The sequence below is a fragment of the Citrobacter sp. Cf118 genome (assembly GCF_030334095.1).
GTDB classification, from domain to species: domain Bacteria; phylum Pseudomonadota; class Gammaproteobacteria; order Enterobacterales; family Enterobacteriaceae; genus Citrobacter; species Citrobacter freundii.
Genome location: NZ_JAOWES010000086.1, coordinates 201,925 through 259,595, shown reverse-complemented (window position 1 = coordinate 259,595; position 57,671 = coordinate 201,925). Strand labels below are relative to the sequence as shown.

Sequence of the window (57,671 nt, the reverse complement as noted above, 5' to 3'; positions counted from 1 at the left end):
GCCGACGATCACCACCGGCCGCAGAGAAGGACAAAGCGTTTTAAACCCTTTGTCGTTCTCACTGGAATAGGACTCACGCATAACGCGGCGTAGCACATCTTCAATCAGGTCCGGCGGCACGCCAAGGGCTTCCGCTTCTGCCCGGCGAGAGGCAAGCATAGAGGCTTCCCGTTCCGGCACGTAAATCGGCAACCCAAAACGGCTTTTTACTTCACCAACTTCGGCAACCAGCTCCAGGCGGCGTGCCAGTAAATCCAGCAGCGCCTTGTCGACTTCATCAATTTGATCGCGTAATGCGGTCAATTCAGCAACCATAACCAACCTCTTATGCTACACGCGCCGACAGCTGACCGTTTAAATCTTGACTAATTTCACGCAGCAGCGCATCCGTCATTTCCCAGCTAATGCAGGCATCGGTTACGGACACGCCGTATTTCATTTCGCTGCGCGGCTGTTCAGAAGACTGGTTGCCTTCGTGAATATTACTTTCAATCATCAAACCAATGATCGAGCGATTGCCATCTTTGATTTGTGCAATTACGGATTCAGCCACGGCAGGCTGACGGCGGTAATCTTTATTGGAATTACCATGACTGCAATCTACCATCAGAGAAGGTCGTAGTCCCGCCTGCTCCATCTCTTTTTCGCACTGGGCGACATCTGCCGGGCTGTAGTTTGGCGCTTTACCCCCGCGCAGGATCACGTGGCCATCCGGATTCCCCTGAGTTTGCAACAGCGCAACCTGCCCGGCCTGATTAATACCAACAAAGCGGTGCGACTGCGCAGCCGCACGCATGGCATTAATGGCGGTCGCCAGACTACCGTCAGTACCATTCTTAAAGCCGACCGGCATGGAAAGACCGGAAGCCATTTCGCGGTGTGTCTGCGATTCCGTGGTTCGGGCTCCGATTGCGGACCAGCTAAACAGATCGCCCAGGTATTGCGGGCTATTTGGATCCAGCGCTTCAGTTGCCAGCGGCAGTCCCATATTTACCAGTTCAAGCAGCAGCTGACGCGCAATTTTCAGACCTGCTTCAACATCAAAAGAGCCATCCATATGAGGATCGTTAATTAACCCTTTCCAGCCAACGGTGGTACGGGGTTTTTCAAAATAGACGCGCATCACCAGGTAGAGGCTATCGCTGACCTCTGCGGCAAGGGCTTTAAATCGACGAGCATATTCAATAGCCATTTCAGGATCGTGAATGGAGCATGGGCCACATACGACCAGCAGGCGCGGATCGCGACCGGAGATAATATCTGAGATGGTTTTACGCGACTGGGCGATTTGCGCTTCTTGCTCCTGGCTCAGCGGAAATTCAGCTTTCAGCTGCTCCGGGGTCATCAGAACCTGTTCGTCGGTAATATGTACGTTGTTCAGCGCGTCTTTTTGCATGATGGTGATCCTGTTTAGCTCGTTTGCGATAGTTGATCCTCAGCGAGGAGGAAATAACGATACCATAACAGGTAAAGATTTCAATCCACAATCCGTAAATTTTAATTTACACGTCGTTATTTTAAGGCAAAAAACAGCTCTTATAGATGTACATTTAAATTTACACCACGAATTTTCAGATCCGCTATGCTTAAAAAAACAAGGGAGTACAGGCAATGAAGCAACTCATCAGCATCTTATTTCTATTCCTTCTTAGCGGATGTCAGATAGATCCCTATACCCATGCCCCCACCTGGACTGGTACTGACTGGTATGACGCCGGGATACAAGATGCCATTTCGGGCTATGCCGTTAAAGATAATGAAACTCTTGCCGACAACTTCAATGATCCTGAAGTCGATCGTACGAAATATCTTAAGGGTTACGCCGAAGGGCAACGCAAAATCTGCCAGCAAGATTTTGTTTACGCCAGAGGTCTGACCGGGAAAACCTTTCCTCCAAGTTGTGATACGGTCGAAAATATTGACCAGTTACACGATGCCTGGAAAAAAGGAGCAAACGAAGGTGCTGCCTCAATAAGATTAAACTAAACAATGGTTTAAATATTACAGCCAACTAGGATTTAACTCAAATCGCCATCAGCTTTACCCCTGGAATAATGACGACTTAGGAAAATAATGTTATTTTGTCTTAAACAATCTTGAATGTATTTCGACGCTTTACGGCAAACGCTGGTAGGTAACTATTCATGAGCTATTCTTACCGACTCATACTTCTACTGGCACTGCTCCTGACCGGGTTACCGCTGTACGCCCAAAGCGTTACAGAAGAAGCAAAATCTGTACGTGCTATGGTTTCCGGCATCGTCAGTTATACACGCTGGCCAGCACTTTCCGGGCCACCCAAACTGTGTATTTTCTCTTCATCGCGTTTTTCCAGTGTTCTGGAAGATACCAGTACTGGGGCATTACCCTATCTTCCCGTCATCATTCGTACGGAACAAGAAATATTAGTTTCGCAATGTGACGGTTTTTATTTTGGAAAAGAATCACCTACTTATCAGGTGGAATTAAAGAATAAATATCCGACTAAGGCATTGCTATTAATTGCAGAACAAAATCCCGAATGCGTTATTGGCAGCGCCTTTTGCCTCATAATTAAAGATGAAGATGTGAGATTTTCCGTAAATATGGATTCCCTTTCACGCAGCGGCGTAAGGGTAAGTCCTGACGTATTGATGCTTGCACGGAATAATAAGCATGGATAAGGGCCATTCTCCTGTAACACGCCCAACGTTTAAACGGACATTACGGCGTATCAGCATAATCAGCGTCCTGGTGACGATGACGTTGATCTGGCTGTTGCTCAGCATTTCTTCCGTGCTGGCATTAAGACAGTATGCGCAAAAGAATCTGGATCTGACTGCCGCGACCATGACCCGCACGCTTGAAGCTGCATTAGTCTTTTCTGATAGTGTTGCAGCAACTGAAACACTGGCGGCACTGGGCCAGCAAGGGCAATTTTCCGTTGCGGAAGTTCGTAATAAACACCAGAAGGTGATCGCCACCTGGCGCTATAACGCGCAAGACACCACGGAGAAGATCAGCGGACTGATCAGCCACTGGCTGTTCCCACAACCGGTCACTCAGCCTATTTTGCATAATGGCAACGTCATCGGCGAAGTACGATTGACTGCACGCGATAGCGTTATCAGCCGTTTCATCTATTTGTCGCTGGCCGTTCTTACCGGGTGCATTTTGTTGGCATCAGGCATAGCATTAATGCTCACCCGCTATTTACACAATGGCGTCGTGGAAGCCCTGCAAAATATAACCGAGGTGGTACATGATGTACGTACCAACCGTAACTTTTCGCGACGCGTTTCCGAGGAACGCATTGAGGAGTTTCATCTTTTTGCCCAGGACTTTAATAGTCTGCTGGACGAGATGGAGGAGTGGCAACTTCGGCTGCAGGCAAAGAACGCTCAACTTTTGCGTACCGCGCTACATGATCCTCTGACGGGCCTGGCAAATCGCGCCGCTTTTCGTAGCAGTATTAACGCGCTGATGAATGACGATGCCGCCCACAGCAGCTCCGCTTTGTTATTCCTTGATGGTGATAATTTTAAATTTATCAATGATACCTGGGGCCACGCTGCGGGGGATCGGGTTCTGATTGAAGTCGCTAAAAGGCTGTCCGAATTTGGCGGTAATCGACATTCGCCATACAGACTTGGCGGCGACGAGTTCGCGATGGTGCTGTATAGCGTTCATTCTGAATATGAGGTTCAGCGAATCTGCGCGGCACTGTCACAAGAGTTTAACCGACCTTTTGACCTGCATAATGGTCATCTGGCAAGCATGACACTCAGCATTGGGTTTGCGCTGACGTGGGAACATGCCTCTGCCGAAAAATTACAAGAACTTGCCGATCAAAATATGTATCAGGCTAAACATTTGCGTTCTGAACGCATTATTAAAAAATAAGGAATTACACACATGCTAAAACGTTTATTATCCCCGTTTCTTCTGCTTTTACTGATTCTGGCAGGCTGTCAGGCACCTCAGGGAAAATTTACCCCAGAGCAAATTGCAGCCATGAAATCATACGGATTTACTGAAGTCTCAGGAGACTGGTCTCTCGGCCTGTCTGACAGCATCCTGTTTGACAAAAATGACTATAAACTTCGTCCTGAAAGTGAAAAACAGATCAAGGAAATGGCATCCAAACTGGCAGCTACCGGGCTAAATCATGCTCGCCTGGATGGTCATACTGATAACTACGGTGAAGACAGCTATAACGAAGCTCTGTCGCTCAAACGCGCGAATGTGGTTGCCGATGCCTGGGCGCAGGGCGCCAACATTCCCCGCACCAACCTGACGACTCAGGGACTCGGGAAGAAATATCCCATTGCCAGCAACCAGACATCAAAAGGTCGTGCTGAAAATCGTCGCGTGGCGGTAGTGATCACGACGCCATAATTATCCCCCAACTGGCTGCGCGCCGCGCAGTCATTCCATTGCCATAAAGAACAACAGAGCAAACGTCGGGATAAAAAAAGGGCCAGCCTTTCGGCCAGCCCTTTTCTAACAGGATGTCGCTTGCGCGAATCTTAGTTAAGACGCTCTTTGATACGAGCAGACTTACCAGTGCGCTCACGCAGGTAGTACAGTTTAGCTTTACGAACAGCACCACGACGTTTAACAGCAATGCTGTCAACTACCGGAGAGTGAGTCTGGAAGACACGCTCAACGCCTTCGCCGTTGGAAATTTTACGAACAGTGAATGCAGAGTGCAGACCGCGGTTACGAATAGCGATAACCACGCCCTCGAATGCCTGCAGACGTTTTTTGGAACCTTCAACAACCCATACTTTCACTTCCACGGTATCACCCGGACGGAAGGAAGGTACGTCCTGCTTCATCTGTTCTTGTTCAAGTTGCTTAATAATGTTGCTCATAATTTAATCTCTTATCCTGGGTAAACTGATATTGGGGGCTTACGCCTGCCCATCATGTTTATGTTGCTGTTGTGCGTGTTCCTTTTTGAACTCCGCCAGCAACCTTGCTTGCTCTTCAGTCAGAGCCAGGTTTTCCAGAAGTTCAGGTCTTCTAAGCCAGGTCCGGCCCAGCGACTGTTTCAAACGCCAGCGACGTATCTCAGCGTGGTTTCCTGACAGTAACACTGCCGGTACTTCCATCTGCTCTAACACTTCAGGTCGGGTATAGTGCGGGCAATCCAGCAATCCATCAGCAAACGAATCTTCGATTGCTGAAGCTTCATGACCCAGAACTCCCGGAATAAACCGGGAAACGGAGTCGATCAGCGTCATTGCCGGTAACTCACCACCGCTGAGTACGTAATCGCCGATTGACCATTCTTCATCAATTTCGGTTTGAATCACGCGCTCATCTATTCCTTCATAGCGACCACATACCAGAATCAGCTTTTGATTCGTGGCCAGTTCGCTAACGCCCGCTTGATCAAGCTTGCGTCCCTGAGGTGACAAATAAATCACCTTTGCGCCTTCACCAGCCGCAGCTTTTGCTGCATGAATGGCGTCCCGTAAAGGTTGCACCATCATTAACATCCCCGGTCCGCCGCCGTACGGACGATCGTCCACGGTACGGTGCCGGTCATGAGTAAAGTCACGAGGACTCCAACTCTGGATGTTCAGCAGGCCATTTTTTACTGCCCGGCCAGTTACCCCGTAATCGGTAATTGCGCGGAACATTTCTGGAAACAGGCTAACGATACCTATAAACACAAGCCAATCCCCATAACGCCGACTTTTACCGTTTATCCGGTGGTTTAAAAACCAGGATCCCAATCTACTTCGATAGTACGAGTAGCGAGATCGACTTTCTTGATAACCTGCCCATCGAGGAACGGCACAAGACGTTCCTTGATACCAAACGCATCTTTCAGGTTTGCCTTGATGACGATGACGTCATTCGAACCGGTTTCCATCATATCGACGACTTTACCGAGATCGTAGCCTTCAGTGGTCACTACCTGGCAGCCCATAAGGTCTTTCCAGTAGTAGGAACCATCTTCCAGCGCTGGCAACTGCGAGGAATCCACGACAATTTCGCAATTAGTCAGTAGATTCGCCGAATCACGATCGTCAACGCCTTTCAGCTTGATGATCAGATCCTGATTGTGGTGCTTCCAGCTTTCCAGCTGTACTTGCTGCCACTGACCCGCCTTCTGGATAAACCAGGGCTGATAGTCAAAAATGCTTTCGGCGTCTTCAGTGGAAGAAAACACTCTGAGCCAACCACGGATACCGTAAGAAGACCCCATTTTCCCCAAAACGATGGGTTCTACAGGAGCCTGTGCGGCGAGTTGCTTGCTCATCATGACCACCGTGACAGATTAAGCTGCTTTGTTTGCTGCTTTGATCAGCGTAGCTACGCGATCAGAAATAGTCGCGCCCTGGCCAACCCAGTGAGCGATGCGATCCAGATCCAGGCGAGTGCCTTCTTCTTTTTCGCTAGCGATTGGGTTAAAGAAGCCAACGCGCTCGATGAAGCGACCGTTGCGTGCATTACGGCTGTCGGTAACAACAACCTGGTAGAACGGACGCTTTTTAGCGCCGTGACGAGCTAAACGAATAGTAACCATAACATCCTCTTGTGTGAATAAAACACCCAGGCCCCATCGAGGAACGGAGCCCGGGTGTCATATTAAAAGCCCGAAAATTTTACTGATTTCTGGGAAAAAAGCAATCAACATGTGATGAAGCTTTATACCAGGGCGTTACCGTTGCAGCCAGTTTGGCGTCGGCGCGCGCGCAGAAAGCGGAGCGTACACGCAGTACGTGAGCATTTCGAGCACACTCCGGCGTCAAAATGGCAAATAAGGTAGCCCGATATATTTATCTACCGGGGAAGCCGGGCGGCATCATCCCCTTCATACCACGCATCATCTTCGCCATACCGCCCTTCTTCATTTTCTTCATCATGCGCTGCATGTCGTCGAACTGTTTCAGAAGGCGGTTTACGTCCTGTACCTGCATACCGCAACCGGCAGCGATACGGCGTTTACGGGAACCTTTGATAATTTCCGGCTTAGCGCGTTCTTTCATCGTCATCGAATTGATGATGGCTTCCATACGCACCAGAACTTTATCGTCCATCTGCGATTTCACATTGTCAGGGATCTGACCCATGCCCGGCAGCTTGCCCATCAGGCTTGCCATACCGCCCATGTTTTTCATCTGGTTGAGCTGTTCAAGGAAATCATTGAGATCGAAGCCATCGCCTTTTTTCAGCTTGCTGGCTAATTTTTCTGCCTGCGCGCGGTCAACCTTGCTTTCGATATCTTCGATCAGCGACAGCACGTCGCCCATGCCGAGAATACGCGAAGCAATCCTGTCCGGGTGGAACGGCTCCAGCGCTTCGGTTTTCTCGCCGACGCCGAGGAATTTAATTGGCTTACCGGTAATATGACGAATAGAAAGCGCCGCACCGCCACGGGCATCACCATCAACTTTTGTCAGTACTACGCCGGTTAACGGTAGCGCTTCGTTAAAGGCTTTTGCGGTATTCGCGGCATCCTGACCGGTCATGGCGTCGACCACAAACAGCGTTTCTACCGGCTTGATAGAAGCGTGGACCTGTTTGATTTCGTCCATCATCGCTTCGTCAACGTGCAGACGACCGGCGGTATCCACCAGCAGCACGTCATAGAATTTGAGTTTGGCTTCTTTCAGCGCGGCGTTAACGATATCGACCGGCTTCTGGCCAACATCCGACGGGAAGAAGTCCACGCCGACCTGCTCGGCCAGAGTCTCCAACTGTTTGATCGCCGCCGGGCGATAAACGTCCGCGGAGACCACCAGCACTTTTTTCTTGTGCTTCTCGCGCAGGAATTTACCCAGCTTACCAACGCTGGTCGTTTTACCCGCACCCTGCAGGCCCGCCATAAGCACCACGGCTGGCGGCTGTGCAGCCAGATTCAGGGTCTGGTTTTCTTCGCCCATTGCCGCAACCAGTTCGTTACGAACAATCTTGACGAATTCCTGACCCGGCGTCAGGCTTTTGTTAACTTCATGACCAACCGCTTTCTCTTTTACGCGATTGATAAACTCACGCACTACCGGCAGCGCTACGTCAGCCTCCAGCAGCGCCATGCGCACTTCGCGCAGCGTCTCTTTAACGTTGTCTTCAGTAAGGCGTCCACGGCCACTGATATTGCGCAGCGTGCGCGACAAACGATCGGTTAAATTATCAAACATTGTCTCTCGCCTGGGGTGGAAACGGTCGGTCGCGACAGCGACACATCAACAGAAATTTGTCGCAGTATAACATGAAGCCGCCTTTGTTGTTATGCAACGGTTGGAGCAGCGGTCACGTAACGCTATACTGCTTTTCTTTATCACTGGCCAATTGTCGACACCTATATGCCCGTTTTTGCTCTGCTTGCTCTTGTCGCCTACTCAGTCAGCCTCGCGCTGATTATTCCCGCTCTGCTGCAAAAAAACAGCGGCTGGCGGCGTATGGCTATTCTCTCTGCGGTTGTCGCGCTGGTAAGCCATGCTATCGCCCTGGAAGCGCGTATTCTGCCCGGCGGTGAAAGCGGACAAAACCTGAGTCTGTTGAACGTCGGCTCGCTGGTGAGCCTGATGATCTGTACGGTAATGACCATTGTCGCTTCCCGCAATCGTGGCTGGCTATTGCTGCCCATTGTCTACGCCTTTGCGCTGATAAACCTGGCCTTCGCCACGTTTATGCCGAACGAGTTCATCACCCATCTCGAAGCTACGCCGGGCATGATGATCCATATCGGGCTTTCGCTTTTCGCTTACGCCACGCTGATTATCGCCGCACTCTATGCGCTACAGCTTGCGTGGATTGACTACCAACTGAAAAACAAAAAACTGGCTTTCAGCAATGAGATGCCGCCGCTGATGAGTATTGAGCGGAAAATGTTTCATATCACCCAAATTGGCGTGGTTCTGCTGACACTCACCCTGTGCACAGGCCTGTTTTACATGCATAACCTGTTCAGTACCGAGAACATTGATAAAGCCGTTCTCTCTATCGTGGCATGGTTTGTCTATATCGTTCTGTTGTGGGGGCATTACCATGAAGGTTGGCGCGGACGTCGCGTCGTATGGTTTAACGTCGCAGGCGCAGGCATTCTGACACTGGCCTATTTCGGCAGTCGTATTCTGCAGCAGTTCGTGAGTTAAATCTTTAAGGAATCCTACGTGGAACACATCTCCACCACCACGCTCATTGTCACGCTCCTCATCATGGTGGTCATTTCCGCCTATTTTTCCGGTTCTGAAACCGGAATGATGACCCTGAATCGCTATCGTCTACGTCATCGGGCCAAGCAGGGAAATCGACAGGCAAAACGCGTTGAAAAGTTACTTCGCAAGCCGGATCGTCTGATAAGCCTGGTGCTCATCGGCAATAATCTGGTGAATATTCTGGCCTCCGCGCTCGGTACTATTGTCGGTATGCGCCTGTATGGCGATGCGGGCGTCGCCATTGCCACTGGGGTACTGACGTTTGTGGTACTGGTTTTTGCCGAAGTACTGCCAAAGACGATTGCCGCACTATATCCGGAAAAAGTCGCCTATCCGAGCAGCGTCCTGCTGGCTCCCCTGCAGATTCTGATGATGCCGTTGGTATGGCTACTCAACACCATCACGCGGCTGCTGATGCGCATGATGGGCATCAAAACGGATATCGTAGTGAGCGGTTCGCTGAGCAAAGATGAACTGCGAACGCTGGTGAATGAATCACGCTCGCAAATCTCACGCCGTAACCAGGATATGCTGCTGTCAGTGCTGGATCTGGAAAAAGTCAGCGTCGATGACATCATGATCCCGCGTAATGAAATTATCGGCATTGATATCAACGATGACTGGAAATCAATCGTGCGTCAGCTTTCGCACTCTCCGCACGGTCGTATTGTGCTGTATCGTGACTCGCTGGACGACGCTATCAGTATGCTACGCGTACGTGAAGCCTGGCGATTGATGGCCGAGAAAAAAGAGTTCACCAAAGAGACCATGTTACGCGCCGCCGACGAAATTTATTACGTTCCGGAAGGCACGCCACTCAGCACCCAGCTCATTAAATTTCAGCGTAATAAGAAGAAAGTGGGCCTGGTCGTCAATGAATATGGTGATATTCAGGGACTGGTTACGGTCGAGGATATCCTGGAAGAGATTGTTGGTGACTTCACGACCTCAATGTCACCGACGCTTGCCGAAGAAGTCACACCGCAGAATGACGGTTCGGTGATCATTGACGGTAGCGCCAACGTTCGTGAAATCAATAAGGCGTTTAACTGGCACCTGCCGGAAGATGATGCACGTACCGTGAACGGTATTATTCTTGAAGCACTGGAAGAAATCCCGGTTGCCGGCACACGTGTGCGTATTGGGCAGTACGATATCGATATTCTCGACGTGCAGGACAATATGATTAAACAGGTGCAGGTGTTGCCCGTCAAACCGCTGCGGGAAAGCGTATCGGACCAGTGAGAGTAATCCAGACCGGGTAGCGCATCAGCATTACCCGGTCTGAGGCTGATTAGCCTTTGGCTTTCGCCACAGAGACCATCGCCGCACGGATGGTACGTCCGTTCAGGGTATAGCCTTTCTGCATAACCATCAGCACATTACCGGCAGCAACGTCGTCAGACTCTACCATGGCAATCGCCTGATGCACGTTCGGGTCCATCGGCACGTCGATATCCGCAACCACTTGTACGCCAAACTTCGCCACAACATCCAGCATTGACTTACGGGTCAGCTCAATACCTTCAACCATCGCCGCCATCGCGTCATTATCTTTGTCCGCAACTTCCAGCGCACGGTCCAGGCTATCCAGCACCGGCAGCAGCTCGTTGACGAATTTTTCCAGTGCAAACTTATGCGCTTTTTCTACGTCCAGTTCGGTACGACGACGCAGGTTTTCCATTTCCGCTTTGATACGCAACACGCTGTCGCGCTCGCGAGTTTCGGCTTCAGCAAGCTGAGCTTCCAGATTCGCAATTTTTTCATCGCGCGGATCCACCTGTTCAGCAGAAGCGTCTGATTCAACCGCCTCAACTTCTTCGTGCTGATCCATGATAATTTCTTCCGGGGCTTGCCCCTCAGGCGTTTTCTGTTCTTTACTACTCATGAATTTCTCCGCGTTTTTTTCGCATTCATCTCGCTAACCTGGATTATTATGGGGATAAGATTCAGGGTTTCAAGGGAAGTACTCACATTGTCACTAATCTTCGTTACAAGGACCTCGAGAAAATGAACAAACATTTCAAGTGTATTGGCATTGTGGGGCATCCACGTCACCCCACTGCACTGACCACACATGAAATGCTCTACCGTTGGCTGTGCGCCAAAGGTTATGAGGTAATCGTTGAGCAACAAATCGCCCACGAGCTGCAGCTGAAAAATGTGAAAACCGGTACGCTCGCAGAGATTGGCCAGCAGGCAGACCTCGCCGTGGTTGTCGGTGGCGACGGCAATATGCTGGGCGCCGCACGCACCCTGGCACGTTATGACATCAAGGTTATTGGCATTAACCGCGGCAACCTCGGTTTCCTGACCGACCTTGACCCAGACAATGCACAACAACAGTTAGCTGACGTGCTGGAAGGCCACTACATCAGCGAAAAGCGCTTTTTACTCGAAGCCCAGGTGTGCCAACTGGACTGCCAGAAGCGTATTAGCACTGCGATCAATGAAGTCGTGTTGCACCCCGGAAAAGTGGCGCACATGATTGAATTTGAAGTCTATATCGATGAAATTTTTGCCTTCTCCCAGCGTTCAGACGGCTTGATTATTTCCACACCGACCGGCTCTACCGCCTACTCACTCTCTGCCGGAGGCCCGATACTGACGCCTTCGCTGGATGCCATTACGCTAGTCCCGATGTTCCCACATACGCTCTCCGCACGACCGCTGGTGATCAACAGTAGCAGCACCATTCGCCTGCGCTTCTCTCATCGCCGTAACGATCTGGAAATCAGCTGTGACAGCCAGATCGCCCTGCCTATACAGGAAGGTGAAGACGTATTAATTCGCCGCTGTGATTATCATCTGAACCTGATACACCCAAAAGATTACAGCTATTTCAACACATTAAGCACTAAGCTAGGCTGGTCAAAAAAATTATTCTAATTTAACGCCAACCTCTTTACTGTATAAAAAACCAGTTTATACTGTATGTAATTACAGTCATGGTTTTTCATACAGGAAAACAGCTATGTTGGCACAACTGACCATCAGCAATTTTGCTATCGTTCGTGAACTTGAGATCGATTTCCAGAACGGAATGACCGTTATTACCGGTGAAACCGGTGCGGGTAAGTCCATTGCCATTGATGCTCTCGGTTTGTGCCTGGGCGGACGCGCAGATGCCGACATGGTACGTGCAGGCGCCACGCGAGCCGACCTCTGCGCCCGCTTCACCTTAAAAGACACCCCCGCGGCCCTGCGCTGGCTGGAAGAAAACCAGCTTGAGGAAGGCCGTGAGTGTTTGCTACGTCGCGTTATCAGCAGCGACGGACGTTCACGTGGCTTCATTAACGGCACTGCCGTACCACTGTCACAGCTGCGCGAGTTGGGCCAGTTGCTTATTCAAATCCACGGTCAGCATGCGCATCAGCTCCTGACAAAATCAGAACACCAAAAATCCCTGCTTGATGGCTACGCCAATGAAGCGTCCCTGACTCAGGAAATGGCTGTGCGCTACCAACTGTGGCACCAAAGCTGCCGTGACCTGGCACATCATCAACAACAGAGTCAGGAACGCGCAGCCCGGGCAGAGCTATTGCAATACCAGTTAAAAGAACTGAACGAATTCAACCCACAACCGGGCGAGTTTGAGCAAATTGATGAAGAGTACAAGCGTCTGGCTAACAGCGGGCAATTGCTCACCACCAGCCAACAGGCACTGGCTATCATGGCAGACGGCGAAGACGTTAATCTGCAAAGCCAGCTGTACACGGCAAAACAGTTGGTTAGTGAACTGGCAGGAATGGACGGTAAGCTCTCCGGTATTCTGGACATGCTGGAAGAGGCCACTATCCAGCTCAGCGAAGCCAGCGACGAGCTGCGCCACTATTGCGATCGTCTGGATTTAGACCCTAACCGTTTGTTCGAACTTGAGCAGCGTATTTCCAAACAAATCTCATTGGCGCGAAAGCATCATGTTGCCCCTGAAGCGCTGCCACAGTTCTATCAGTCATTGCTGGATGAACAACAGCAGTTAGACGATCAGGCCGACTCTCTCGAAACCTTAACCCTGGCGGTGAACAATCACCACCAGCAGGCACTGGAAACGGCAAAAATGCTGCACCAACAGCGCCAGCATTATGCTCAGGAACTGGGACAGCTTATTACAGAGAGCATGCATACTCTCTCAATGCCGCACGGTGTCTTTTGCATTGATGTGAAATTTGAGGAACATCATTTGAGCTCAGACGGTGCCGATCGCGTAGAGTTTAAAGTGACCACTAACCCAGGCCAGCCGTTGCAGCCGATTGCGAAAGTCGCTTCCGGTGGGGAACTGTCGCGCATTGCGCTGGCTATTCAGGTTATTACCGCACGTAAAATGGAAACACCGGCGCTGATTTTCGATGAAGTAGATGTCGGCATCAGCGGCCCGACTGCTGCGGTGGTGGGAAAAATGCTGCGTCAGTTGGGCGAGTCAACCCAGGTAATGTGTGTTACTCACCTGCCGCAGGTTGCTGGCTGCGGTCATCAACATTTCTATGTCAGCAAAGAAACTGACGGCGCGATGACCGAAACACACATGCAGCCACTTGATAAACGCGCTCGTCTGCAGGAATTAGCCCGCTTACTCGGAGGTAGCGAAGTAACGCGCAATACCCTCGCAAATGCAAAAGAACTGCTGGCGGCATAAACTTTTTTACCTTGTTAAGGTCTGAGTTCAACATAAAATCGCCGACCGACCCGACAGCAAAAGGTTTTAAAGTGGTGAAAGGTCTATTATCATCGGCATATTACATATGAGCCGCGTACTGCTCGGGCCCGAAAAGGAATCAAATCACTATGCGCTGTAAAACGCTGACTGCTGCTGCAGCAGTACTACTGATGTTGACTGCAGGCTGTTCCACTCTGGAGCGAGTGGTTTACCGCCCTGACATCAACCAGGGAAATTATCTGACACCTACCGATGTCGCCAAAGTGCGCACGGGTATGACGCAACAGCAGGTTGCTTATGCTCTGGGTACACCAATGATGTCCGATCCTTTTGGCACTAACACCTGGTTTTATGTGTTCCGTCAGCAACCTGGTCATGAAGGCGTAACCCAGCAAACACTGACGCTGACTTTTAACAGCAGCGGCGTTTTGACCAACATTGATAATAAACCTACGTTGACCGACAACAAGTAGGATTAACAGATCAAAAAAAGGTGCTCAATGAGCACCTTTTTTATTGTCTGCTATTTTTTAGCGGATTTCTCTGCTCGCTGTCTGCGCAGCTCTTTCGGATCAGCAATCAGTGGCCGGTATATTTCCACCCGATCGCCGTCATGCAGAACATCAGCAAGCTTTACCGGACGGCTGTATATCCCGACTTTATTTTTGCTGAGATCGATATCGGTACGTAATTCCAGCAGCCCGGAAGCGCGGATAGCCTCTTCCACCGTAGCACCCTGTTGCAGCGTTACACGCTGTAGATACTGTTTCTCGGGCAGCGCATACGCCACTTCAACGACAATTTTAGCCGACGCTGACACTGTAAACCTCTTTCGCGCGAACCGTGAAGGCCTGCACCATGTTTGAAGCCAGTTCTTTAAAGATACGACCAAACGCCAGCTCGATTAACTTATTGGTAAACTCAAAATCGAGATGAAATTCAATACGACATGCTTCATGACTCAGTGGCGTAAACTTCCATCCGCCAATGAGTTTCTTGAACGGGCCGTCGACCAGATGCATCAGGATGCTCTGGTTACTGGTCAATTGATTGCGCGTGGTGAACGTTTTGCTAATCCCTGCTTTCGAGACATCCACAGCCGCGGTCATCTGTCCCGGAGTTGACTCCAGCACACGGCTACCGGTGCAACCCGGTAAAAACTGGGGATAGGATTTAACATCATTCACTAGCTGATACATCTGTTCCGCACTGTAAGGTACTAAAGCGGTCCGGCTAATCTGAGGCATAACAATTTCCATCAATATCAATCACACAAATAATACCATTTATCCCCCGCTAAAAAAAACGCTATAGCCTAACTCGTGCTAAGATAGCGCCTTGCGCCCCGCTGGATGAAATGGGGTGTTTTTCGATTCCAGATTACCTATACTGAGCGGCATTATGACGAAGAAAAAAGCACACAAACCTGGCTCAGCCACAATCGCGCTTAACAAGCGCGCACGACACGAATACTTTATTGAAGAAGAGTTCGAAGCAGGACTCGCTCTGCAAGGTTGGGAAGTCAAATCTCTGCGCGCAGGTAAAGCTAACATCGGCGATAGCTATGTCATCCTTAAAGACGGCGAAGCGTTCCTGTTTGGCGCCAACTTCACGCCAATGGCTGTTGCCTCAACGCATGTGGTATGTGATCCCACCCGTACCCGTAAGCTGTTGTTAAACCAGCGTGAACTCGACTCCCTGTATGGTCGTATGAATCGTGACGGTTATACCGTCGTTGCGCTTTCACTGTACTGGAAAAATGCCTGGTGCAAAGTGAAAATTGGCGTCGCAAAAGGTAAGAAACAGCACGACAAGCGCTCCGATGTGAAAGAACGCGAATGGCAGTTAGATAAAGCGCGCATTATGAAAAATGCTGGTCGCTAAACGCTACTCCTCTGTGACCAGTCTCTCACCCTGAGACTGGTTCTTATTTTTTAGTTATTGAAACCCACCCAATACATTCATCAAATTTATGGTTTATTTGTGCTGAATCGTTCAGGTATGAAATAAACTCCCATGGCATTACCGTAGCGACCCATAGTCTAATAAAATAAAACTTCAAGACCATATTGCCTATATTTAGATTTATTTTATAACACTATTATTACTGTTGTTTATTATATCCCCCACATTTCAATTTAAATAAAAAGCATTAAAATACAATAAGTTAACAAAAAACAAATCATTAAATACGCACCGGAAAGTATCCTTTTCAATTAGACAAATATATTTTTAATATGGATAAGTTGCAGAATACTTTCTTTCTGACTATATCATCTAATACGAAAGAACTATTCAGTCGGCAGGTCCCGAACGTATTTACTAAGTAAACGAACACCTGCATGACCTAATCAATGTAATTACATGTGTAAATTCATCTTTATGATGAACGGGGCCCCTGTCTGCTCATTTTCCCAGCGCGCTGTTGCGGATTAATACTCCCGACATGCCATCAGGAGTGAACATATGCGTCTACTCGCCGTTGTATCAAAATTAACTGGCGTTTCCACAAATGTTGAATCCTCTGAAGTTACGCTCAGTTCGCCTTCTATCGTGAAACTGTCGGTGTCGCGTGAGGAGGTAAGTCAACTAACACGCGTTAATCAGGATCTGGTTGTCACACTCCACTCGGGTGAAACCATCACCATTAAAAACTTCTACGTCGGAAAAGGTGATGCGCAAAACCAGCTTGTTCTGGAAGACAGCAATGGCGCGCTGTGGTGGGTTCAGGATACTGATGGAGCGTTCCACTTCCAGCATTTAGACGATCTCACTCCGCTAATGACTGCCGAGGGAAGCCATGAAGGCGGCGCCGTCTGGCCGTGGGTTCTTGGCGGGATCGCGGTTGCTGGCGGAATTGGCCTTGCCGCAGGTGGCGGCGGTGGAGGTGGCGGCGGTGGGAGCGATAACAACGCCGGAAGCGGTAATGGCAACAGTAACGGCGATGGTGGTGGAAACGGTAATGACGATGGCGATGGTGGCGATCCGCCAACGACAACACCTAACGCACCAGATGTGCCGATTATTACCAGTGTAATCGATGACCAGGAGCTAATTACTGGTCCTGTTAATCAGCAGGAATCCACCAACGATAATACGCCCACTCTCCAGGGTACCGGCCCCGCAAATGCTACATTGCATATTTTTGATAACGGCGTAGAAATCGGCCAAGTCGCTATCGATGCCAACGGCAACTGGTCGTTTACGCCATCCTCTCCACTCGCAGACGGTACCCACAAGTTTACCGTCAGTGCATCAGACGGTACAGGCAGCAGCGGCATGTCAGACAGTTGGGAGATTATTGTCGATACGCTTGCCCCCGACGCCCCAGTGGTCACAGAAGTAACTGACGATTCCGGTTCCATTAAAGGCTTGATCGGTATTAACGGCGTAACCGACGATGCCACGCCAACGCTCACAGGCACTGGCGAAGCCGGTTCTTACATCAGCATTTCTGATAACGGCATTCTGATTGGTATGGTCCAGGTGGATGGCAATGGCAACTGGACGTTTACACCGGACACACCGCTTAGCGACGGTGTTCACAATCTGACGCTGACGCAAACTGACGATGCGGGTAACGTGAGCTCGGAAACGAGCGTACCTACATTCACCGTCGATACTACCCCGCCTGAAGGCGCGGTCATTTCCTCCGTTAATCCGGAAGGCACTGAGGTAACCGGTAGTGCTGAGGCTGGAAGCCTGGTGATGATCATCGGTAGCAATAATCAGGTTCTGGGTTCAATAGCGGTCGGCCAAACCGGCAATTTCGTCATCACGATTTCACCTTCACAGACGCACGGTGAAGCGCTAATCGCGAAGATTCAGGACCAGGCCGGTAACATCGGGCCAGATACCCCATTCAATGCGACGAACTCGGGCTATCCTGGCGTACCGGTTATCGTCAGCGTGATGGATGACTTCTCCCCATCAACCGGGCCATTGAGCAACAATCAGGCCACCAACGATAATACCCCCACGCTCTCTGGCACTGCCGATGCCAACAGCACAGTGACTATTTACGACAACGGCACAATTATCGTCAGCGTACTGGCTGACGGTAACGGTAACTGGACATGGACTTCCAGCTCCCCGTTATCAGATGAGTTACACGCCTTCACCGCCACCGCGACAAACCAGTCAGGTACAGGAGGCATGTCACCAGCGTTCAATATCAACATCGACACCCAACCACCGTCGCCACCTGATGATCTCAACGTATCTGCGGATGGGACTGTCGTCACCGGAACGACCGAGCCAGGCAATACCGTAGTTATCACCAGCAGTAGCGGAACTCAGATCGGCAGCGGAGTCGCCGGGCCGGATGGCTCATTTACCATCACCATTAACCCACCACAGACCAATGGCGAAACCATTGAAGCCATCGCAACCGATCCGGCAGGAAACCCAAGCCTGCCAGAAACTGCGCTTGCACCAGACATTACCGCGCCACAGCCCCCAACAAACCTGCTAGTTAATGGCACTGGAGACCAGGTCACCGGCAAGGCCGAACCCAACAGTACGGTCAATATTCTGGATCCGGATGGCAATATCATTGGAACAGCAACTGCCGATACAAATGGGGATTTCACCGCAACGTTGGTTCCGCCACAAACCAACGGCGAGACCCTTACGGCAAATGCGACCGACACCGCAGGCAACAAGGGCGACGACGCCTCTGTCAACGCACCGGACACCACCGCACCTGATGCGCCGACAGGCGTCACAGTTGCAGGAAATGGTGGAGCGGTTAGCGGTCACGCCGAAGCCGGAAGTACCATCACCGTCAAAGACAGCAACGGGGCTCCTATTGGCGTGGGTCAGGCTGACAGCGGCGGCAATTTCACCGTCCAGATCACCCCGTCGAAAATCAACAATGAAACAGTAAACGTCACCGCAACGGACAGCACTGGTAACGAAAGCCTGCCAACTTCAGCTGTTGCCCCGGATCTCACCGCGCCAAACCAACCCGTTATCATTGCCGTTACTGATGACGTCGCCGATATCACAGGCCCCATCAATAACAATGGGTTAACCAACGACGATAAACCGAAAATTGAGGGCAAAGCAGAGGCCGGCTCTCAGGTCAAAATTTACGATAACGGAACTCTGCTTACGACCATTACCGCTGATATCAACGGTGACTGGAACTATACGCCCACCTCGGCATTGGGCCAGGGGGCACACGTATTTACAGTGACGGCAACCGATGCCGCTAATAACACCAGCACCGCCGCCAGTTGGAAAATCATTGTCGACAGCATCGCCCCCAGCGTACCGGTTATTACGCTTATCTACGATGACGTTGGCAGCATCACCGGCAACGTCGCGAACAACGGATTCACCAACGACAAAACGCCAACAATCTCAGGAACCGGTGAACCCGGTTCGCTGGTGACGCTGTATGATAATGGTCTGCAAATGGCAGTCTTTTTTATCGACAGAACAGGCACCTGGAGCCATAACGTTACAACCGATGAGGCCCTCGCCGAAGGCACTCACCGTTTTACGGTGACCGCAACGGATGCCGCCGGGAACGTCGTCACTTCCCCCAATCCTGTCATCGTGACCGTTGATACCCTGGCACCCGCAGCGCCCGTTATTGTGAGCGCCACGGACGACGTCGGGAATGCACCAACCGATCTGCCCACCGGCAGCCGTTCAAACGATACCCTGCCGCTGCTGAAGGGAACCGGGACCGTCGACTCCACCATCACTATCTATGATGGCGCCACGCCAATAGGCACCACCACGGTCCTGGCCGGGGGCACCTGGAGTTTCCAGGTCACTCAACCGCTGAGTGAAGGTCCACATGCGCTGTCGGCTATCGCAACCGACGCGGCGGGTAACGCCAGCAGCGCCGGGAACTTCACGCTGACCATCGATACCACCCCACCCGCCGCCCCTGTCATCTCATCGGCGGAAGGCCTGGTTGGCAGCAGCACACAAACGCTGATTAACGGTGGCAGCACGAAAAGCGCCGAACCCACACTGTCGGGAACCGGTGAACCGGGTGCGACTATTACTATTTATGATAATAGCGCCCCGATTGGCAGCGCCCTCGTACAGCCAAATGGGACCTGGACATTTATCCCAGACACTCCGCTTCTGGATGGCCCGCACAAATTCACCGCCACGGCGACTGACGTAGCAGGCAACGTGGGGATCCCATCCGCTGGCTTTACGCTGACGGTGGATAATCTACCACCAGTGAAACCCGAACCACCAACCATCACTGACGACGCCAATCCGATCACGGGGATCGTCACTAACGGTATCACCAACGATACCACGCCAACCTTTAGCGGTACGGGAAGCGCCGGCGATCTGATTACCATTTATCTTAGCGGTACTCCGCCATTGCAAGGTACGGCAACGGTTGGCGCAGACGGCACCTGGAGCTTTACGCCACCCGCCCCTGTCGCCCCAGGCAGTTACCAGATAACCGTCACCGCAACCGATCCGGCTGGCAACGTTAGCCAGCCATCAGTGGCGACTAACCTGGAAATCGACACTACGCCATCTGCTCCTCCGGTTATTATCGCCGCCAATGATAACGTCGGCGGTTTCCAGGGCGACCTCGCCCCCAACGCGGTAACCGACGACACAACCCCGACTATTCGCGGAACCGGCACAGACGGTGATACCATCACCTTGTACAACGGCAGTACGGTGATCGGCACCACAACGGTCGTTGGCGGCGTCTGGAGTATTACTCCCGGAACGGCACTGGCAAACGGCAGCTACACGCTGACCGCCACCGCCACCGATCCGGCAGGTAATACCAGCGGCAGCTCAAACAGCGTCTCGTTTACGGTTAACACCACAACGCTGACCCAGCCGCAGGTAACGGATATTCAGGATAACGTCGGGATCATTACCGGCTCACTGACCAACAACAGCGTGACGGACGATACCACCCCGACGATAAGCGGGACCGGCACGCCGGGCAGTACCGTGCTCATTTATGAGGGTGGCAATCCTGTTGCAATTGCCACGGCCACCGTTGCCGCGAACGGCACCTGGAGTGTGGATGTTCCTCTGACACCAAATGCCACCCATACGCTAACGTTCGGTGCCAAAGATGCCGCGGGTAACGTGCTGGCGGCAGGCAATCCGGTGATATTGAAGATTGATACGCTGCCTCCCGGCGACCCAATTGTTACTAGCGTTAACCCTGATGGCACACAGGTTAGTGGTACGGCCGAAGAAGGCAGCACCGTCATTATTCGCAGCGGAACAACGGTTCTCGGTCAGGGGATCGCAGACGGTTCAGGAAATTACGTCATCACGATTTCACCAGCGCAAACGGCTGGTCAGGCACTGAATGCCATCGCCCAGGATCCCGCGGGTAACCAGAGCAATCCCACCCCGTTTACCGCTGCCACCTCCAGCGTTCCACATCCGCCAACTCTTGAGATCGTGGATGACGTAGCCCCCGGCATGGGCGAAATCGGCAGCGGTAAAACCACTAACGATACCTTACCGTTGTTGCAAGGAACCGCCACGGCTGGGGCTACAGTGACTATCTATCAAAATGGCGCGTCTATCGCCACGGTCACCGCCGATGCGGTTTCCGGCGCCTGGAGTTATCAGTTGCTCACCCCGCTAACTAACGGCACAACCTATAACTTCGCAGTGTCACAAACCGTCAACTCAATACCCAGCGGGCAGTCACCCAATTATGCCATTACCATCGACACCACCGCGCCGCTGGCACCGCTCATCACCAGCATTATCGATGACGTTTCGCCCGGCAGTGGGCCGCTGGATAAAGGACAAATTACCAATGACTCACGCCCGACCTTAAACGGAACCGGCGAAGCGGGAGCAACCATCACCCTCTACGATAACGGTATCGCTTATGCCACAACCACAGTAAACAGCAACGGATTCTGGAGCTTTACCCCGACAGACGCGCTGGGAGAAGGCAATCACCTCTTTACCGCTCGCGCAACCGATGCTGCTGGCAACCAAGGCGATGCCTCCGCTGATTTTCTGATCATTGTTGATACTTTAATTCCGAATGCCCCCACCATTGTCACAGTCACAGACAACGTTGGCACCATTCAAAACCTGACGTCCGGACAGTCAACCAACGATAACACCCCGACGCTTGCTGGCGTCACTGAAGCGGACTCTGTGGTCACTATTCGCGATAATGGCGCGGTGATCGGCACGGCGATCAGCGACGGAAGTGGCAACTGGAGCTTTACGCCAGCTCCTGCGCTCAGTGAAGGCAGCCACTCGCTGACTGCAACCGTCACGGATGGCGCAGGTAACATCAGCCCTGCGACACCACCGTTCACACTGGTCGTCGATACGCTACCGCCCGCAGCCCCGGTCATCACCTCAGTCATTGACGATCAGCCAGGCAATACATCGCTGGCAAACGGGCAACTGACCAACGACGCGCAGCCTACGCTGAACGGCACAGGGGAAGTGGGTGCCATCATCACCATTAAAGATAAAGGTGTCGACATCGGTACTGCGCAAGTAGATGGCTCAGGCAACTGGACCTTTACACCGGGAAGCGCACTAGGCCAGGGTCAGCATGTCTTTACTGCGGTGGCTACTGACCAGGCCGGTAACACCGGGGGAGCCTCTTCATCCTTTACCCTCGAACTGGATTCTATTGCTCCCGTAGCGCCGGTCATCAGTACGGTGCAAGACAACACTGCTCCCACCACCGGGCCGATCGGTAACGGTCAGACGACGAACGAAACCCGCCCGGCACTGAGCGGCAGCGGTGAAGTTGGCGCAACCATCACCGTTCTGAGTGACGGCTTGCCGATTGGCACCACCACCGTCGGCGCTGGCGGCACCTGGAGTTTTACCCCAACAGATGCGCTGGGTAACGGTACGCATACGCTGACCGTCACCGCCACCGACAGCGCGGGCAATACCAGCCCTGCCTCCAACGGCTTTACGCTCACGGTTGATTCCGTATCGCCGAACGCACCGCTCATAACTCAGGTCACCGATGATGTCGGCCCGCTGACCGGAAATCTGAACAACGGCCAGGCGACAAACGATGCGCGCCCTACCCTCAGCGGCACGGCAGAGGCCAATTCAACGGTTAAAATTTACGACAACGGCACGCTGATCGATACCGTTTCGGCAGACGGGGGCGGTGCATGGATTTTCACGCCGGGAACAGCGCTGAGCAACGGCAACCACACGCTGACGGTGACAGCAACCGACGCAGCCGGAAACGTTAGCTCAACGTCCGCTGGATTTAACATCGTTGTTGATACTGTTGCCCCGCTTGCGCCAACGATTATCCAGGCTTTTGATGACGTGGTGCCGGGAACCGGAACGCTGTCGAACGGCGCTTACACCAATGATACTCGCCCCGTACTGAACGGCTCGGCGGAAGCCGGTGCCCGGGTAGCCATCTACGATAATGGCACGCTGCTGGCGACGGTGACAGCGGCAATAGATGGCACCTGGGAATATCTGCCTGCCACACTGGGCAACGGCCCGCATGTCTTTACCGCCATTGCCACGGATGCCGCCGGGAACGTCAGCCCCACCTCAAGCGAATTTATTATCAACGTTGACACGATCGCGCCGTCAGCGCCGCTCCTGACCTCGGTGGTGGATGACGTCGCAGGCGGTGTGTTCAACGCGGGACTTAGCAACGGGCAACTGACTAACGATGCCCGACCAACGCTCAACGGTACCGCCGAAGCAGGCAGCACCGTCAGCATCTATGACGGCAGCACCCTGCTGGGCACGGCGCTGGTACATAGTAATAACAGCTGGACGTTTACCCCAACCACGCCGCTGGCGAATGGATCGCACACCTTCACCGTCACCGCCACCGATGCGGCGGGCAACACCAGCGGCGCAACGGCAGGCTTTAGCGTAGTGGTCGACACCACGGCACCAACGCAGCCTTCAATCAGCAGCATTATTGACGATGTCGGACCAAACACCGGGGTGATTGGCAATAATCAGCCAACCAACGACGCACGCCCAACGTTAAACGGCACCACGGAAGCCAACGCTCGGGTCGATATTTATGATAACGGCACCTTTGTAACCAGCGTAACGGCGGACGGCAGCGGCAGCTGGAATTACACGCCACCTACGGCGTTGGGTCAGGGGACGCATTCCTTCACCATCACAGCAACAGACACCGCAGGTAATACCAGCGGGCTATCGTCTGCCTCCGCAATTGTGGTCGATACCGTCGCACCGGGTATTCCAACCGGTCTGGCGGTCAACGCCAACGGCACCACGTTGACCGGCGTTGCCGAAGCGAACAGTACGGTGATCATCACCTCCAGCAGCGGAACCGTACTTGGTACCGCAACAGCCAACGCCTCCGGTAATTTCACCTTCACGCTGAGCCCACCGCAAATCAGTGGGCAAACGCTGCTGGTCAGCGCACAGGATGCCGCAGGCAACATCGGCACAGCGGGTAACGTGCTGGCACCGTTTACTGGCGTACCGCCTGCGCCGGTTATTGCCAGCGTATTTGACGACGTGGGCACAATTACAGGTCTGGTCGCGGCAGGTAAAACCACCAATGATACCCGTCCAGCCCTTAGCGGAACGGCGCAGGCTAACGCCATCATCAATCTGTACAACAACGGCGTACTCATGGGTAGTACGACCGCAGATAGTAACGGGCTCTGGAACTTTACCCCATCCGGCGCGCTCAGCGAAGGTAACCACACGTTTACCGCCACGGCAACAAACGCCAACGGCGTAAGCGGGGTGTCCGGCTCGTTCAGCGTGATTGTGGATACCACGCCGCCGACCGCACCAACGATACTGATCAGCGCCGATGGCGGTACCATCAGCGGCGTCGCCGAAGCGGGAAGCACGGTTACCATCTCTCTGCCCGGCGGCACCAGCGTGACGGCAATCGCCAACAGCAGCGGTGTCTACAGCGTCAACCTGCCGGTTCGCCAGATTGAGGGGCAGTCGCTGTCCGCCACGGCGACCGATGCGGCGGGAAATACCTCATTGCCAACAAGCGCTATCGCGCCGGTATTGCCGCTGCTGGCTGAAGACAATGTCACCAGTCTGCCTCTACAAACCGATGTCACCGTCAGCACCGAGCATCAAAGCGATTATGGTTTCCTGTTGGTCAATGCGCTGGGAAATGTCGCCAACGTGCTGGGGAACGATACAGCAAGCGTCAATTTCAGCATCGCTTCTGGCGGCAGCGGATCCATTACGATCAATGCCGCAGCGACCGGCGTGGTGCTGTCGCTATTAAACACGCTTGAAGTCGTCATCCAGCGCTTTGACACCGGGCTGAATGCCTGGGTAACGGTGGTGGATACCGGGAAACCAGACTTTGCCAGCCTGCTCACCCTGGGCGCCTCGGGCGTAACGCTCAATTACAGCGGACTGACTGGCGGGGATTACCGCGTGGTCAGCTACAACACCAACCTACTGGCGACAGGGGCATACACCAGCCTTGATGTCTCGGTGGTAAAAGCCAGCGCAGGGACCATCACCGGTGGTACTACCGAGTCTGGCAATATCATCACCGATACCGATCCCGCCAATGGGCAGGATAACGCCCCTTCCGGCACGCTGGTCACCACCATCACTGACGGTAACGGCAACGTGGTGAACATCCCGGCGGGCGGCATTGATATACAGGGAAAATACGGCACCCTGCATATCAATCAGAATGGTAGCTACACCTATACTCTGACCAATACGTCAATCTCAGTGTATGGACGTTCCGAAAGCTTCACCTACACGCTAACGCATGGCAGCGATCACTCCTCGGCAAAACTGGTGGTCACGCTGGGTCAGGCCCCAACCACCAGCACGGTAACGGCGGCAGACGATGTGGCTGCGCTGACTTACGGGACGCAGGTCATCGCAGTCGACAACCATCCATCACAACAAACCGGCTTCACGCTCGCCAGCGTTGGTTTGGGACAATTGTTGGATGTCAGCCTGGTCAACGGTTTGACCAATCCGATTAAATTCAATGTTGATGACGGCGCGACACGAACGATCACGGTTCAGGCCAACGTACTTGGCGTAACGCTGGGCGGCTTTGATCTCTATGTCTACCGCTTCAACGAGTCTATTCAGCAGTATGAGCAGTACCGGGTACAGCCGAACTGGGTCACCGCCCTGCTGGGCGGCAGTTCATCGGCGTATACCATTACGCTGCCGGGCGGTGACTATCTGTTCCTGCTTAACGCTTCCGGCGGCCTGACGCTGTTGACCAGCTATACCCTGAATATTCAGGCCGATCACACCTACGCCGTCGACAGTCTGAGTGCAGCAACCAATGGAAATCTGCTGGCCAACGACTCGGCTCCGGCTAATACCGTTATCACCGAAGTTAACGGTGTCACCGTTAACACAACGGGCACTACCACCATTAACGGACAGTACGGCACGCTGACTATTGATGCGAAAGGGAACTACACCTACACGCTGAGAAGCGGACTGGGCGCAGACGGTATCAATACGCCGGACAGCTTCGTGTATAAGGTCAAAGCACCAAACGGCGATACCGGCAGCGCGTCGCTGAACATTACGGCAACCCCACAGGCGCTGGATGCCGTAAACGACATCAGCAGCCAGATGGCGGTCACCACCCAGGCCGATACATCCAGGTCGTTTACCGACAACAGCGTTGGCAACGCCAGCTGGAGCGCCCAACTCCTTTCACCCACCTCACAAAATGGTACTGGCGTCATTGAAGTCGCGACGGGAACGGCGGTGCAAAACGCCATACTGCATTTTAACGTCGCTTCAGGTCTGACGCTGGGCGGACTGACCGTCACCTGGGCGCTGTATGACAGCAACAACGTCAAGATTGCCGGTAACTCATTCAATGGCGGATTGCTGATTGGCGGCAATATTGATATTGCCCTCAGCGGGGTAGTACTGCACCCCGGCAACTATCGCCTCGACTATACCGGCAGCGTCGGGGCTCTGGGGCTGGGGAATATCACCATCACCCCCAGCGTGAAAGGCACGATAATCGACCTGCAAAACTTCGAGACTTCCACAGCGAATAGCGTCACCGGCAATATTTATGACGGAGACCATATTGCCAGCGTGCATACCTTGCTAACGGTGAATGGCACGGGCGGCAGCGCCGCCACGCTGGATCCGCTGAGCAGCACGACCAGCGCCATCATTAACGGGTTGTACGGCAAACTGACCATTGGCATTGATGGTCATTACACCTATGCCCTCAACAGCGATGTCTCGCTCTCCACCATCGTCACCAAAGAGACATTTACCTACACCCTTAACGACCTGAATGGCCATACCGATACCGCTACGCTGACCATCAATATGAATCCGCAAGTGGTGAGTACCGTCGATGCCGATCGCCTGACTGGCAGCGCCTACGGCGATACGCTGATTTATCACCTGCTCAATGCCAACGACGCTACCGGCGGTAACGGAACAGCGGACACCTGGACCAACTTCTCGCTGGCCCAGGGTGACAAAATCGATATCGGTGACCTGCTGGTGGGCTGGAACGGGCAGAACGCGACGCTCGGCAACTACCTCACCGTTACCACCAGCGGTAACAACACGGTTATTGCCATCGACCGTGACGGTACGGGCAACACTTATCACTCAACCAATCTCATCACGCTGGAGAACGTACACACCACGCTCGACGAGCTGGTACAACAAAATCACATTGTGCCCTGAAGTGAACATATAGCGTTAAAGCGCCATAACTACAGCCCCGGATGCGATGACATCCGGGGCAATAACAGTCGTCGCTGCCGTATTTTGTAAGGGATAATCTATGAGAAATGTCGCGCCTGTTGCCTTACTGCTGGCATTAACGCTCTGTACCCTGCGGGTGAATGCCGAAGATGAACCGCAAATTATTACGCCGGAAGGACTGGCCACTAGCCAGATGCTTCCCTCGCTTGACGGCGCGGTTGCCGATCTGCCGCTGAGCGCTGCCGCTCCCGGTAGCCTGACGCTCAACGACGCGGTGAGTCGTGCCGTGAGCTGGCATCCTTCTATTCGTGAATCCATCGGCAAACTGCTCTCACAAAACGAGCAAATCGACGTGGCGAAGTCAAAATATTACCCGCAGGTTTCTGCCGGAATGAACAACGGTTACAGCAATACCTACACCGACCACGGCTTTAGCCCGGCGCTGGTGATTTCGGTATCGCAAATGCTGTACGACTTCGGCAAAGTGGCAAGCCAGGTCCGCGCCGAGACCGCCGGAGCCGCACAACAGCAGGCGAATGTGTTACTCAGTATTGATACCATCGCCCACGCCACCGCCAACGCGATAGTCCAGGTGCAGACGTGGCAGCAAATGGTGGACGCCGCCGAAGAGCAGCTCACCGCCTTAAACGGCATTGGTCGACTGACCCGTCAACGCAATGATGAAGGGGCAACCTCGCTGTCAGACGTGGTGCAAACCGATGCGCGTATCGAGTCTGCACGTTCTCAGTTGGCGCAGTATCAGGCCAATCTCGACAGCAGCAAGGCAACGCTGATGAGCTTCCTCGGCTGGAACTCGCTTAACGGCATCAGCAATGAATTCCCGGTCAAACTGGACAGCAGTTGTGATGTGGTCAAACCGGACGATAAACTGGTTCCCGCGGTCCTGGCGGCCTGGGCACAAGCGAATGTAGCGCAGGCAAATCTCGACTACGCCAACGCGCAGATGACGCCCACCATCTCTCTGGAACCGTCGGTTCAGCACTATCTCAACGACAAATACCCCAGCCATGAGGTACTCGACAAAACCCAGTATTCTGCATGGGTAAAAGTTGAGATGCCGCTGTATCAGGGAGGCGGACTCACCGCCAGACGCAACGCCGCCAGCCATGCGGTAGAATCTGCACAATACTCCATCCAGCGCACCCGACTCGAAGTACGGCAGAAATTACTGGAGTCCCGCAGCCAGGCGATGAGCCTCGCCACCGCCCTGCAAATTCTACGTCGCCAACAGCGGCTGAGCGAACAAACGCGCGAGCTTTATCAACAGCAATATCTTGACCTTGGCTCGCGCCCGCTGCTCGACGTGCTTAACGCCGAGCAAGAGGTGTATCAGGCCCGTTTTGCTGAACTCCAGACTCAAAACCAGCTGCGCCAGCTCCAGTTGAACTGTCTCTATAACACCGGCTCGCTTCGCCAGGCGTTCGCCTTAAATAATCGCAGCATTCAATCGGTGGAGATCAAGCTATGAGCAACCTCGATTCACATGCGGATGATGTAATTGGCGAACACGCCCTGAGCCAGTGGGCGCAGGCGATGACGCATATTGCCAATCACTATCGCGTGGCCTGTTCTCCTGGCGCAATCCAGGCCAACGCCCCATGGTTTGCGGGAAAAAGCCGGGCCACGGCCCTGTCGCAACTGGCGCGTCAGGCGGGACTGTCATTTCATGCGCTGAATACCGCCGCGCAGGCGTTCGGTCAATGGCGCCTGCCAGTGGTGGCGGAACTGCGCGACGGCCAACTGATGGTAATAGAACATTTCAACGGCGAAGATACGTTAGATGTTTTCATCATCGCCGAAGAGGGCCAGCGTAACAGGTTAACGATTGCAGAACTTCTGCCGGAGATCGTGAGCATTACCGCGCTGCGCCCGCTGTCGGCGCTGAAGGACAGTCGGGTAGACCGCTATATTTCGCGCTTCAAGCCCGACTGGATGCGCGAACTGGTGTTAAAGGACATCCGCCCTTACCTGCCGGTCATGATTGCCGCCTTTCTGATTAACGTCCTGTCGCTCGCCGGGATTATCTTTTCCATGCAGGTCTATGACCGGGTGATCCCCGCCCAGTCTTATCCAACGCTGTATGTTCTCTCTACCGGTGTTCTGGTGGCGGTGCTGTTTGGCTTTTTGCTGCGCGAAGCGCGTACCCACATAATGGATCTGCTTGGCAAACGCGCCGATATGCGCATTTCCGATCGCGTGTTTAGCCACGCATTGCGGCTGCGCAACAGCGCCGTCCCCCGCTCGACGGGGAGCTTTATTTCTCAACTGCGCGAGCTGGAACAAGTTCGCGAGATGATCACCTCTTCGACCATGTCGACCATTGTCGATCTGCCGTTTTTCTTTCTGTTTATCGTGGTGCTGGCATTTATCGCCCCGCCGCTGGCGTGGATTGCCCCCGTCGCGGCCCTGCTGATGATCCTGCCTGGCTTGCTGTTACAGAAGAAGCTGGCGGTGCTCGCCAACCAGGCTGCCCATGAATCCACCCTGCGCAACGCGGTGCTGGTCGAAAGCGTCCAGGGGCTGGAAGACATCAAGCTGATGCAGGCGGAAAACCGCTTTTTACAGCAGTGGAACAGCTATATCCGTATTACCGGAGAGTCAGGGCTACGCACGCGTAAGCTGACTCAAGGGCTGATTGGCTGGGGCATGTCGGTACAAAGCCTGGTCTACGCCGCCATCATTATGTTTGGCGCGCCGATGGTCATTGAAGGCACGATGACCACCGGCGCCGTGGTGGCGGCTTCAATGCTCGGTTCCAGAATGATTGCCCCGATGGCTAATCTGTGCGGCGTGCTGGCCCGCTGGCAACAGGTTAAGGCGGCGAAGATGGGATTAGACAGCATCATGCAGCTTCCCACCGAAACGCAGTACGACGAAGACCGGGTGCATCAGGAGATTTTTCACGGCCATTATCTTTTTGAAAACGCACACTTTCGCTACCACAGCGACGATCAGCGCGTTCCACTGCGGATCACGCGTCTGGAAGTCATGCCCGGCGAACGGGTGGCGATCCTCGGGCGTAACGGTGCCGGAAAATCAACGCTGCTACAGGCCATGGCCGGCGGCGTGGAGATTATCCAGGGCGATGTCCGGCTCGATAACCTGAGTCTGGCGCAAATTGATATGGCCGATTTACGCCGCAATATCGGTTTTCTCAGCCAGAATGCGCGACTGTTTTTCGGCACCCTACGCGAGAACCTGACCCTCGGCGCACCGCACGCCAGCGACGCGCAGATCTTCGAAGCGCTGGAGGTCAGCGGCGCGGCTGCTTTCGTTAAACAGCTCGCCAAAGGGCTGGCGCATCCCATTATGGAAGGCGGCAACGGTTTGTCCGGTGGACAACGGCAGTCGATCCTGCTGGCTAGAATGCTGCTGCGATCGCCCAATATCGTGCTGCTCGATGAACCCAGCGCCTCGCTGGATGAACATACCGAGCGGGAGTTTATTCAGCGCCTCAACCAGTGGTTGGGTAACCGCACATTGATTGTCGCCACCCATCGCGTACCGGTTCTGGAACTGGTCGAGCGTGTGGTGGTGTTGAAAGAAGGTCAACTGGTCATGGATGCCCCGAAAGCGCAGGCGTTGAATGCGAGCCGGGCACCTGCCCCAACTCACGGTCGGGAGTGGAAAAATGAAAACCAATCCGCATGATGCCGCCATGGACGACCTCGATATCCGCCGCGAGCACCGTTTTTCCGGGGCCAGCCGCATTATTCTGCTCAGCACGCTGCTGTTTGCCGTCCTGGGTATCTGGGCATATTTCGGCAAGCTGGATGAAGTCTCAACCGGCAGCGGGAAAGTGATCCCCAGCTCGCGAGAGCAAGTCTTGCAATCACTGGATGGCGGTATTCTCGCCGAACTGACGGTCCGCGAGGGAGATAAAGTCCAGGCTAATCAAATTGTTGCTCGCCTCGACCCCACCCGTTCAGAGTCCAACGTTGGGGAGAGCGCCGCCCGTTATCGCGCCTCACTGGCCTCCAGCGCAAGGCTCAATGCCGAAGTTAACGATCTACCGCTGGTCTTTCCCGATTCGCTGCGCGCCTGGCCGGATCTCATCGCCTCCGAAACTCGCCTGTATAAAAGCCGCCGCGCGCAGCTTGCGGATTCAATGGCGGAACTGCAGGATGCGCTGGTCTCGGTAAATAAAGAATTGGTCATTACTCAGCGACTGGAGAAAAGCGGTGCCGCCAGCCACGTAGAAGTGCTGCGCCTGCAACGCCAAAAAAGCGATCTGGGATTAAAAATCACCGACCTGCGCTCGCAATATTTCGTGCAGGCGCGGGAAGCGCTGTCAAAAGCCAACGCCGAAGTGGATATGCTGGCGGCTATTTTAAAAGGACGCGAGGATTCCGTCACCCGCCTGACCGTACGCGCGCCGATGCGTGGTATTGTGAAAAATATCCAGGTCACCACCATTGGCGGCGTTATTCCGCCCAACGGCGAGATGATGGAGATTGTGCCGCTGGACGATCATCTGCTGATCGAAACCCGCCTGTCGCCGCGTGATATCGCGTTCATCCATCCTGGCCAGCGGGCGCTGGTGAAGATAACCGCCTATGACTACGCCATTTACGGCGGTCTGGAAGGCGTAGTCGAAACCATCTCACCGGACACCATTCAGGATAAAGTGAAACCGGAAATCTTCTATTACCGCGTGTTTATCCGCACCCATCAGGACTTCTTACAGAACAAACTGGGACGCCATTTCTCCATCGTACCGGGCATGATTGCCACAGTGGATATAAAAACAGGTGAAAAAACCATCGTCGACTATTTAATCAAACCGTTTAATCGCGCAAAAGAAGCGCTGCGTGAGCGCTAAATCCTTGAGGATTAGGGGTTGCGGGGGCTGGTCACGCGTGTCACAAGTCTGTTATACTTGTCCTAACACATTGGGGCTGATTCTGGATTCGACGGGATTCGCGAAACCCAAGGTGCATGCCGAGGGGCGGTTGGCCTCGTAAAAAGCCGCAAAAAAATAGTCGCAAACGACGAAAACTACGCTTTAGCAGCTTAATAACCTGCTCTGAGCCCTCTCTCCCTAGCTTCCGCTCTTAAGACGGGGATCAAAGAGAGGTCAAATCCAAAAGAGATCGCGTGGATGCCCTGCCTGGGGTTGAAGCGTTAAATCTAATCAGGCTAGTCTGGTAGTGGCGTGTCTGTCCGCAGGTGCCAGGCGAATGTAAAGACTGACTAAGCATGTAGTACCGAGGATGTAGGAATTTCGGACGCGGGTTCAACTCCCGCCAGCTCCACCAAAATTTTCCATCGGTGATTACCAGAGTCATCCGATGAAGTCCTAAGAGCCCGCACGGCACAAGCCCTGCGGGCTTTTTTGTGCCCTCAATTTGTCCCGCGAAGTCCGAAGATAACTAATTAAATCCGAACCTTTTAGGCCCATTGATAGGCCCAACGAAAAGCTCTATTGTTTTCGTTGGGCCTAAACGCATGGAGACTCCCATGGCAAGAAAAACCAAGCCGTTAACCGATACGGAAATCAAAGCCGCCAAACCTAAAGATGCCGATTACCAGCTGTATGATGGTGACGGGCTTACTCTGCTAATCAAGTCCAGCGGTAGTAAGCTCTGGCAGTTCCGTTACTATCGACCTCTGACAAAACAGCGAACCAAGCAAAGCTTCGGAGCCTACCCTGCTGTCTCCCTTTCTGATGCGCGTAAACTCAGAGCTGAATCTCGAGTTTTGTTGGCGAAAGACATTGATCCTCAGGAACATCAGAAAGAACAGGTAAGAAATTCTCAAGAGGCTAAAACCAACACTTTCTTGCTAGTTGCCCAGCGTTGGTGGAATGTGAAGAAAGCCAGCGTAACAGAAGACTATGCCGACGATATCTGGCGCTCACTTGAGAGAGATATTTTTCCAGCAATCGGTGATATCAGTGTCACTGAGATTAAGGCTCATACTCTGGTTAAAGCAGTGCAGCCGGTCCAGGCCAGAGGTGCATTAGAGACAGTCCGACGCCTTTGTCAGCGTATTAACGAAGTCATGATTTATGCGCAGAACACAGGCCTGATTGATGCAGTTCCCAGTGTAAATATCGGAAAAGCGTTCGAGAAACCGCAAAAGAAAAACATGCCAAGTATCCGTCCGGATCAGCTTCCACAGTTAATGCAAACAATGCGTACAGCAAGTATCAGTGTGTCAACGCGGTGCTTGTTCATGTGGCAGCTTCTCACCATTACCCGCCCTGCCGAAGCTGCTGAGGCTCGATGGGATGAGATCGATTTCAATGCTAGCGAATGGAAAATTCCTGCAGCTCGAATGAAGATGAACCGGGACCATACGGTTCCACTATCCGATGAGGCTCTCTCTATTCTGGAAATGATGAAGTCACTCAGTGGTGGCCGAGAATTTATCTTTCCCAGTCGCATCAAACCAACCCAGCCAATGAACAGCCAAACAGTTAATGCCGCACTGAAGCGTGCTGGCTTAGGAGGCGTACTCGTTTCACACGGCTTACGTTCTATCGCCAGTACGGCACTCAATGAGAAAGGATTTCCGCCTGATGTCATTGAAGCAGCACTGGCTCATGTGGACAAAAATGAGGTACGTCGCGCTTACAACCGCAGTGATTACCTTGAGCAACGTCGTCCGATGATGCAGTGGTGGGCTTACTTTGTGAAAAAGGCAGATAGTGGCAGTCTCACTGACGTTGAATTAACAACATTAAAGCTAACTGGATAAGACCAATTCTTAATCCACACAAGCGAAAAACAGGAGTGTGCGGTAATGGCGCAATCCTGTTATATAAAGTCTAACTCCCTAGGCTTCACGTATGATTCGACCGGACAGCATTGACTCATACTACGCAGAATAAATCCTAAGGAGCCTGCCATTGGTACGTATGCTTATAAACACTCGTATGCTAAATCAGGGGGATAATATTGTTTACCATTGAGACTGCACGTGAAGAGGCGAATAGGTTTCGAAAGATACTCGAAACATGTGATCCGTCAACAACCTACCTTGTACCTCACGGCTTCCCGGTAATGAGTTGCAAGCTTTGCTCAATGTTACTTTCCTTCCACTTTCTGCAATTATGGCCCGAACTGGAATTGAAAGGGGTCACTGGAGTCACCGGTAAAAATGGCGCAATAACTCACTTCTGGCTGGAAGTGGAAGATTACGTTATTGATATCACCGGAGATCAATACAACATCATCAACGCCAGTAAACTAAACGAAAATATCGTAAGAAACAGGCCCTTTATGCCTGTTCACGTCGCTAACCAAAAGGATAGCTATCTCTATAATTTATTTGAAATTAAAGGGAAAGAGCATTTGAGCTATGGCTTTCCGACAATCGGTGATGATTTCATCGATGAGATGGAATGTGATTATCGCCAGCTTGTCAGGTGATGGTGGAAATAGAATCAAGAAATAGATGCAGACCTGCGCTTTTATCGGCAAGTCTGCATCATAAGCTCTAAAGGCCTCTCAGCTGCCGTCATATTAACTGGCTAGTGCCAAAGTTACGATAGCCGTCATGGGAATCTTTACTGTACGTTTTTGCCAGGTAAGCAACACGTAGCAGGAAGTCGTAATAATCGGGGCTTAACGTTAACGCATCCTGCCGGGTGAACCAGCCGCTGTGATTTTTCGGGAATTCAACCCGACTGGCATAGTAAGGATAACTTAGCCCTATCGCACTGCACCAAGCTTTCTGAATACGGGTCCCCATATTATCAGCGTCAGGCTTTGTATAATCTCCCAGATAACCATAAACGTCTTTGTTGAATAGCAGAACCAGATGGTAGTGAGGGCGTTCCCCGGTAACACGTTCCCTGGCCCAGATATAGCCGAGTGGTGTAGGCTCACCAGCCCTGCCAGAGCGCTTGTGCTCTTCCCGTAGCTGGCTTTTCAGGGATTCTATAGCCCGAGTAATGGCTTTCTCATCATCTTTCTGAAAGCATATCGGCATATCTGGCTCTCCAGGCACATGGGACTGAGCAAACCGAAAGTCGGCCCGTAACGTGAACATCCGGTCATGTTTCTCTGAAAAATTAGATGTCACGTCATATGCTCTACGGAGCATATAGCTTGATATAAGGGAGTTATATTTTTCCGCTGCTTCCTGTTGCAGGAACTTAAACTGCTTTTCAGTTAATTTATACGGTGATTTCATAATATGAGTTCACTGAGTAATGGGTAGCCGATAACTACCCAGGTTATTGTGGGATGGTTTAAGCTAAGGTTACGATGCCCTTTTACAGTAGACTCACCTTGACTACTGACATGTTCTACTATGTTTTATATGCTTATTCATGATTGATATAGATACCTATACAATGCAGATATATATTACATATACCGGACCTTTCTAGGTGCCCAAGGCAACTACGTGGTGATGAGGGAAGCCGCAGTATGCTTGGGTAAAAAATATATCTAACTAGCTGATATAAAATCAAAATAACTCTGAAGTTATTCTGGTCGAGCTAACTTACTCAGTGTCAGCGAGCCAGTCTGGTGTATTGGCGTGTTGGTCCTCGCTGCCAGTTCGACAGGGTTCATTGTTGAACCGATAAATTTGACATAATTGATACCTGCCTCTTCGAATAGCTGCACCATTCCTTTTGATTCAAGCTTTTCCAATGCTGGCATAAGCCGCTCAGAGCATCTTATGGATCTTGGACCCTTTTTGATAATGTCATTTCTTCTGAAATCGTAGGAACCATTTTCGACAAGTTGCGATTCCATCCAGAATAATATTTTCTCTTCATCACTAAGCTCTCTTGTAGAATCAATTTTTGCGATTGCATGATTGACAAACCAATCCATCAAATTCAAAGCTGATAACAAATTTTCCTCTGTTATTATTGTCGAACCGGGTTCACCAGAAACCTGAAAAATGCCTGCCATTCTGAGTCCCTGCTCGATAATCCGGGCACCTACATCATCGTAGTGATACAAGGAACCTCCAGGTTTCATCTTTTGCTGCAAACTTAACGATGTTTTATCCAGCAGTTCCTGGGCATCCGGGGCCAGAGTAAGTGTTATTAGTTCATCACCATTTTCTCTTCGCTTCACCCCCGCTTTTATATGCCGCGTTATCACTGAGTACAATTCAGAAAGCACCGCCTCGCTATGAGTGTAATGACCATTGATGATGCACGGTTCAGTAATCTGCTCCATGTCTATCATCTGTGTACGTGCCTGCAATCCAGTCTCTCTCATGTTTGCTTTTTTCTGTCTGCTGGTATTGTCATATGGTTGAGGCTGCATCGCTAAAAAAAATGAAAATACATAATTTTCAATAACAAAGCTTTCAGTGGCAGCCCTGTCTATTGTAACTTTGTCTCCACACCAGTATGTATTGAGAAGCGCGGGATTGTTGAACACACTCCCCTTGAACACTGCGGTTGCCTCGTCATTAAAAAGCGCCTTATTTTGATACCCCAGCCCAATTGATTTTGCGAGCGCTTCGCTTGTCGGATTCGTTGTGATAATGACCTTTCTTACTGGCGCTTTCGGTTGTCGGCCAATACATTCTTCAATTTTCTTACTCGTTTCGGTAGTATCTTCCCCCTTGCTCAGAGACTTTTTATAAAGCCTTTTTAGTACTTTAAACTCTGCCTCCCAAAGAATATTTATTCGCTCAAATGCTTTAAGCTCAGCACGATAAGCATCTTCAAACTCCCGCTCTTGTTGTGCAAAGGGGGCCTTCAACAATCTGAATATTGTTGATTTTCCACTGCCAGATCTTGAAAGCAGCAACAGGTATAAGGCCAGAAGGGATCGCTGCTTGTTCTTTAACTGAACACAGTACAAATCCTGACAGGCCAGCCCTAAAAAGGCTAATAACGTAACAATGATTATCTCAATAGCCACTCCAGTTATGTATTGCAAATGCGAAGCCCAATGCCTGATATGACGTGGCAGAATGTCAAATTTCAGGTTAAGCTCATGATTAATTTTGTTTTTATTTCTCATTGCATCATCCTTTATTTTTTTGCAAAAAATTAAACGGTTCGGGAAGCGATCCACTCGTCAATAGCAGTAGATCGCCATCCTACGGATGCGGCCCCTAGTCGGACCGGTTTAGGAAACTCGGCATCGTAATACTTGGATTTTGGATTCAGTTTTTCGTAGATGCTTGAGCGAGATATCCCAAGCATCATGGTCAGCTCAGTCATGCGCAGGATGCGCAGCGGGTGTGCTTTTTGTTCACTAGTGTTCGGCATTTTCACTTCTCCTGTTGGACCTCTTTAGCTGGATTCGACTTTCTCACACCATCTGAGATACTGTCCCCGTCAAAAAACGGAAACCAACCGGAGGGAACGTGGGGACTCATGCTTTTGCTGATATGATGTATCGTCTTTACCAGTGCTTTGGCCTGTTTGAAAAAGATGACGAACGGCGTGAAGTGCGTGGAAACAGCAGTTTTTCCTTTCATCAGAATTTTTTTGATCAAGGCTATAACGATTTAATAAGAATAATTGACAGCAATGAAGTCTTCAGCCTCGAAGAAAGACGCGAAGTTTTTTACAAATACGAGCAACTATATAACGCGCTAATGCATATTCCGGTCTTTTCTCATCTAAATAATAGCCAAATCACAAAGCGATACCTTCAGATCGCATTGCCTCCCATAGTAGCATTAGACGTCTATAATTCTCTTCCCCCCGATGATGAAATGCATTTCTATTACCATATTCATCGTTTTTTAATCAGCATACACTGCCCACACGGAAGCGCTGATAAAAGAAAGATTTATTCAGGAGTAAAGGCATATCTTCGAGAATATATTCGCACACTTGAGTTTCACTACACGGATCATCTGGCATCACTAATTAGTTTCATTAATGACATTAAAGCAAGTAGTGGACAGAAGGAAGCGACTATAAAGAGAATAATAAAAGATTGCCGTTTAGAGTATGATGAAAGTTACATCTCTGAAAAGAACATCAAACTCAATTTTCTGAATTTAAATAAAATTGAAAAAGCTTATCTTTCACTTAACGTGTTACTTGCATTTGAACGCAAGACCTCTGCTGTCACAGCAATATCCATGCATTACCGACAAACGGTGAGCAATGGCGTTAATTACAACACTAGCTTTGGCATTCTATGTCGATATCTTTATTCCAAAGGGTATGATGAACGACTATTACACTATATTACACTCCCATTTTATAACGAAGCAGTCCGACCGATTTCGGTAATGATAGAGGAGAAACCGTATCGCTACGTTCACGAATTAAAATGGCTTATTTTCAACATTAGTGAAGGCAACAAATACACTAAGTGGGATTTAGCCGAAATGGAATCCAGTCTCAATGCCGCCACTAACTCAGATGTACTAAAGCCTTACTCCCAACTTTTGCAAATCATCACTTTTCTCAGTCAAAATAAAATATACGAAGCCTTCTGTCTTGTAAACAAAATCCCATTAGATAGCTTACCTATTGGTTATCTGCCTTCAGCCTTTTCAGTTATCAAAATGGCATTAAAAGTAAAACTGGAAAGAAAAAAAATAAGAAACAAAACATTACTATCCGCGATAAACAGTACTTTGAGTAATCAAGGTACCCTTACTGAGTTTATACCTGTAACTACAGGAGAAACTGATAGTAATGTTGTACTATCTGCAGATAACATGACGATCATGCGTGCAATAAAAATGTACAACCACATGATAAGAAAGGTAAGTTACTTATCTGAGGATTCACCGTCTGATGTCTGTCCGCAATCTATATTCGGGCTTCTTAATGAAATAGAATTTGCGCTGGGTAAGCTAAATGCCCTGGTTTGCGAAACAGGTGATAGTATTGATAGTAATGAACTGGCCGGGTTTATAGTAAAAAATAAAACACTAACAGCTCGCGAATTGAATGAAAACCTGGTTGGCGTACTTGATAAATGCACACTTTATAATTTCCTGAGTAGCATCAATGTTTTTATTAGTTATTTGAGATGCCCTGGAGAAGAACTAGGACACATTAGGATATTTGCCGGAGTAACAGAGAAGCCAAAACGTCTTCGGGAAAAGGTATGTGAGGCTTTGAGAATTGCATCAGAAAAACGTAGATAGGGAAAATTATGGAAAAGGGAAACGTATCCATACGTCAACAGAGAAGTACTGGTTCAGTCAGAAAAAGTAAATAACGCTTTATGTTTCCCCTGCTACAGCTGCTACGTGTAGCAGCTGTAGCAGGGGTCAGAGATAGATGAGTATGTTATTTATTTCAGCTCACGGATCGATCATATTTCATGCCTACTGGCGTTTCCTGATTCGACTGGCGTATCTGGCGTAAACCAGTACCAAGAATATTTACAGCGATTACCGTAATTTTGGCACAAGCCAGTGTTCACGCTTAGGCGGATTAGCCTGTTAATAGCACTCTGAGTGAGGTATTTATCCTCACTCAGAGTGCTATTAACATAATTGACACATTTCTCCATGAAATTTCTGTAGTCTGCATCGGTACCCTGCTACAACTTGCTACATGTAGCCGGTTGTAACAATCCCTACAAAATTAAGATATGTTTTTCGCTCAATTATCGGGTTCGTCACAATATACCTCTAAAAGAGGTATTAGCCTCATGGTAATATAGAGATCCGAATTCTTCCTTTGTCGTTAACCTAGGAAAAGTCTATGAGCGAAGTAGCTAATTATACGGATATCTTTCAAAGTTGGCAGGATCACCGATTTAATTTCAGTCTTGCAGTACCCTTGACCAACACTCCGGGTCTACGTAAGCCTCAATTAGCTGCTATTTATGCAACGCTGGGGCATCTGGTGGTTGACCCTTCCTCCCCGGCAACGGTCGTAATGCCTACGGGTACAGGAAAAACTGACACAATGCTTGCCCTGCTCATTGCAGGCAAAATGTCTAGAACCTTAATTCTGGTTCCATCAGATGCTCTGAGGACTCAAATATCTGGTAAATGCGAAAAATTCGTAACACTTCGCACTGTGGGAGCCATATCTGATACGGCTTTAAACCCTGTAGTCGAAGTAATCAACTCGAGAATGTCTGAACAAGAAGTTCTTCAGCTTGCTAAAGCAAATGTTATTGTAGCTACTCCGCAAGCCCTCCAACTATTCGATAAGGATGCACTGCAAGCTTTGGTAGGAATCTGTAGTCACCTTCTAATAGATGAAGCCCATCACGTTGCAGCAACAAGTTGGGGCCGTATCAAAAAATCTTTCAACGGGAAACCATGTATTCAGTTTACCGCAACTCCATTTCGAGAAGATGGTTTAGCATTAGAAGGAAAAATTATTTATAACTACCCTCTTCGCGATGCTCAAAATGATGGCTATTTCAAAAGCATCGAATTTCACCCAGTACGGGAATACAATTTAGACCGCTCTGACCAAGCTATAGCAGATCAGGCTGTAGAGCTATTGAGAAAAGATATACAAGCGGGCTATAACCATCTGATGTTAGTGCGGGCTAAATCACAAAAACGAGCTGAAGCCCTCTTCGAAATTTACAGGACTCATGCGGATCTTAACCCGGTATTAATACATAGCAAAGTTCCAAACCAAGCTAGAATTTTCGAAGAGATTGTCCTGAAAAAATACCGAATCATCGTTTGTGTGGACATGCTAGGGGAAGGTTTTGATTTGCCTGAACTTAAAATCGCCGCTATTCATGATCAGCACAGAAGCCCTGCAGTCACATTACAGTTTATTGGCCGGTTAACTAGGGTTGATAATTCTCTTGGGAACGCAAAATTTGTTGCCAACATTGCAAACCAAAAGACTGATCACCAAATGTCAGAGCTCTATAAAGAGAGTGCTGACTGGGGTTCTGTGATCCGGGATGTTAGTCAAGAAAAAGTTAGTAAGGAAATAGAAAAAGAGTCATTCAGTGCGCAGTTTTCAGATGAGAAAGACGCAGATACTATCTTTGGGTTGAATCCGAATCCAAAGATTAGTGCAACAGCCTATCATCTTTCCCCCAAGAACTGGATGCCAGAAAGAGCAAATGAAATGTCTGGCAACAGAGAGAAGCTGCAATATATTTCCATTAATGATGAAGCAGATACAGTCATCGTAGTAACAAAACGGGAAACACTTGTTGGATGGGCTCAAACTGAAGCTATTTTCGACACCAACTGGCTCTTATATCTGGCATTTTACAACAAACCCGAGAACACACTTTTTATTCACACATCGGGTGATGACATGCAGTCTAACCGATTCCTTAATTTAGTGGCTAAAGAACCTGTACGTATTAATGGTGAACCGACATTTCGCTCGCTCCACAATATTAAGTTAATGAAATTGCAAAACGTAGGCTTATCTCGTGCCCGAAAGGATCTCCGATTTACGATGCATGTAGGTCACGACATCAATCAAGTAATCAGTGAGATTGAAAAAGGTAGTGCAAAGAAATCCAACGTTTTTGCAACTGGTTTCGAACAAGGTGATAGAACTACAGTTGGTTGCTCGCACAAAGGTAAAATTTGGGAGATGAACTCATCACCAATTAATTATTGGGTCGAATGGTGTAAAAATATCTCTAAGAAACTTAATGATAAAACAATAGACCCAAGTGATTTATTGAAAAATGTCATGCGAGCAGAGAAAATTGAGCAAAAATGGCCTGATGGCCTTTTTTACTCAGACTGGCCTGAGTCCATAGCAATCGAGAATGAACAAAAAAGATCTCTTATTTTTCAGGGAGAGAGGTTTAACCTTCTTGATATTGTTCTGGGCAAGCCAAATTATGATGATGACCTAACTTTAAGTATTCCTGTGTACGTCGCAGATACAGATGGATTGGAACATCTAATTACAAAGATCAATATTAAGCTATTGGAAGATGGTTACAAAACACACTGCCCCGGTTTGAAAATTTCATTATCTCAAGAGGTTCCGTTAGATGAATACTTGGATAGCGAACCACTGGTGCTACTAAGTGTCGATGGGTCAATGCTTCTAGGTAATTATCGTTATTTCTCGCCCAACAGTGTAGATATAAAATTGCCAATCTCTCTACTTGAGGTATGGGATTGGGGGACAACTAAAATTCATCAGGAATCAATGCGTGCAGAAAAACGCTTTGATAGTGTACAGGGATTTACTTACAACAAGATTGCTGATGATTACAGTATAGTATTCAATGATGATGGTGCAGGTGAAATCGCCGATCTCGTTGCAATTCGTGAAAGTAAAAATGTCATTCATATTGATTTATTTCACTGCAAATATTGTTCCTTGACTGATGGAGTGGCTATACCAGGAGCCCGCGTGAACGATGTTTACGAAGTGTGTGGTCAGGCATCCAGATCTGTAAAATGGTTATATACGGGTGAGAAGTTTTTTGATCGTTTGATGGAGCGTTATCAAAAGTCGCTTCCAATCGGTTTTGATAGAATCCTAAAAGGACTCCCAGAACAACTCGAGATATTGCGAAATAAGTGTCATGATCACGAACTGGTTTTCAAGTTTGCTATAGTACAACCTGCTATTTCAGCTACAAAAATTTCTAGCGGTCAGTTAGCAGTGCTTGGAACGAGTTACTCATACATTAAAAGTATTTCCGGATCGGATATAAGAGTTATCGTTAGCCCTTAAACTTAAAAATATATTATATTTTGGGACTAAGTGGTCAGTTCCATCAGATCTGACCACTTAGTCCCAAAAGCTGACACTGTTCACATATTTAAAGTTAATTATTGCAACATTGCTCGCTTCCATTGATAATTTTCACAACATCAATAATATTGATGCTGAGAGTCTTTCTCTTAAATTTCAAAAGAAAAACTATCATGGGTCTAAACCCAGGTCCAAAGCCAATTGCTAAATCGACAGGAAAACCGGATCAACGTCGACGTGATAATAAAGATACACCTGGCAACACCCCGGGGTTGAAGCCTAGCAAATCAACAGGTAAATAAATTTAGGATATAGTTAACTTATTTAAGCCCTAAATACAACATTATATTACTAAAGATTTTTTTGCAGCCAGATGCGTGTACCTGCTATATCATACGCTTTTTCCCCAAATCCCTTCGCAAGAAGGGACTCTGGTAAATAATCATCATATTTATCCAAGTACTTTTCTGGAACATCTGTAGCAAGATCAAATGCAGATGGCAAGCCTGACAACAGTATTTCTTTAAGCGCGTGCTGAACGGAAGCTACACTTGAATTATCGATTTCTATAACACCAGCAAACGAATTTGCTTTATAACCACAGCGTAGGAGCAAGGCTGTAATCGTATTCACCACTTTATCCCCCATCCAGGGAATTACGTAACAGTGTTGACCGCTCGTAATAAAATATTCATTTTGCAGGTCATAACGCCGAAAGTTACTACAGCCTTCAGCAAATAGATTTCTGGCGGCAGAATCGGCATAATCTACTCTCTTGCTACCTATCGCTATGCGGTAATCACTTTCCTTATAGATAGCGAGCATTTCCTGACGTACGGCATCATGAACAGACATTCCTCCACCACTAAATTGTGGTGGCTGACCGCCTTTGGTCGCCTCTACATAGATAACTTTTTTCTCTGTCTCGATCTCTGTCACTTTCCAGCGCCGCCCACCGAAGATGATATGTTGGTCTGGTAGCAGTGGGGAGTCCACAGGCACTGTTCCAAGGGTTCTGTTTCCGGTGACAATGCGGAACTCTTCCGGTGTATTGAACACGGCATAAAACGTGTAATGGTTAGTCAGTTTCTCACCCTCTGCCCCAACAACCATTTCGCCGCTAGCAAGTTGAGTGAGCAGGCCACAGGTTCCCATATGTTTAAGCAGACTTTTGAAATCGTTTAAATCTACATTTCTAAACGGCCCTGTCTGGCATAGTTGTGACCAGAGCTGGTCGGCACGAACTCCGCCCCATTGTGCCGTAATAGCAAGAATCTGGTGCAACAGCGTGGAATAATGCATCTGTCGAGCATCTGCTGGTTCAAACCATTGTTTAGAGATCATCAATCTGATCATTGCCATCGACTGGACCAACTGCAGCCGTAGGTGGTCAACGATACTGCTAGTTACAGTAAGCTCATTTTCTGTAATTAGCATTCTTAGAACTGATGGGGAGTCGCGTCGCCCAGAACGTCCCATACGCTGACGTAGACTGGAAACAGAATGCGGAGGCGTAACTTGGATAACCGACTTAACCTTACCGATATCAATTCCCAACTCAAGCGTCATTGTACAAACAGCAGTTGTGGGCAAATTACCTTTCTGAAGACGAGATTCAAGCGCCTCACGTAATTCCTTGGCAAGGGAACCATGGTGGGGGAAAAATTCATTCGGAACAATTTGTTCCTCACACATGTCGCTCAGCGTTGCCGCAATACTTTCAGTGCGCTTTCGGCTGTTTGCAAAGACCAAATGAGAATCGCCACGGCAAAGTCTAAAAATGTCAGCGCAAACGTCATGTTCAGCTGAACTCTGAAGTTCTTCCTCTTTTTGGATCACTCGCTCCAGGTACCCTTTGACCTGTACCTGAAGAGTGGCCGTGCTATTACTATCTGTAACAGTTACGCAGGGGAGTCGTTTGTCCGGGCGCAACATTTCGGGCACTTTCTCCAGTTCCCCTAACGTGGCACTCAACGCAACGCGGGGAATTGGATTTACCTGGCGTCCTAGCACATGGTCAATTCTATTGAGTAGAGAAAGCAGCTGTACACCACGCTCTGAGCCAATAAAAGCATGAAACTCATCAATAACGATGTATGCGACTGAAGAAAACGCCTGTTTGAGCCAGCCCATTGAGTTTATGAGCAAAGACTCAAGTGACTCAGGTGTAATCAGTAAAATGCCAGCAGGGTTTGTCCGAGCCTTCTTCTTTTTGCTTTGTGGCACATCCCCGTGCCAGGGAGTCACTGGCATTTCCAATGCATCTCCAAGGCTCTCAAGACGACGGTACTGATCGTTAATCAATGCCTTCAACGGACTGATATAGACGATGCCAAATCCATTAGTGAGATCTGCAACTGCCGAACAGGCAGGAAGAAAGAAAGCCTCTGTTTTACCCGCTGCTGTGCCTGCACTGATTAGCACGTCTCGATCACGGGCTAAAATTGCCGGGATAGAACTCTCCTGCAAGGGCCTTAATGTAGACCACCCCTGCTTGTAAACCCACTTACGGACGCGGGGATCGAGACTATCATAGGCACTGCTCATAGTTTGAAGTTCGCCAGTCCGTCATCGTCATCGCTTTCCTCTACAATGGCGTCATCCATATCGCTGGGCCTGTCCTCTTCAATCGCCACACCCTCGATTAGTGTTTGCCAATTCATCGTTCTGTTTTGTTCCAGCACGGCCAGCATGTCCAGGAAACCTTTTATGGTATTACGGGGGGTACGGAAGTAAGCATCTCCAATGGTTTTACTACAGTGATGCAGAAATCCAGTCAGTGCCTCATCTGGAATCAGATAATTCTCTGGATCTCCGCCTGCATAAACATGGCGAAGATTTCTCAGTAAAATATACAGTTCCTCAGGGGTGAGGCTGGCAAGATGCAAAGTAGGAGACGAGTAGTCAATCACTCCTGCTTTTTGCGCGAACCGATTTTCCGCCAGACGTGATTGGAGCGCCTCATAGCTGTAAAGACCTTTGCGCGGATCGAAAAGGAACTCTGGCGTCCCCCCGAGGATAAAACCAATGTTCTCGGCTGAGCCTTGCAGGCAGTCATTCAGGATCCGCAAAATCTGTTCGTAGTTTGCTGTTCTTGCTTGCGTATTACTCAGTTTAAAGAGGTTCACCATTTCGTCGAGGCTGACCAAAAGACCGGCATAGCCAGCCTGGCGGACAAAAAGGCTCATCAGCTTCAAAGAGTCATAGAATGAAGCGTCTGAGATAATAGTCCGAACGTCGAGATCGTGACGGGCATCAGTTTTAGTAGTGTACTCTCCACGCAACCAGCGAATGGCATTGGATTTTAGCGTTTCGTTATCCTGCTCATGCCCCCGCCAGAATGCATCAATGACCTTCGCAAAGTCATATCCACCGACCATATCTGATAGTGCTGCCAGGCGTTTATGAATAACTGATGAAACCTCGGAGCCGTCCGTGTCAGCTTCCTTCCTTGCCTCCGTAACGAACTTTTCAACAACGCTAAGTAACGCATTACCATCCGGCTTGTTTCTGGTGGACATGTTTTTCATGAGCTCAGAATAAAGATTACGAGCCTGACCTCCCGATGAGTGAATACGTCTGTCAGGAGAAAGGTCAGCACTGACTGACACCAACTTCTTCTCCAGCGCAATAGAGCGCACAACACTCATAAAGAACGTTTTACCAGAACCATATTCACCGATGATAAGTCTGAAGCTTGCACCATCGTCAGCAATCCTCTCAATATCCTGATGGAGAGCGGTGATCTCATTCACGCGGCCAACCTGGATATGCTGAATGCCTATCCTTGGCGTTACACCTGACTTAAGTGACTGAATAATAGCGTCGCGTTCTTTCACTCTTATACGTGTTACAGACATTCACTATCCCTCTAATTCTTTGGCAATTTCCAGGTCAACCCAGATATCATCATCGGTATCGTCCAGTACCGGAGCATCAACCACTGCATAGGACCAGTCATTGATCACCTCAAGCGCACCGCCGAGCATCAAGTTCAAATTTCCGCACAATTCTGTCGCCTCTTTCCGGGACCACTGTTCTTTCTCCAGCAAACTGCGATAAAGCTGGCTATGTGCGGAATCAAGGCCCCCCGCCTCCGTTAATGAGGCAGGTGCGCTTTCTGGCTCTTCCGGTTCTTCTTCGGTGAAAATTGTGTTCAGTAATTTACGAACATCATCCGTGGCAGATTCGTGTCGGGCAAGTACATTAGCATCCAGTGTGAACCCTGCCGTTGGCTGATCAGTTGGTACAGACGAGACGAGATCATGTTCAGTTGCAGAATGCTGATGGATATTGCTCGAGACAGATGAGGGATCCAGACCCAAACTTGAATAAATCTTCTCAAGCTGTTTAATTTCGGCAGGCGCTATTGTTCCATCTGAGCAGGCAACACTAACGATAACTTTACCCACAGCAGCCTTTTCCGCAGCCCCCATCAACTCAACCCTGCTTTTCATTCCCGTCATATTGGCTGGGTTATGAAGCTGCCACGTTAAGTACGCATGTAGAGAGCGCTTTTCATCATCGGTGAAGACAGGATTGTTGTTGATGGCATTCTCAAGCACTTTCTGTTCAGCTTGATCAAGGGAATCGTCAATCAAGGCGACCATCGCCCCTAATCTGAGCGTCATTACTGCTGAGATAAATTCAGGAGAAGGTGAGAAGCGTCCACCTTCGGCGGCAGGGAATAGAACAAGTGTCCCATCAACATCCGCCTTCACATGGTGATAATACGGGTCAGGTGCCAGACCGTAACCCATCTTCAGAGCAAAGGCCTGCATCAAGTCGGCCTCTTTTTTATTGATTTTAGTTGGACAGCTGGCATTCATATGTGCCCAAAAGTCGGCAACTGATACTCGCCCCTCTTTTTCGAGGATCGCCTCATCAGCCCAGCGTTTGAATGAGCTTAATATTTTTTCTGCGCTTTCATTAACGATCTCTGAAGGGAGCAACATAATTGCAGCCGTATCATTGACTGACGTACCTTTACGGCCAAGGTAGCGACTGTAAGCATCAAGTTCATCTGTACATATGTCAGCAAGGGCCATAATTTTTTGGACAGGTCCCTTCAATGCACTTGGATCAGGCAGGTCAGGAACAGGAAGTCGGACACCTCGCAAACTAGGACTTGCTGGTGTGTAATCGAACCTTAGGCGCGTTTTATTCGCCTTAACGACCATCCCTTCACCATATTTGAGGGTGTAACGCCGTTTGAAAAGTGCAGCAAACTCTTTAGCACAGCGGCGAGCCGGGGTACGCAGCGAATACTCGGTATGGTTTATTACCCAGTTCAATGCCAGTTCAGCTGATACAGGAACGCCTTCATGTACAGTTTTTGCCAGAGCCAGCTTAAATTGCATGCCGTTGCTGAAACCAGAATCGCTATCGAGCACAGTGGTTAAACCCAAGTCCGGACGCAGAATAGACATGGCTTCGAGCAATTGGGTCGAATATACACGGAAGGAGCGGTTCTCAATGAATATCGATCTTAACCGAGCGACTTCATTGAACAGGCTGCTGAACTCAGCATCAGGGAATTTTTGGTAAGTAGAATCTACAAGCGCTTTTCTTTCCAGACCGTAGAGGTATATAAAAACATAGCCTATAGGACACGATGGATCGGACCTATCGCTGGCAAGCCAACTAACATACGCACCGCGTGCTTCAGGGGAAAGAGAGGAAAAACTGGGCCAGTACCCTAATGAACTGTCTTCGTAAAGATACGAAGTGGGTTGTATCTTACATGTATCATCAATTAATGATGCCTCACTTCCATCGTCATAATAGCCGCCTGACTCCTGACTAGAGGGCTTCATACGTTGTCCCACGTAAATATGGCCACCGCTAATTGTTACACCAGCTACAGTTATCATTTCACCCGGAAGTACCCAGCGAGCTAATGCACCTGCTGACTTTGAGGTGCTCTGGTAATGATTGGTTGTCACCCGAAGTTCAACACCCCGGCCGCCACTCAATGTAAAGGTTGCAAGGTTGTCATCTTCACTATCATCGTTTCGCACAACCGTCTCTTTTTTCTTGATGTCAGCGATCCATTCTTTTGGTGGCGCTTTGAAGGTCTTGGAAGTAGTTACCCCGGCGGTTTTGTTCTTTTTCTTTTTGAAAAACAACAAGTAAATGACATAAAGCGCAGCTAAAAATATCCATAACTCCATGAGCAATAACCTTAAAAAGGGCTTTTTACAAACACCGAAAATGGTGACAAGAAGCAGGGCAAGTGGATTAATCCCAAATAATACGTCTAAAATGCAAGGGTTAAAACAGAAATCCAACCAAAACTAATCCCTTGATTTAAAATAAAATAATAACTGGCTAAGCATGCTTAACCAAGAGGGGTCGGTTAAGATGTACGAATGTCTGTTGAGCTTTTAACCTCAGAATGGGGTATGTTGTTGCTGCGTTAACATGTCAGCAACTGCCGCATAGATACAGTGCTGAACAATGATGTTACAACAAAGACCAGAAGCCCTGACCTGCTTGAGTTAACTAAAAGGATAGAAGAAACAATTGCAAGCAGGCAAATCTGCACATGCAGACTACTTGTTGTAATCCCCGTTCAGTTTTCACAACATATCCCCCTCGACAATACAGCCGTAGCTATCATGCATGGACATAAAAGCCTGATCTGGTTGGGATGTACAACACACATTCAAAGTGAAAAACTAAACTTTAGCTAATACCCAAGAAACAAAATATCCTCCAGTGCTCCGACCTCTAGTTGGCTTAAAAAGACATGAAAGCATGGCTCGTTACCTCGGTATAGAAGTTGATGATGTGTTTGAGATACCTGAATTGATAGAAATTTCAGAGTGCTGATGATAAAACAGTCCCCCTGTGCCGCTAGTAAACTTTGGTCGACGTGCGCTGTTCCTCTCGCTCATTTTTATGATTTGAGTTTTAGAGTGAAAAAGATAATATAGTGCGGCATTAGAATATTTCAGTTATCATATTTGGGGATAAAATGGACGCTCAAGATACCGCAATAGTAATAAATATTGATGAATGCAATAGCTATATGAAAATGGGTTCGGATGAACTGATACATCAAGATGTATATAAAAAATTAATATTTGACATCAAAAACACCATATTACAAACCAAAGTAAAAACCCCTCTTGGTGATAAATCGTCAGTACCAACCTTCCAAAATGAATACCCTCCAAGCAGTGGGTTGGTTTATTTTATTGATGGATCACGTGGTGCAGGTAAAACGACATTTTTACGTACTGTGTATGAAAACTTACCCTTTGAATTATCTCAAACAGATATAAACAGTACTTCCATTAGCATTTCAAAACTTGATTATATTGATCCCACTCGGCTGGAAGCATGTGAAAATTTATTATTGAACGTATTGAGAGCACTAAAGGTAGCTGTCGACAACAGTTATATGTCTCTAGATAATGAACCTCTCAAAAATAATTTTCGTCAAGCCTTCAAAAAATTAGCTGGTGGACTAAGCCTCTTTCGTAATGGTCATGACCAGTTAGCGCATCTTGATCCAGAATTATTTTTTGATAGAGGCCTTACCCAAGCAGAGGATAGTCGGTCGTTAAGGAAGTATTTTCATCAGGCCATAGATATTGCTTGTCATTTATTAAATACAGATACATTAATGCTAGCATTTGATGATGCAGATACTAACGCCCAACACGCATTCCCATTATTAGAATGCATACGAAACTATCTGGATAGCCCTCGCCTTCTTATATTGGTCACTGGCGATATGGAACTTTATTCACTATTGGTCAGGGATGAGTTTTCACAACGACTGCCTTCAGTTGAAAATAAAAATAATTCCTGGAGAGAGGAACAGCGTTTAAGAATGCTTGATCATTTAGAAGATCAATACGTTTTGAAGTTATTCCCATTATCGCGCCGTCAGCATTTAAAAACACTTAATAGACTTTTCGGTAAAATGTATGATGGCACCCATCCATCAAGCTATAAAATCTGCTCGTCTCGATGGAATGATGTAAAACGCGATCCTATAAAAGTCTTGGATGAAATTATTAGTCGTGGGTTACGTATAGCCTCTCAATCAGATATCGAGTTATTCAGAACGCATTTATTAAAGCAACCACTACGCTCAATATTACAAGTTTTGCAAGGTTGTGCCCCCCACCTATCAAAATCTGACGATGATATAAATAATACATGGAATCGTGACCTCTCTGATGCTTTAAGGGAATCTTTAAGAGCAATGGCTCAGGGAAGTTTATACAAATACGGTGTAGTAGTTGACGATCTAACAGCTAATTATCTTCCCACACTGTCCAAAGCAGTCTTCGATTTATGCTGTCAAGATGGAGATGTTGATACCGCAGCCTATTTACGACCTCAGGCAAGTAATGATGACCTTAACAATTGCTATTTAGCCTTAGCAGCAGAAGTCGCTGGGCAATGCGCCGAGTCAGCATCAGCATCGATAAAATATATGTTGACAGGGCCAGGCAATGTTACGTTATGGGGAAAAGAAAAACGACGTATGTCGGACAATATGAATCAAGACTTGCTTTATAGGCAGTTTAGCCAGTATATGGCTATAGGTAGAAACGAAGATGCACTGAACTGGGCTAGACGTGCAACAGCAGTACTCGCAGCTAGACACCCTTCTCAAGCAAAAGCTCCTGTAATTGATTTTGGTATCATTGGTTTAAATAAAAGAGAACCTGATGAAGCAAGAGGAAAAGGCGAAGGCTTTAGTACTATAGATAGTATATTAAGTATTAATTACAGTAGAGAGAATAAAGCTTATCCAACTCTAGCATATAGCCTTTTAGATGTATCAAGTCAGAGCAGTCGCTGTTATTCTTCTATATATAATATACTTGGTTTAGTTGAACGTCTTTTTGGTGCTCGTTCTCATGAAGAGGTATCACGTCGGCTAAAAAGTACTTATCCACAACTTAGTATCAGCAGCCCAGACTGGGGTGGAAGCATCGATACAATGTCTTCTGAGGATAATCCACACACAGTTAGTGATGACACTGTAAAAGATAGCGACAATTCAGAGTTGGAGGGAGATTTAATTAACTCCATACTCGCATGGCAAGAATTAAATAAAGAATCTTTTAAAGAGTTTTCCCCATCTTCTGTTCTACTTGGAAAAATTTGGATAAGAATTTACTTTAGCCTTGAGAAGTCCTCAGATCGAATTCGCCCTGGTTTGCTCAGTGGCGGTAGAAATGTTGATGACATAATGGAAATCAATGCTGCATGTTTAATTAATGCTTTTTTAGTGGAAGAAGCTGATCACAATTTGCTAGATTATAGCATCTCACCTGATCGTACTAATCCGCTAACCTCGGCCTTTGATATACTCAAAAAGAAAAAAGATTTTCTGAAAAAAAATAAAAGCAGTCTCCCTCTTACAACTCTAATATCAAGTTGTCCGATTGTTCTTGGTCTTCTTAAAAAAGAATCAAGAATAATAATTAAAGAGGCCCTATCCCTAGATGATACGATAACAAATATTCCAAGTGCCGAATTACCTGTCAAAGCATTTATCGCTGGTCGATGGCGAAAAACCGAGGCAGAACCAAAATCCCGAGGAAGGACTAAAGCCAGTACCAAAATTGGAGATGGCGAATGACCGTTCGATCATTATCAACTTCTGCAAAGTTAGGGTGTGACTTACTGTCAAGTCATCGAATACTTACGATTATTGAAGAGAAATCATTTCATTTCCCATTAAATGAAGAAGAAATCAGAGAAGAGTTATATCTTACCCATCAACCTTGGGCGGCCAGAGAACCCGATCACGTTTTTAGTAGGGCTCTTGAAGCCTGGAAATTATACCACAAGCCAACGGATAGCTCTCCACTACAATCTGCTCTACGATTCATTGTGAAAGAGTTTATAACTTCTCGTCATGGTATTTTACGAGTTAAACTCCAAATGTTCGGCATTTGGCAGCAAGGCATATTAAGCCGAGTAAGTGGCATACCCATTCAAGCAGCTGCTTATCTTTGGCCTCAAAATGATTATTATCTAGATAAACTCCCCGCCCCCAATCAGTTCGCTGATATATCATCTTACAACAGATTAAATTCTTTACTATTGCCATTTGATCCTTTAATCGAAGAGTATTTTAACAAGGAAGGATTACATGAGACTCATTTGCATTTGAATGGAAGCACTCACGCCGAGCTTTGTTGGCTTCGTGCAATAACAGAACCAGAAAGAGAAATTACTGATTTCTGCAATAAATATAATGACACTGGAAGCAACTCATCACGTCTGAGAGAATTAGCCAGAGCTGTTCACCCTGATTTTTCCACATCCTTATTTCGAAAGCATATATATATAGCAAAACAACTTAGAAAATATTTAATCCCTGCAGCCTTTGGTTGTCTTTCCTCTAGTGAAGAGCTCCCAAAAAACTGTGAAGATGTATTTTCACTAGCATTACTAAGCCACACCCCAAGCATATCACATAATGAACCAGAATATAATAACTTCATACTTTATGACAATGATAATATAGTTTCAGAAAGGTATTGGATTTTTCTCCTATTAAAAAGGCTAGACACTATACCTTCAGTCTCTTTGACGAACATGCTTCATTGTTATTTAATCTTGCAAAACCTTTATTACAGATTGCTTGTCCAAAGTGAAGAGCAGTACGGTTTTGATCAATTTCAAAAAATCACTTGGACAGATTTACGCGAACCAATTGAAAAAGATTATTTAGAACGATTCCAAAGTATGCATGGTTCATTACCTAATCATAGCCGAATTGTTTATTTGGAAGGACGATTTGCTCCTAAAGATAGCGAAAACAAGAACATATCAATCATCTATAATATTTTAAGTGGATACTGGAGATATTTGTATGACACTAAACCTGCAAGTGATCTTACTTTATTGCTAAGAGATTTTGAAAAAAAAATCAAAGAGCCGAACGCTAAAAATGGACGTTTTTTAAAATTAGCACTTGTTACTCACTTTATTAAACTGCCTGAATCTCGGTTTGATACCCCTTATAGACACTATACTTTACGAACTAAACTAACCAACCAAGTATATACCCTTAAAAATACGCTTGAACACTACCCATCCTTAAGGCTATGGGTTAGGGGTATTGATGCTGCTGCTAATGAGTTAGATGCTCCACCAGAAGTGTTTGCAAGCGTGTACCGTATGTGCCGACATTTTGGTATTACACATCGCAGTTACCATGCAGGAGAAGATTTCCATCATATATTATCAGGTATTCGGGCTATGTTTGATGCTTTAGAATTACTTGGACTATGTGAAGGAGATCGTATTGGCCATGGTACAGCAATGGGTATATCTCCTGAACTATGGTTAAAGAGAATGCCTAGAGGGGTATACATACGCAAAGATGACTGGTTACTTGATCTACTTTCCACTTGGCGTCTTCTAAAAATGACAGGAGAAACCGGGTTAGCATATAAACTAGAAGCTGAACTGACCGAACTTGGATCTGAATTATTTGGACAGCAAATAAATAGTATAACTTTAGAGCGAGTGATGAAGCTTAGAGGACTCAATATTGGATTTCTAGCAAAAGTCTTTACCTCTACTCCTCGGGATATAAAAAACTCTGTACTTCCAAAATCCGTAGACTCGGTCACACCACTGAGTGATTTAGAAATGATGGAAGCATTAAAGGTTGATGAGGCTGTCAGTTCCAATGTCAAGGACTGCAGACTTTTATGGGAATGGCTCAGTGACTCAGAAATACGTTCGCGAGGAAGTCAACTCACATTTGTTGATGCAGAATATATGTCAGCAGAGGAATATATAAAAGTACAACAGGCACTAATGATGATTATCAAGGATAGAAAAGTACTTATTGAAACATTGCCTTCAAGCAACGTTCGAATCAGCCAATATGAAAGTTTTGTTGAACATCACGTATTTAGATGGATGGGATTGCCAAATTATACACAGCCAGGCGACCCAGAAATAATGGTTACACTTGGTTCAGATGATCCTGGAATTTTTGCTGGTGATCTTGCTGGTGAGTTCTATCAGTTATATGCTGTTTTGCAGAGTTTAGGATTGAGTGATAAAAAAGCACTACATTATATTTCAGAACTTAACGAACGTGGTAGAGAATATCGATTTCATGAATTCAAAATAGGTTGAATTTAATTTTCCAATTGAACTTTCAAGCATTAACATTCAGCTTTGTGATTATATCCAAGGCTGAATTCTCAATGCAACCCAATTAATATTGGAAAAAATATCGGTGTATATTATCAAGACGTATAAATAAGAATAAAAACTCACATTAATTGACACCTAAATGTAACCATTGAAATTGATAACTCTATTCCCAATCAGTATGTCCGTACAGTTCATAGATTTAACACATCTACAAAGGTATAGACTGTCTACAGATTCATATTAAATATGCCGTATTGGACATTTTTAAATTTATATTGATACAAATATGTTGTCTATGTATAAGGTTGCCCTCGTCTCATTCACATCTGATGCTGATATTAAAAATTTCTTCAGACATATATTATTCAACTGAACAGCTCTCATTTAATGACAGAACTTATTATTCTGCCGTTATTATTTTCATTTTAGAGGAGAAGTGATGAACAATTCTGAAGGTCTGCAGTCGCTGCAAAACTCTCTTTCCAGCTTACCGCAATGGGTGTCTGAACGTATTCTGCACCAAGTAAGCCAGTTAACCAACTATGTGCCAGTGATCGGTATTATGGGCAAAACCGGAGTAGGTAAATCATCCCTTTGCAATGCTCTTTTTGCCGATAAGGTGTCACCTGTCAGCGATGTTACTGCCTGTACTCGCGACCCCTTATGCTTTCGCCTGCAGGTGGGCGAACATGCTATGACTATCGTCGATTTACCTGGTGTTGGTGAAAGTGAAAGACGCGATGTTGAATATGCCGAGCTCTACAGCCAGCAGCTTCCCCGGCTCGACCTGGTGCTGTGGTTAATCAAAGCCGATGATCGGGCTCTGGCGGTGGATGAACATTTTTACCGGCAGGTGATTGGTGAAGCATATCGGCATAAGGTGTTGTTTGTTATCAGTCAGTCCGACAAGGTTGAGCCCACCTGCGGTGGTGAAAAGCTGTCTACAGAGCAGAAACAAAATATCAGCCGTAAAATCTGTCTGCTACATGAGTTGTTCCAACCAGTAAATCCGATCTGTGCGGTGTCGGTTCGTCTGCAATGGGGACTGCGGGTAATGGCGGAGCGTATGATTCGTTGCCTGCCACGCGAGGCCAGCAGTCCGGTGGCGGTACAGCTTAGTGCTCCACTTCGTACCGATGCCGTTAATAAAAAAGCCCGTGACGATTTTGGTGAAACGGTCGGCTCGGTACTGGACACCATAAGTTCCATGCCCCTGATACCGGCCCCGGTTCAGACAGTCATCCAGTCTGTACGAGACATCGTGGTATCAGTCGCTCGTGCAGTCTGGAATTTCTTCTTCTGAAAATTAACCCTTCTAACCCGTAGTTTCCTGAACCCTGCCGCGACCTTGCGGCAGGGCTTTTTGTATTTATTTTCCATCATGAGGAGTCTGCTTATGACCCGTCTGGCTTCGCGCTTTGGCGCAGTAAATCTTATCCGTCGTGACCGTCCGTTAACCCGCGAAGAACTGTTTCTTGTGGTACCCAGCGTATTCAGCGAGGACAAACACGCATCCCGCAGTGAGCGGTACACGTATATACCCACCATATCCCTGCTGGACCGTCTGCAGCGCGAAGGCTTTCAGCCCTTCTTTGCCTGTCAGACCAGAGTGCGTGATCCAGGTCGCCGCGAGCACACAAAGCACATGCTGCGCTTGCGTCGGGAGGGGCAAATTACCGGCAAGCAAGTCCCCGAAATCATTCTGCTCAACTCTCATGACGGCACCAGCTCGTATCAGATGCTGCCGGGATTATTCCGTGCGGTATGCCAGAACGGACTCGTCTGCGGTGAGTCGTTTGGCGAGGTGAGGGTGCCGCACAAAGGAGATGTGGTGAGTCAGGTGATTGAGGGGGCGTATGAAGTGCTGGGGATTTTTGACCGTGTGGAAGAGAAACGGGATGCCATGCAGTCGCTGATGTTGCCGCCACCTGCACAACGGGCTCTGGCACAGGCTGCACTGACGTACCGTTTCGGTGAGGACCACCAGCCGGTGACAGCACCTCAGATACTCTCCCCACGCCGCTGGCAGGATGAGAGCAATGATCTGTGGACCACATACCAGCGTATTCAGGAGAACCTGATTAAGGGCGGGCTCAGTGGACGGAGTACGAAAGGCGGACAAATGCATACCCGTGCGGTGCGCGGTATTGACGGTGATGTGAGGCTCAACCGGGCTCTCTGGGTGATGGCGGAAGCGATGCTGAGTGGGTTTCAGTCCTGAGCTTGTTATCAACATGTTGGGAAGGGACACTCCCTGTCCGTTTTACCTCCATTGGATTGAGTGTTTTATCACCGCATTCCACGGAGCGCCGCGTTGGACCTGCTTCCGGTTGCTGATAAAAAATAGTTCATTCAGTGTCCATACCCTGTCCGCCCCCCTCTTTAGAATCAATTCATATTCAGTCAGTTAACTATT

Annotated in this window: 38 protein-coding genes and 1 other RNA gene (1 of these 39 running past the window's edge); 23 read left to right on the top strand and 16 right to left on the bottom strand. The window is 48.8% G+C overall.

The genetic code is table 11. The features are described 5' to 3' along the window. On the bottom strand, positions 1 to 315 hold the start of the coding sequence (tyrA, locus tag OGX67_RS15220; protein WP_003826456.1) for a bifunctional chorismate mutase/prephenate dehydrogenase. It extends 807 nt beyond the left edge of the window; the window shows 315 of its 1,122 coding nt (coding positions 1-315); it begins with the start codon at positions 313 to 315; the stop codon falls past the left edge of the window. Between the two features lie 10 nt (positions 316 to 325). Beyond that, positions 326 to 1,396, bottom strand: a complete 1,071-nt coding sequence (gene aroF, locus OGX67_RS15215) for a 3-deoxy-7-phosphoheptulonate synthase AroF (protein ID WP_003031241.1) — start codon at positions 1,394 to 1,396, stop codon at positions 326 to 328. A gap of 215 nt (positions 1,397 to 1,611) precedes the next feature. On the opposite strand from aroF, the gene OGX67_RS15210 reads away from it, so the two are divergent. The 4 genes from OGX67_RS15210 to OGX67_RS15195 all read left to right on the top strand — a co-directional run bounded on the left by OGX67_RS15210 (position 1,612) and on the right by OGX67_RS15195 (position 4,377). Further along, positions 1,612 to 1,986 (top strand): DUF2799 domain-containing protein, encoded by a 375-nt coding sequence (locus tag OGX67_RS15210; RefSeq protein ID WP_003031240.1) that lies wholly within the window; start codon positions 1,612 to 1,614, stop codon positions 1,984 to 1,986. Between the two features lie 158 nt (positions 1,987 to 2,144). Further along, on the top strand, positions 2,145 to 2,663 hold the full coding sequence (gene yfiR, locus OGX67_RS15205; protein WP_003839843.1) for a regulatory sequestration protein YfiR: 519 nt from the start codon (positions 2,145 to 2,147) through the stop codon (positions 2,661 to 2,663). Beyond that, positions 2,656 to 3,882: a diguanylate cyclase DgcN/YfiN gene (dgcN, locus tag OGX67_RS15200; protein ID WP_192465780.1), complete on the top strand. Its 1,227-nt coding sequence runs from the start codon at positions 2,656 to 2,658 to the stop codon at positions 3,880 to 3,882. The genes yfiR and dgcN overlap by 8 nt, the downstream gene beginning before the upstream one ends. Positions 3,883 to 3,894: 12 nt before the next feature. Next, positions 3,895 to 4,377 (top strand): OmpA family protein, encoded by a 483-nt coding sequence (locus tag OGX67_RS15195; protein WP_257651570.1) that lies wholly within the window; start codon positions 3,895 to 3,897, stop codon positions 4,375 to 4,377. Between the two features lie 131 nt (positions 4,378 to 4,508). Here the strand turns inward: OGX67_RS15195 and rplS are convergent, their stop codons facing one another. The 5 genes from rplS to ffh all read right to left on the bottom strand — a co-directional run bounded on the left by rplS (position 4,509) and on the right by ffh (position 8,138). Continuing rightward, complete coding sequence (rplS, locus tag OGX67_RS15190) at positions 4,509 to 4,856, bottom strand: 50S ribosomal protein L19 (RefSeq protein WP_002914145.1); 348 nt, start codon at positions 4,854 to 4,856, stop codon at positions 4,509 to 4,511. Between the two features lie 39 nt (positions 4,857 to 4,895). Beyond that, positions 4,896 to 5,663, bottom strand: a complete 768-nt coding sequence (trmD, locus tag OGX67_RS15185) for a tRNA (guanosine(37)-N1)-methyltransferase TrmD (protein ID WP_003031232.1) — start codon at positions 5,661 to 5,663, stop codon at positions 4,896 to 4,898. A gap of 44 nt (positions 5,664 to 5,707) precedes the next feature. Further along, positions 5,708 to 6,256 carry a ribosome maturation factor RimM gene (gene rimM, locus OGX67_RS15180; RefSeq protein WP_003031230.1) on the bottom strand — a complete coding sequence of 183 codons (549 nt, stop codon included), beginning with the start codon at positions 6,254 to 6,256 and terminating at the stop codon, positions 5,708 to 5,710. An 18-nt stretch (positions 6,257 to 6,274) separates the two neighbouring features. Further along, positions 6,275 to 6,523, bottom strand: a complete 249-nt coding sequence (rpsP, locus tag OGX67_RS15175) for a 30S ribosomal protein S16 (protein ID WP_003031228.1) — start codon at positions 6,521 to 6,523, stop codon at positions 6,275 to 6,277. Positions 6,524 to 6,776: 253 nt separating this feature from the next. Continuing rightward, positions 6,777 to 8,138: a signal recognition particle protein gene (gene ffh, locus OGX67_RS15170; RefSeq protein ID WP_003031226.1), complete on the bottom strand. Its 1,362-nt coding sequence runs from the start codon at positions 8,136 to 8,138 to the stop codon at positions 6,777 to 6,779. A gap of 165 nt (positions 8,139 to 8,303) precedes the next feature. On the opposite strand from ffh, the gene OGX67_RS15165 reads away from it, so the two are divergent. Next, a complete protein-coding gene (locus OGX67_RS15165; RefSeq protein ID WP_003031224.1) occupies positions 8,304 to 9,095 on the top strand; it encodes a cytochrome C assembly family protein in 792 nt (263 codons plus the stop codon). 18 nt (positions 9,096 to 9,113) lie between these two features. Then, positions 9,114 to 10,403: an HlyC/CorC family transporter gene (locus OGX67_RS15160; RefSeq protein ID WP_008324538.1), complete on the top strand. Its 1,290-nt coding sequence runs from the start codon at positions 9,114 to 9,116 to the stop codon at positions 10,401 to 10,403. A gap of 49 nt (positions 10,404 to 10,452) precedes the next feature. On the opposite strand, the gene grpE is transcribed toward OGX67_RS15160, so the two are convergent. Continuing rightward, positions 10,453 to 11,046 (bottom strand): nucleotide exchange factor GrpE, encoded by a 594-nt coding sequence (gene grpE, locus OGX67_RS15155; RefSeq protein WP_003031221.1) that lies wholly within the window; start codon positions 11,044 to 11,046, stop codon positions 10,453 to 10,455. A gap of 122 nt (positions 11,047 to 11,168) precedes the next feature. Between grpE and nadK the strand changes: the two genes are divergently transcribed. The 3 genes from nadK to bamE all read left to right on the top strand — a co-directional run bounded on the left by nadK (position 11,169) and on the right by bamE (position 14,288). Then, positions 11,169 to 12,047 (top strand): NAD(+) kinase, encoded by an 879-nt coding sequence (nadK, locus tag OGX67_RS15150; RefSeq protein WP_003031220.1) that lies wholly within the window; start codon positions 11,169 to 11,171, stop codon positions 12,045 to 12,047. Positions 12,048 to 12,132: 85 nt separating this feature from the next. Next, the gene (gene recN / locus OGX67_RS15145) at positions 12,133 to 13,794 is read left to right on the top strand and encodes a DNA repair protein RecN (RefSeq protein ID WP_032937967.1); all 1,662 of its coding nucleotides are present in this window, start codon (positions 12,133 to 12,135) and stop codon (positions 13,792 to 13,794) included. A gap of 149 nt (positions 13,795 to 13,943) precedes the next feature. Beyond that, positions 13,944 to 14,288 carry an outer membrane protein assembly factor BamE gene (bamE, locus tag OGX67_RS15140; RefSeq protein WP_003031218.1) on the top strand — a complete coding sequence of 115 codons (345 nt, stop codon included), beginning with the start codon at positions 13,944 to 13,946 and terminating at the stop codon, positions 14,286 to 14,288. Positions 14,289 to 14,338: 50 nt separating this feature from the next. Here bamE and OGX67_RS15135 read toward each other — a convergent pair whose 3' ends face one another. Further along, positions 14,339 to 14,635, bottom strand: a complete 297-nt coding sequence (locus tag OGX67_RS15135) for an RnfH family protein (RefSeq protein ID WP_003839823.1) — start codon at positions 14,633 to 14,635, stop codon at positions 14,339 to 14,341. Beyond that, on the bottom strand, positions 14,619 to 15,062 hold the full coding sequence (ratA, locus tag OGX67_RS15130) for a type II toxin-antitoxin system toxin RatA (protein WP_003031213.1): 444 nt from the start codon (positions 15,060 to 15,062) through the stop codon (positions 14,619 to 14,621). Before ratA ends, OGX67_RS15135 begins: the two co-directional genes overlap by 17 nt. Positions 15,063 to 15,216: 154 nt before the next feature. On the opposite strand from ratA, the gene smpB reads away from it, so the two are divergent. The 8 genes from smpB to OGX67_RS15090 all read left to right on the top strand — a co-directional run bounded on the left by smpB (position 15,217) and on the right by OGX67_RS15090 (position 34,901). Then, positions 15,217 to 15,699, top strand: a complete 483-nt coding sequence (smpB, locus tag OGX67_RS15125) for an SsrA-binding protein SmpB (RefSeq protein WP_003031211.1) — start codon at positions 15,217 to 15,219, stop codon at positions 15,697 to 15,699. Positions 15,700 to 16,281: 582 nt separating this feature from the next. Next, positions 16,282 to 27,483, top strand: coding sequence for a BapA/Bap/LapF family large adhesin (locus tag OGX67_RS15120; RefSeq protein WP_257651571.1), 11,202 nt, complete (start codon positions 16,282 to 16,284; stop codon positions 27,481 to 27,483). A gap of 100 nt (positions 27,484 to 27,583) precedes the next feature. Continuing rightward, complete coding sequence (locus OGX67_RS15115; RefSeq protein WP_003845860.1) at positions 27,584 to 28,993, top strand: TolC family outer membrane protein; 1,410 nt, start codon at positions 27,584 to 27,586, stop codon at positions 28,991 to 28,993. Then, a complete protein-coding gene (locus OGX67_RS15110; protein WP_213169428.1) occupies positions 28,990 to 31,176 on the top strand; it encodes a type I secretion system permease/ATPase in 2,187 nt (728 codons plus the stop codon). The genes OGX67_RS15115 and OGX67_RS15110 overlap by 4 nt, the downstream gene beginning before the upstream one ends. Positions 31,177 to 31,183: 7 nt before the next feature. Beyond that, positions 31,184 to 32,347 (top strand): beta-barrel domain-containing protein, encoded by a 1,164-nt coding sequence (locus OGX67_RS15105; RefSeq protein WP_087879443.1) that lies wholly within the window; start codon positions 31,184 to 31,186, stop codon positions 32,345 to 32,347. A gap of 72 nt (positions 32,348 to 32,419) precedes the next feature. After that, positions 32,420 to 32,783: a transfer-messenger RNA gene (ssrA, locus tag OGX67_RS15100) on the top strand. 202 nt (positions 32,784 to 32,985) lie between these two features. After that, positions 32,986 to 34,227, top strand: coding sequence for an integrase (locus tag OGX67_RS15095; RefSeq protein WP_196588627.1), 1,242 nt, complete (start codon positions 32,986 to 32,988; stop codon positions 34,225 to 34,227). 200 nt (positions 34,228 to 34,427) lie between these two features. After that, positions 34,428 to 34,901, top strand: a complete 474-nt coding sequence (locus OGX67_RS15090) for a hypothetical protein (protein ID WP_047461866.1) — start codon at positions 34,428 to 34,430, stop codon at positions 34,899 to 34,901. Positions 34,902 to 34,989: 88 nt separating this feature from the next. On the opposite strand, the gene OGX67_RS15085 is transcribed toward OGX67_RS15090, so the two are convergent. From OGX67_RS15085 to OGX67_RS15075, 3 genes are all read right to left on the bottom strand, one after another. Beyond that, a complete protein-coding gene (locus tag OGX67_RS15085; RefSeq protein WP_286526742.1) occupies positions 34,990 to 35,667 on the bottom strand; it encodes an inovirus Gp2 family protein in 678 nt (225 codons plus the stop codon). A 296-nt stretch (positions 35,668 to 35,963) separates the two neighbouring features. Further along, positions 35,964 to 37,472, bottom strand: a complete 1,509-nt coding sequence (locus OGX67_RS15080) for a DUF3987 domain-containing protein (RefSeq protein ID WP_196588625.1) — start codon at positions 37,470 to 37,472, stop codon at positions 35,964 to 35,966. Positions 37,473 to 37,501: 29 nt separating this feature from the next. Next, positions 37,502 to 37,723 carry an AlpA family phage regulatory protein gene (locus OGX67_RS15075; protein WP_196588624.1) on the bottom strand — a complete coding sequence of 74 codons (222 nt, stop codon included), beginning with the start codon at positions 37,721 to 37,723 and terminating at the stop codon, positions 37,502 to 37,504. 98 nt (positions 37,724 to 37,821) lie between these two features. Between OGX67_RS15075 and OGX67_RS15070 the strand changes: the two genes are divergently transcribed. Further along, positions 37,822 to 39,573 carry a hypothetical protein gene (locus tag OGX67_RS15070; RefSeq protein WP_212474804.1) on the top strand — a complete coding sequence of 584 codons (1,752 nt, stop codon included), beginning with the start codon at positions 37,822 to 37,824 and terminating at the stop codon, positions 39,571 to 39,573. 565 nt (positions 39,574 to 40,138) lie between these two features. Next, a complete protein-coding gene (locus OGX67_RS15065) occupies positions 40,139 to 43,075 on the top strand; it encodes a DEAD/DEAH box helicase (RefSeq protein WP_252055192.1) in 2,937 nt (978 codons plus the stop codon). A gap of 372 nt (positions 43,076 to 43,447) precedes the next feature. Here the strand turns inward: OGX67_RS15065 and OGX67_RS15060 are convergent, their stop codons facing one another. From OGX67_RS15060 to OGX67_RS15050, 3 genes are read right to left on the bottom strand one after another with little or no spacing between them, the layout of a single operon-like run. Further along, positions 43,448 to 45,643 carry a DEAD/DEAH box helicase gene (locus OGX67_RS15060; protein ID WP_212474302.1) on the bottom strand — a complete coding sequence of 732 codons (2,196 nt, stop codon included), beginning with the start codon at positions 45,641 to 45,643 and terminating at the stop codon, positions 43,448 to 43,450. Continuing rightward, a complete protein-coding gene (locus tag OGX67_RS15055) occupies positions 45,640 to 46,956 on the bottom strand; it encodes an ATP-binding protein (protein ID WP_105561806.1) in 1,317 nt (438 codons plus the stop codon). The genes OGX67_RS15060 and OGX67_RS15055 overlap by 4 nt, the downstream gene beginning before the upstream one ends. A 3-nt stretch (positions 46,957 to 46,959) precedes the next feature. Then, positions 46,960 to 49,269, bottom strand: coding sequence for a tellurite resistance TerB family protein (locus OGX67_RS15050; RefSeq protein ID WP_286526733.1), 2,310 nt, complete (start codon positions 49,267 to 49,269; stop codon positions 46,960 to 46,962). Positions 49,270 to 50,075: 806 nt separating this feature from the next. Here OGX67_RS15050 and OGX67_RS15045 point away from each other — a divergent pair. From OGX67_RS15045 to OGX67_RS15030, 4 genes are all read left to right on the top strand, one after another. After that, positions 50,076 to 52,709 carry a hypothetical protein gene (locus OGX67_RS15045; RefSeq protein WP_196588620.1) on the top strand — a complete coding sequence of 878 codons (2,634 nt, stop codon included), beginning with the start codon at positions 50,076 to 50,078 and terminating at the stop codon, positions 52,707 to 52,709. After that, positions 52,706 to 55,234: an amidohydrolase family protein gene (locus OGX67_RS15040; protein ID WP_212474300.1), complete on the top strand. Its 2,529-nt coding sequence runs from the start codon at positions 52,706 to 52,708 to the stop codon at positions 55,232 to 55,234. Before OGX67_RS15045 ends, OGX67_RS15040 begins: the two co-directional genes overlap by 4 nt. Positions 55,235 to 55,694: 460 nt before the next feature. Further along, a complete protein-coding gene (locus OGX67_RS15035; protein ID WP_105561637.1) occupies positions 55,695 to 56,558 on the top strand; it encodes a GTPase family protein in 864 nt (287 codons plus the stop codon). A gap of 93 nt (positions 56,559 to 56,651) precedes the next feature. After that, entirely contained in the window at positions 56,652 to 57,476 is an 825-nt protein-coding gene (locus OGX67_RS15030; RefSeq protein ID WP_286526728.1) for a DUF932 domain-containing protein, read from the top strand. Positions 57,477 to 57,671 lie beyond the last annotated feature (195 nt).

Bases quoted from the DNA above. Each gene is read 5' to 3' on its own strand.
- OGX67_RS15095 (WP_196588627.1), top strand. From the start codon at position 32,986: ATGGCAAGAAAAACCAAGCCGTTAACCGATACGGAAATCAAAGCCGCC.
- OGX67_RS15105 (WP_087879443.1), top strand. From the start codon at position 31,184: ATGGACGACCTCGATATCCGCCGCGAGCACCGTTTTTCCGGGGCCAGC.
- OGX67_RS15080 (WP_196588625.1), bottom strand. From the start codon at position 37,472: ATGAGAAATAAAAACAAAATTAATCATGAGCTTAACCTGAAATTTGAC.
- OGX67_RS15055 (WP_105561806.1), bottom strand. From the start codon at position 46,956: ATGTCTGTAACACGTATAAGAGTGAAAGAACGCGACGCTATTATTCAG.
- OGX67_RS15110 (WP_213169428.1), top strand. From the start codon at position 28,990: ATGAGCAACCTCGATTCACATGCGGATGATGTAATTGGCGAACACGCC.
- OGX67_RS15165 (WP_003031224.1), top strand. From the start codon at position 8,304: ATGCCCGTTTTTGCTCTGCTTGCTCTTGTCGCCTACTCAGTCAGCCTC.
- dgcN (WP_192465780.1), top strand. From the start codon at position 2,656: ATGGATAAGGGCCATTCTCCTGTAACACGCCCAACGTTTAAACGGACA.
- OGX67_RS15050 (WP_286526733.1), bottom strand. From the start codon at position 49,269: ATGGAGTTATGGATATTTTTAGCTGCGCTTTATGTCATTTACTTGTTG.
- OGX67_RS15040 (WP_212474300.1), top strand. From the start codon at position 52,706: ATGACCGTTCGATCATTATCAACTTCTGCAAAGTTAGGGTGTGACTTA.
- OGX67_RS15045 (WP_196588620.1), top strand. From the start codon at position 50,076: ATGGACGCTCAAGATACCGCAATAGTAATAAATATTGATGAATGCAAT.
- bamE (WP_003031218.1), top strand. From the start codon at position 13,944: ATGCGCTGTAAAACGCTGACTGCTGCTGCAGCAGTACTACTGATGTTG.
- aroF (WP_003031241.1), bottom strand. From the start codon at position 1,396: ATGCAAAAAGACGCGCTGAACAACGTACATATTACCGACGAACAGGTT.
- rplS (WP_002914145.1), bottom strand. From the start codon at position 4,856: ATGAGCAACATTATTAAGCAACTTGAACAAGAACAGATGAAGCAGGAC.
- OGX67_RS15195 (WP_257651570.1), top strand. From the start codon at position 3,895: ATGCTAAAACGTTTATTATCCCCGTTTCTTCTGCTTTTACTGATTCTG.
- OGX67_RS15115 (WP_003845860.1), top strand. From the start codon at position 27,584: ATGAGAAATGTCGCGCCTGTTGCCTTACTGCTGGCATTAACGCTCTGT.
- recN (WP_032937967.1), top strand. From the start codon at position 12,133: ATGTTGGCACAACTGACCATCAGCAATTTTGCTATCGTTCGTGAACTT.
- OGX67_RS15085 (WP_286526742.1), bottom strand. From the start codon at position 35,667: ATGAAATCACCGTATAAATTAACTGAAAAGCAGTTTAAGTTCCTGCAA.
- OGX67_RS15060 (WP_212474302.1), bottom strand. From the start codon at position 45,643: ATGAGCAGTGCCTATGATAGTCTCGATCCCCGCGTCCGTAAGTGGGTT.
- yfiR (WP_003839843.1), top strand. From the start codon at position 2,145: ATGAGCTATTCTTACCGACTCATACTTCTACTGGCACTGCTCCTGACC.
- grpE (WP_003031221.1), bottom strand. From the start codon at position 11,046: ATGAGTAGTAAAGAACAGAAAACGCCTGAGGGGCAAGCCCCGGAAGAA.
- OGX67_RS15210 (WP_003031240.1), top strand. From the start codon at position 1,612: ATGAAGCAACTCATCAGCATCTTATTTCTATTCCTTCTTAGCGGATGT.
- OGX67_RS15030 (WP_286526728.1), top strand. From the start codon at position 56,652: ATGACCCGTCTGGCTTCGCGCTTTGGCGCAGTAAATCTTATCCGTCGT.
- OGX67_RS15035 (WP_105561637.1), top strand. From the start codon at position 55,695: ATGAACAATTCTGAAGGTCTGCAGTCGCTGCAAAACTCTCTTTCCAGC.
- nadK (WP_003031220.1), top strand. From the start codon at position 11,169: ATGAACAAACATTTCAAGTGTATTGGCATTGTGGGGCATCCACGTCAC.
- ratA (WP_003031213.1), bottom strand. From the start codon at position 15,062: ATGCCTCAGATTAGCCGGACCGCTTTAGTACCTTACAGTGCGGAACAG.
- OGX67_RS15120 (WP_257651571.1), top strand. From the start codon at position 16,282: ATGCGTCTACTCGCCGTTGTATCAAAATTAACTGGCGTTTCCACAAAT.
- rimM (WP_003031230.1), bottom strand. From the start codon at position 6,256: ATGAGCAAGCAACTCGCCGCACAGGCTCCTGTAGAACCCATCGTTTTG.
- smpB (WP_003031211.1), top strand. From the start codon at position 15,217: ATGACGAAGAAAAAAGCACACAAACCTGGCTCAGCCACAATCGCGCTT.
- OGX67_RS15075 (WP_196588624.1), bottom strand. From the start codon at position 37,723: ATGCCGAACACTAGTGAACAAAAAGCACACCCGCTGCGCATCCTGCGC.
- ffh (WP_003031226.1), bottom strand. From the start codon at position 8,138: ATGTTTGATAATTTAACCGATCGTTTGTCGCGCACGCTGCGCAATATC.
- rpsP (WP_003031228.1), bottom strand. From the start codon at position 6,523: ATGGTTACTATTCGTTTAGCTCGTCACGGCGCTAAAAAGCGTCCGTTC.
- OGX67_RS15065 (WP_252055192.1), top strand. From the start codon at position 40,139: ATGAGCGAAGTAGCTAATTATACGGATATCTTTCAAAGTTGGCAGGAT.